The sequence below is a fragment of the Mesorhizobium sp. M0207 genome, assembly GCF_040321995.1.
In the GTDB taxonomy this organism is placed as follows: Bacteria; Pseudomonadota; Alphaproteobacteria; order Rhizobiales; family Rhizobiaceae; genus Mesorhizobium.
In genome coordinates this window covers 52,701-109,428 of sequence record NZ_JAMYSQ010000007.1, presented here as the reverse complement: position 1 = coordinate 109,428, position 56,728 = coordinate 52,701, and the positions used below count along the sequence as shown (strand labels likewise).

General features: G+C 61.6%; 54 protein-coding genes and 1 tRNA gene (1 of these 55 running past the window's edge). 23 read left to right on the top strand and 32 right to left on the bottom strand.

Annotated features, from left to right (window positions below; all coding sequences use genetic code 11):
• Positions 1-1,496, bottom strand: partial view of an ABC transporter ATP-binding protein/permease gene (locus tag NKJ15_RS12885; RefSeq protein ID WP_352682747.1) — the 5' portion only. 394 nt of this gene lie to the left of the window's left edge; only the first 1,496 of its 1,890 coding nucleotides appear in the window; the start codon lies at positions 1,494-1,496; its stop codon lies beyond the left edge, outside the window.
• Positions 1,497-2,125: 629 nt separating this feature from the next.
• Here NKJ15_RS12885 and NKJ15_RS12880 point away from each other — a divergent pair.
• The gene (locus NKJ15_RS12880) at positions 2,126-2,560 is read left to right on the top strand and encodes a hypothetical protein (protein ID WP_352815569.1); all 435 of its coding nucleotides are present in this window, start codon (positions 2,126-2,128) and stop codon (positions 2,558-2,560) included.
• A 6-nt stretch (positions 2,561-2,566) separates the two neighbouring features.
• Here NKJ15_RS12880 and NKJ15_RS12875 read toward each other — a convergent pair whose 3' ends face one another.
• A complete protein-coding gene (locus NKJ15_RS12875; protein ID WP_352456761.1) occupies positions 2,567-3,244 on the bottom strand; it encodes a DsbA family oxidoreductase in 678 nt (225 codons plus the stop codon).
• A 23-nt stretch (positions 3,245-3,267) separates the two neighbouring features.
• On the bottom strand, positions 3,268-5,088 hold the full coding sequence (locus NKJ15_RS12870) for an extracellular solute-binding protein (protein ID WP_352815567.1): 1,821 nt from the start codon (positions 5,086-5,088) through the stop codon (positions 3,268-3,270).
• Positions 5,089-5,319: 231 nt separating this feature from the next.
• Between NKJ15_RS12870 and NKJ15_RS12865 the strand changes: the two genes are divergently transcribed.
• Positions 5,320-5,949, top strand: a complete 630-nt coding sequence (locus tag NKJ15_RS12865) for an invasion associated locus B family protein (protein WP_352448908.1) — start codon at positions 5,320-5,322, stop codon at positions 5,947-5,949.
• 123 nt (positions 5,950-6,072) lie between these two features.
• Here NKJ15_RS12865 and hspQ read toward each other — a convergent pair whose 3' ends face one another.
• Positions 6,073-6,396, bottom strand: coding sequence for a heat shock protein HspQ (gene hspQ, locus NKJ15_RS12860; RefSeq protein WP_352613626.1), 324 nt, complete (start codon positions 6,394-6,396; stop codon positions 6,073-6,075).
• Between the two features lie 221 nt (positions 6,397-6,617).
• Positions 6,618-7,826, bottom strand: coding sequence for a UbiH/UbiF family hydroxylase (locus NKJ15_RS12855; RefSeq protein WP_352815565.1), 1,209 nt, complete (start codon positions 7,824-7,826; stop codon positions 6,618-6,620).
• Between the two features lie 103 nt (positions 7,827-7,929).
• Here NKJ15_RS12855 and NKJ15_RS12850 point away from each other — a divergent pair, with 103 nt between their 5' ends.
• The 8 genes from NKJ15_RS12850 (at position 7,930) to NKJ15_RS12815 (ending at position 16,205) form a co-directional block, all read left to right on the top strand.
• Positions 7,930-8,826: a DUF2182 domain-containing protein gene (locus NKJ15_RS12850; RefSeq protein WP_352815563.1), complete on the top strand. Its 897-nt coding sequence runs from the start codon at positions 7,930-7,932 to the stop codon at positions 8,824-8,826.
• A gap of 13 nt (positions 8,827-8,839) precedes the next feature.
• Positions 8,840-9,454, top strand: a complete 615-nt coding sequence (locus tag NKJ15_RS12845) for a DUF1326 domain-containing protein (protein WP_352502444.1) — start codon at positions 8,840-8,842, stop codon at positions 9,452-9,454.
• Positions 9,455-9,489: 35 nt separating this feature from the next.
• Entirely contained in the window at positions 9,490-10,266 is a 777-nt protein-coding gene (gene pcsA / locus NKJ15_RS12840) for a phosphatidylcholine synthase (RefSeq protein WP_502893794.1), read from the top strand.
• Between the two features lie 18 nt (positions 10,267-10,284).
• Positions 10,285-11,262 carry a quinone oxidoreductase family protein gene (locus NKJ15_RS12835; protein ID WP_352766611.1) on the top strand — a complete coding sequence of 326 codons (978 nt, stop codon included), beginning with the start codon at positions 10,285-10,287 and terminating at the stop codon, positions 11,260-11,262.
• Positions 11,263-11,414: 152 nt separating this feature from the next.
• A complete protein-coding gene (locus NKJ15_RS12830; protein ID WP_502906898.1) occupies positions 11,415-13,007 on the top strand; it encodes an ABC transporter ATP-binding protein in 1,593 nt (530 codons plus the stop codon).
• Positions 13,004-14,116, top strand: coding sequence for an ABC transporter permease (locus tag NKJ15_RS12825; protein WP_352448966.1), 1,113 nt, complete (start codon positions 13,004-13,006; stop codon positions 14,114-14,116). The genes NKJ15_RS12830 and NKJ15_RS12825 overlap by 4 nt, the downstream gene beginning before the upstream one ends.
• Entirely contained in the window at positions 14,116-15,090 is a 975-nt protein-coding gene (locus NKJ15_RS12820; protein ID WP_352448916.1) for an ABC transporter permease, read from the top strand. Before NKJ15_RS12825 ends, NKJ15_RS12820 begins: the two co-directional genes overlap by 1 nt.
• A gap of 47 nt (positions 15,091-15,137) precedes the next feature.
• Positions 15,138-16,205 (top strand): BMP family ABC transporter substrate-binding protein, encoded by a 1,068-nt coding sequence (locus NKJ15_RS12815; RefSeq protein ID WP_352815559.1) that lies wholly within the window; start codon positions 15,138-15,140, stop codon positions 16,203-16,205.
• A 61-nt stretch (positions 16,206-16,266) separates the two neighbouring features.
• Here NKJ15_RS12815 and rimO read toward each other — a convergent pair whose 3' ends face one another.
• The 4 genes from rimO to NKJ15_RS12795 all read right to left on the bottom strand — a co-directional run bounded on the left by rimO (position 16,267) and on the right by NKJ15_RS12795 (position 19,353).
• The gene (gene rimO, locus NKJ15_RS12810) at positions 16,267-17,580 is read right to left on the bottom strand and encodes a 30S ribosomal protein S12 methylthiotransferase RimO (protein WP_352448918.1); all 1,314 of its coding nucleotides are present in this window, start codon (positions 17,578-17,580) and stop codon (positions 16,267-16,269) included.
• Between the two features lie 152 nt (positions 17,581-17,732).
• Positions 17,733-18,392 carry a TerC family protein gene (locus NKJ15_RS12805; RefSeq protein WP_023675054.1) on the bottom strand — a complete coding sequence of 220 codons (660 nt, stop codon included), beginning with the start codon at positions 18,390-18,392 and terminating at the stop codon, positions 17,733-17,735.
• A 189-nt stretch (positions 18,393-18,581) separates the two neighbouring features.
• Positions 18,582-18,989, bottom strand: coding sequence for a DUF930 domain-containing protein (locus NKJ15_RS12800; RefSeq protein WP_352815556.1), 408 nt, complete (start codon positions 18,987-18,989; stop codon positions 18,582-18,584).
• A gap of 274 nt (positions 18,990-19,263) precedes the next feature.
• Positions 19,264-19,353: transfer RNA gene (locus NKJ15_RS12795), tRNA-Ser, on the bottom strand.
• 446 nt (positions 19,354-19,799) lie between these two features.
• Here NKJ15_RS12795 and NKJ15_RS12790 point away from each other — a divergent pair.
• The 9 genes from NKJ15_RS12790 to NKJ15_RS12750 all read left to right on the top strand — a co-directional run bounded on the left by NKJ15_RS12790 (position 19,800) and on the right by NKJ15_RS12750 (position 29,217).
• Entirely contained in the window at positions 19,800-20,546 is a 747-nt protein-coding gene (locus tag NKJ15_RS12790; RefSeq protein WP_352815555.1) for a hypothetical protein, read from the top strand.
• Positions 20,547-20,820: 274 nt separating this feature from the next.
• Complete coding sequence (locus tag NKJ15_RS12785; RefSeq protein WP_352815553.1) at positions 20,821-22,044, top strand: septal ring lytic transglycosylase RlpA family protein; 1,224 nt, start codon at positions 20,821-20,823, stop codon at positions 22,042-22,044.
• Between the two features lie 101 nt (positions 22,045-22,145).
• On the top strand, positions 22,146-23,306 hold the full coding sequence (locus tag NKJ15_RS12780) for a D-alanyl-D-alanine carboxypeptidase family protein (RefSeq protein WP_352471861.1): 1,161 nt from the start codon (positions 22,146-22,148) through the stop codon (positions 23,304-23,306).
• 64 nt (positions 23,307-23,370) lie between these two features.
• Positions 23,371-24,045 carry a dTMP kinase gene (gene tmk, locus NKJ15_RS12775; RefSeq protein WP_352542016.1) on the top strand — a complete coding sequence of 225 codons (675 nt, stop codon included), beginning with the start codon at positions 23,371-23,373 and terminating at the stop codon, positions 24,043-24,045.
• Complete coding sequence (locus NKJ15_RS12770; protein ID WP_352542015.1) at positions 24,042-25,097, top strand: DNA polymerase III subunit delta'; 1,056 nt, start codon at positions 24,042-24,044, stop codon at positions 25,095-25,097. The genes tmk and NKJ15_RS12770 overlap by 4 nt, the downstream gene beginning before the upstream one ends.
• Positions 25,098-25,219: 122 nt before the next feature.
• Positions 25,220-26,806: a methionine--tRNA ligase gene (metG, locus tag NKJ15_RS12765; protein WP_352815662.1), complete on the top strand. Its 1,587-nt coding sequence runs from the start codon at positions 25,220-25,222 to the stop codon at positions 26,804-26,806.
• Positions 26,806-27,600, top strand: coding sequence for a TatD family hydrolase (locus tag NKJ15_RS12760; RefSeq protein ID WP_352815551.1), 795 nt, complete (start codon positions 26,806-26,808; stop codon positions 27,598-27,600). Before metG ends, NKJ15_RS12760 begins: the two co-directional genes overlap by 1 nt.
• A gap of 3 nt (positions 27,601-27,603) precedes the next feature.
• A complete protein-coding gene (locus NKJ15_RS12755; RefSeq protein WP_352542013.1) occupies positions 27,604-28,422 on the top strand; it encodes an MBL fold metallo-hydrolase in 819 nt (272 codons plus the stop codon).
• A 204-nt stretch (positions 28,423-28,626) separates the two neighbouring features.
• Positions 28,627-29,217, top strand: coding sequence for a hypothetical protein (locus NKJ15_RS12750; RefSeq protein WP_352815549.1), 591 nt, complete (start codon positions 28,627-28,629; stop codon positions 29,215-29,217).
• Positions 29,218-29,319: 102 nt separating this feature from the next.
• Here the strand turns inward: NKJ15_RS12750 and NKJ15_RS12745 are convergent, their stop codons facing one another.
• Genes NKJ15_RS12745 through NKJ15_RS12730 form a run of 4 tightly spaced genes read right to left on the bottom strand, consistent with a single transcriptional unit; the run spans position 29,320 to position 31,942 of the window.
• Positions 29,320-29,874 carry a DUF2076 domain-containing protein gene (locus tag NKJ15_RS12745; protein ID WP_352682718.1) on the bottom strand — a complete coding sequence of 185 codons (555 nt, stop codon included), beginning with the start codon at positions 29,872-29,874 and terminating at the stop codon, positions 29,320-29,322.
• Between the two features lie 32 nt (positions 29,875-29,906).
• Positions 29,907-30,614: a Bax inhibitor-1/YccA family protein gene (locus tag NKJ15_RS12740; RefSeq protein ID WP_352682715.1), complete on the bottom strand. Its 708-nt coding sequence runs from the start codon at positions 30,612-30,614 to the stop codon at positions 29,907-29,909.
• Positions 30,615-30,638: 24 nt separating this feature from the next.
• Entirely contained in the window at positions 30,639-31,412 is a 774-nt protein-coding gene (locus NKJ15_RS12735; protein WP_352815546.1) for an anti-sigma factor family protein, read from the bottom strand.
• The gene (locus NKJ15_RS12730) at positions 31,409-31,942 is read right to left on the bottom strand and encodes a sigma-70 family RNA polymerase sigma factor (protein WP_502896504.1); all 534 of its coding nucleotides are present in this window, start codon (positions 31,940-31,942) and stop codon (positions 31,409-31,411) included. Before NKJ15_RS12730 ends, NKJ15_RS12735 begins: the two co-directional genes overlap by 4 nt.
• Positions 31,943-32,161: 219 nt before the next feature.
• Here NKJ15_RS12730 and NKJ15_RS12725 point away from each other — a divergent pair, with 219 nt between their 5' ends.
• Positions 32,162-33,346 (top strand): amino acid aminotransferase, encoded by a 1,185-nt coding sequence (locus tag NKJ15_RS12725; protein WP_352815544.1) that lies wholly within the window; start codon positions 32,162-32,164, stop codon positions 33,344-33,346.
• 139 nt (positions 33,347-33,485) lie between these two features.
• On the top strand, positions 33,486-34,310 hold the full coding sequence (mazG, locus tag NKJ15_RS12720) for a nucleoside triphosphate pyrophosphohydrolase (protein WP_352815543.1): 825 nt from the start codon (positions 33,486-33,488) through the stop codon (positions 34,308-34,310).
• Between the two features lie 6 nt (positions 34,311-34,316).
• Here the strand turns inward: mazG and hflX are convergent, their stop codons facing one another.
• The 8 genes from hflX to dusB all read right to left on the bottom strand — a co-directional run bounded on the left by hflX (position 34,317) and on the right by dusB (position 44,438).
• Positions 34,317-35,708, bottom strand: a complete 1,392-nt coding sequence (hflX, locus tag NKJ15_RS12715) for a GTPase HflX (RefSeq protein ID WP_352815541.1) — start codon at positions 35,706-35,708, stop codon at positions 34,317-34,319.
• Entirely contained in the window at positions 35,709-35,954 is a 246-nt protein-coding gene (hfq, locus tag NKJ15_RS12710) for an RNA chaperone Hfq (RefSeq protein ID WP_006202172.1), read from the bottom strand.
• A 145-nt stretch (positions 35,955-36,099) separates the two neighbouring features.
• Positions 36,100-36,963, bottom strand: a complete 864-nt coding sequence (locus NKJ15_RS12705; RefSeq protein WP_352448933.1) for a D-amino-acid transaminase — start codon at positions 36,961-36,963, stop codon at positions 36,100-36,102.
• Positions 36,964-37,051: 88 nt separating this feature from the next.
• On the bottom strand, positions 37,052-38,413 hold the full coding sequence (ntrX, locus tag NKJ15_RS12700; RefSeq protein WP_352471845.1) for a nitrogen assimilation response regulator NtrX: 1,362 nt from the start codon (positions 38,411-38,413) through the stop codon (positions 37,052-37,054).
• On the bottom strand, positions 38,403-40,688 hold the full coding sequence (locus NKJ15_RS12695; RefSeq protein ID WP_352502927.1) for a sensor histidine kinase NtrY-like: 2,286 nt from the start codon (positions 40,686-40,688) through the stop codon (positions 38,403-38,405). The genes ntrX and NKJ15_RS12695 overlap by 11 nt, the downstream gene beginning before the upstream one ends.
• A 128-nt stretch (positions 40,689-40,816) precedes the next feature.
• Entirely contained in the window at positions 40,817-42,277 is a 1,461-nt protein-coding gene (ntrC, locus tag NKJ15_RS12690; protein ID WP_254817199.1) for a nitrogen regulation protein NR(I), read from the bottom strand.
• Entirely contained in the window at positions 42,274-43,416 is a 1,143-nt protein-coding gene (locus tag NKJ15_RS12685) for a two-component system sensor histidine kinase NtrB (RefSeq protein ID WP_352747246.1), read from the bottom strand. The genes ntrC and NKJ15_RS12685 overlap by 4 nt, the downstream gene beginning before the upstream one ends.
• On the bottom strand, positions 43,413-44,438 hold the full coding sequence (gene dusB, locus NKJ15_RS12680; RefSeq protein WP_352815540.1) for a tRNA dihydrouridine synthase DusB: 1,026 nt from the start codon (positions 44,436-44,438) through the stop codon (positions 43,413-43,415). The genes NKJ15_RS12685 and dusB overlap by 4 nt, the downstream gene beginning before the upstream one ends.
• A 180-nt stretch (positions 44,439-44,618) precedes the next feature.
• On the opposite strand from dusB, the gene NKJ15_RS12675 reads away from it, so the two are divergent.
• Complete coding sequence (locus NKJ15_RS12675) at positions 44,619-45,839, top strand: bifunctional 2-C-methyl-D-erythritol 4-phosphate cytidylyltransferase/2-C-methyl-D-erythritol 2,4-cyclodiphosphate synthase (RefSeq protein ID WP_352772860.1); 1,221 nt, start codon at positions 44,619-44,621, stop codon at positions 45,837-45,839.
• On the top strand, positions 45,836-46,345 hold the full coding sequence (locus tag NKJ15_RS12670) for a CinA family protein (protein WP_352815539.1): 510 nt from the start codon (positions 45,836-45,838) through the stop codon (positions 46,343-46,345). The genes NKJ15_RS12675 and NKJ15_RS12670 overlap by 4 nt, the downstream gene beginning before the upstream one ends.
• Here NKJ15_RS12670 and NKJ15_RS12665 read toward each other — a convergent pair.
• The 11 genes from NKJ15_RS12665 to eno form a co-directional block, all read right to left on the bottom strand.
• Positions 46,321-46,782, bottom strand: a complete 462-nt coding sequence (locus tag NKJ15_RS12665) for a type II toxin-antitoxin system RatA family toxin (RefSeq protein WP_352815538.1) — start codon at positions 46,780-46,782, stop codon at positions 46,321-46,323. The two genes, NKJ15_RS12670 and NKJ15_RS12665, sit on opposite strands and share 25 nt — an antisense overlap.
• A gap of 12 nt (positions 46,783-46,794) precedes the next feature.
• Positions 46,795-47,760 (bottom strand): lipoyl synthase, encoded by a 966-nt coding sequence (lipA, locus tag NKJ15_RS12660; RefSeq protein WP_352448938.1) that lies wholly within the window; start codon positions 47,758-47,760, stop codon positions 46,795-46,797.
• A gap of 137 nt (positions 47,761-47,897) precedes the next feature.
• Positions 47,898-48,155, bottom strand: a complete 258-nt coding sequence (locus NKJ15_RS12655; RefSeq protein WP_023675081.1) for a GlsB/YeaQ/YmgE family stress response membrane protein — start codon at positions 48,153-48,155, stop codon at positions 47,898-47,900.
• A gap of 98 nt (positions 48,156-48,253) precedes the next feature.
• On the bottom strand, positions 48,254-49,699 hold the full coding sequence (gene lpdA, locus NKJ15_RS12650; RefSeq protein WP_352471838.1) for a dihydrolipoyl dehydrogenase: 1,446 nt from the start codon (positions 49,697-49,699) through the stop codon (positions 48,254-48,256).
• Positions 49,700-49,710: 11 nt separating this feature from the next.
• Positions 49,711-50,349, bottom strand: coding sequence for an SGNH/GDSL hydrolase family protein (locus NKJ15_RS12645; RefSeq protein ID WP_023675083.1), 639 nt, complete (start codon positions 50,347-50,349; stop codon positions 49,711-49,713).
• Complete coding sequence (locus tag NKJ15_RS12640) at positions 50,346-50,765, bottom strand: hypothetical protein (RefSeq protein WP_352815536.1); 420 nt, start codon at positions 50,763-50,765, stop codon at positions 50,346-50,348. The genes NKJ15_RS12645 and NKJ15_RS12640 overlap by 4 nt, the downstream gene beginning before the upstream one ends.
• 17 nt (positions 50,766-50,782) lie before the next feature.
• Positions 50,783-52,159: a pyruvate dehydrogenase complex dihydrolipoamide acetyltransferase gene (locus tag NKJ15_RS12635; protein WP_352815534.1), complete on the bottom strand. Its 1,377-nt coding sequence runs from the start codon at positions 52,157-52,159 to the stop codon at positions 50,783-50,785.
• Between the two features lie 18 nt (positions 52,160-52,177).
• A complete protein-coding gene (locus tag NKJ15_RS12630; protein ID WP_352815532.1) occupies positions 52,178-53,581 on the bottom strand; it encodes a pyruvate dehydrogenase complex E1 component subunit beta in 1,404 nt (467 codons plus the stop codon).
• A 15-nt stretch (positions 53,582-53,596) separates the two neighbouring features.
• A complete protein-coding gene (gene pdhA, locus NKJ15_RS12625; protein WP_502906897.1) occupies positions 53,597-54,637 on the bottom strand; it encodes a pyruvate dehydrogenase (acetyl-transferring) E1 component subunit alpha in 1,041 nt (346 codons plus the stop codon).
• 171 nt (positions 54,638-54,808) lie between these two features.
• Positions 54,809-55,129, bottom strand: coding sequence for an FtsB family cell division protein (locus NKJ15_RS12620; protein ID WP_023675088.1), 321 nt, complete (start codon positions 55,127-55,129; stop codon positions 54,809-54,811).
• A gap of 134 nt (positions 55,130-55,263) precedes the next feature.
• On the bottom strand, positions 55,264-56,538 hold the full coding sequence (gene eno / locus NKJ15_RS12615; protein ID WP_352815531.1) for a phosphopyruvate hydratase: 1,275 nt from the start codon (positions 56,536-56,538) through the stop codon (positions 55,264-55,266).
• Positions 56,539-56,728: the final 190 nt, after the last annotated feature.

The window sequence follows — 56,728 nt, the reverse complement described above, 5'->3', positions numbered from 1 at the left end:
TCATCGGCCAAATGCTCGATGAAATCGCCGAGGCCGGCCTTGTGCAGGGCGGATGCGACCTGCATGTCGGCGTAATCATGCTCGGAACCGGGCAGGCAGACCAGTTGCTTCAACGAGACCTGCTGCAGCTTCACCTCCTGGGCGGCGTAGAAACTCCTGACCCCTTCCGGGAAGACGATGGTGCCGCGGCCATAAGGCCACAGGCCGTTGATCGCCTTGACGAGCGAGGTCTTGCCGCAACCGGATTCGCCCTTGAGGAAAGTCCACTCGCCACGCCGGAAGCGCAAGTTCGCGGCACTCAGGAAGGGCGTTGCGTCCTCGCCCTGATGCGCCAGTTCGAGCTTCTGGATGGTCAGTCCGAAAACCGGGTTCTGGTGGTCGTAGCGGAAGTCGGACCGGCCGGTCTGCTGATAGAATTCCTGTGGCTGCTGCACGTTCTCGATTGCCTGCGCCAATTCGATGACGCGCTGGCTGTTGGCGCGCAAGGTGGCGATGTCCGGCATCACATGGATGAACCACGAACAGTTGCTGATCAGCTTATCGACCTGGCCGGAAGCTGTCAGATAACCCTTGAGGTCGAGGCCGTTGTGGATGAAGGGCACGAGCCCTGGCCCGAAAGCGACAATCTTGGCACCGATGAAATTATAGATCAGCTCGAACGAGGCGTAGCCAGTATTGACGATGTTCAGTCTGGCCCAGGTACGGTCAATGTCGGCATAACGCTGGCTGTTTACAGTCTTCTGCACATTCTCGCCCTGCGATGCGGCGACATGAAAACTGCGGCGCAGGAATGTGATCAACTCGCTGCGGTAACTGCCTTCGGCCTGCTGCATTCTGACGTTTAGCCACTCCAGCATTCGGCCGAGTTTCAATGCGATCCAGGTGTTGAACGGCACATACACAGCGATTGCCAGGAGAGCAAGGACGGCGCTGCCGTAGCTGCCGAGAAACTCCAGGCCCTTCACCTCGACAGAGTTTTTCAGCAATTCGCCACCGAGAAAGTAGAACGAAGCGAAGACGCTTAGCACACCCGAAGCAAGCCCGATGGCTCCGCCAGTCATGGCCTTGATGGATTCCTGCACGCGCTGGTCGATATTGTCGGGAGCTGCATTCCCGGAAGAGCCATGCTGGGCATGGAAATGCGTATGGTTAGAGTCGAGCAGGGCCTCGTTGAATCGGCTGTCCAGCCAGCCACGCCATTTGCGATGCAATGTCTTGGAAACCAGGTTGTGAATGCCGGCAATAACCAAGTCCTTGAGCAGGACCAGCAGCACCAGCCAACCGGCGTTGGTCAGTATTGTCTTGAGTGGCGTCGTGTTCGCGGCATCGTGGAAAAAAGCGATCGAAGTCGCCAGCTCAGCCCCAGCTACCGTAAACCAGACGTCGGCTTTGCTGGACAGCGCGATGATCAGCGCGATCACCAGCGTCAGCGTCCAGGCTTCCCTCCAGCGGTCCGAGAACCAGTAGACCCGCATCAGCCCCCAGAAGCTGCGCATCGACGATACGGGCGTCAGGGGCGACTGCCTTGCGGCACCGCGGAGCCATTTTTCCGATATTGAATGTCGCGTTGGTCTATCGACCCGAATCACTATCCCGCCCAAACGATTTTTCTTTTGTTACGGACAGTAACACCAATTGATCATTTTCCATTAGCTTTTCACCAGTCGCAGGTGGCTTAGCTCGCCGGCCGTTGCAGTGGAGCAACAGAATGAATGATCATGGCGCTATGCCGTCATGCTTCGAGGGGCGGAATACCAACGCAATTTCAAATAGTTACTTGCCTGAGCCGGAGCAAGCAGTGACCTTCCCCAAGGGAAGGTCTTCACACAGCTTTGTGAACATAGAAGCGCCGTCCAGCGGTCGATCTTCACAGCCTGAACCGCCTTCACGGTCAGCCCCGACCTGGTCGGCGACCAGAAAGTGACCATATGATTCGTGGTTGAAGCCGCCTTGTCAGGACCCCGTAGTCGGCCAAGCAATGACTTTGCCGACACAGTCCAGGATGAAGATCAATATCAATTGGCCCGTGCCTTTTTAAGAGCGCGCACAAACCGCGTTTGACAAACACGCGCTTCGGATCGAACCTGCCGGACGCATCCAGGTTTGAACCGGGGGGAAGTTCGCCATGCTTGCACGGACATTGTTTGTGGCGATGCTCGCGATGTTTGCCTGGCTGCCGCAAACATATGCCGGCAGCCAGACCGTTCCCGCAAACGCCGAGGGACAGATCGAGTTCAACACGCCGTCCGGCAATATTGGCTGCATCTACACGCCGAACGGCGGCACCAGCACCTACGAGCCGCAGGATGGCGGACCGGAGTTGAGCTGTTCGCGCGTCGAGCCCAGCTACGTCACCGTCATCCTCGGCCCGAAAGGTCCGGCGACGCTGATCAAGAATCCGGGCGAGCAAGGCTGCTGCGGCGACGTCACCAGGCTGGCGTACGGCAACAGCTGGAGCAAGGGGCCGTTTTCCTGCCAGTCATCCACCAAGGGATTGACCTGCACCGGCAAGCATGGCCATGGCTTTTTCGTCAGCAAGGCCAAGGTGACCGTGAAATAGTCCGACTCAGTTCGCTGTTTCCAGTTCGCCGCGTGCCTTGGCCGCGGCGACCTGGCGGAGTGCATCGGCGAGCGTATCGGCGTCCTGGGCACCCATCACCGCATATTTGCCTTCAAGCAGAAAGCACGGCACACCCGATATGCCCATGCGCGAAGCGGTGGCGATTTCGGTGCGCACCGCCTCTACATCGGCGTCGGTCGGCAGAAGCGTTTCGACCACGGAGGCATCCATGCCGGCCTCGCGGGCGGCTTCGATCAGCACGGCATGATCGCCGAGATTGGCGCCTTCCTCGAAATTCAGCTGGAATAGCCGGCGCACCAGCCGATTCTGAATGGCCTCGCCGGCCGTGCCGGCCCAGCGAATGAGACGGTGCGCATCCAGCGTATTGGGCGCGACCTTGATGGCGTCGAAGGCGAAGGAGATGCCTTCAGCCTCGCCCAGCGGCTCGATCCGGGCATGGATTTCGCGAATGCGTTGCTCGCTGCCGAATTTCGCCACCATATAGTCGCGGCGGTTCTTGCCTTCGGGCGGGATTGTCGGGTCGAGTTGGAAGGGCCGCCAGCGTATGTGAACGTCGATATCGACGGCGGCAATCGCCTTGTCGAGCCGTTTCTGGCCGATAAAGCACCAGGGGCACACGACGTCGGAGACCACATCGACGGTAATCGAGTTCTCGTCGTTCATCTTGATCTCCTGTTGTGAAGAGGTCACTTCGGTTTGCGCCACCAGGTCGGCAACTGATAACCGTATATGGGCGTCTTTTGCGGATGTTCCAGATAGTTCCAATAAGCGAGCCATTGCTGGTTGTTGTGCTGCGTCGGCACCATGTAGTTGCCGGAGATCAGCAGCCGGTCGAGAACGCGGACGGCGGCGACGGAGTCCTCCTTCGAACGAGCTCTCAGCATCGCCTCGATCGCCGCATCCACTGCGGGGTCGGCGACACCCGCCAGGTTGAACGAGCCTTCGGCCTTGGCGGCAGCGGATCCCCAGCGCCCGGTTTGCTCGATACCGGGCGACAGCGAGTTGTTGAAACCGGTCGAGCCGACCAGCACCTCGAAATCGAAACGCTGCTTGCGCGACTGGATCTGATCACCGTCGAGGCTGCGGATGCCGACATCGATGCCGAGCTTCTCAAGGGTGCGCTGATAGATAGTGGCAAGTCGCTCTTCGTCCTGCGAGGCGGTCAGGATCTCGAAACCGAACGGCTTTCCCTCGGGATCGAGCATCGCGCCGTCCTGCACCGTATAGCCCGCGCTCTTCAGCAGCTCGAATGCCGCCTTCAGCACCTTGCGGTCCTGGCCGGAGCCGTCGGTAGCGGGCGGCCTGTAGGTGCCGTCCATGACATCTGCGGGCACGCGGCCGGGGTAGGGGGCCAGCAGGGCCTTTTCCTTTTCGCTGGCCGGGTGGCCGAGCGCGGACAGCTCGGAATTCTGCCAAAAGCTCATCGTGCGCGTGTATTTGCCGCCGAACAGATTCTTGTTGGCCCATTCGAAATCGTAGAGCATGCCGAGCGCGCGCCGCACGACCGGATTGGAAAATTTCGGCAGCCGCGTGTTGAACAGGAAACCGTTGACCACCGGCGGAATGCCGGTATCGAAAGTTTCGGCGATGACCTCGCCCCTGTGGAAGGCCGGAAAATCGAGATCGCGCTCGCGTTTGACCGGGTCGCTGTCGTCGTCAATGGCGCAGATGCCTTTCTTGAACGCTTCCTGCTTGGCGTTGGCGTTGAGGAAATATTCGATGGTGATCTGGTCGTAATTGTCGAAGCCGCGCTTGGACGGCACGTCCTTGCCCCAATAGTCCGGATTGCGCTTGAACACGATGCGCTGACCGGGCACGACTTGCGCCACCGTGTAAGGCCCGCTGCCGATCACCGGCTTTAGCGTCGTCCTGTCGAAGGTGTCCTTGTTGAACGCGTGTTTCGGGATGATCGGCGTCAGCGCAATGATCAAAGGAAATTCGCGGTCGGCCTTGTCGTTGAAGGTGAAGCGCACACTGCGGTCGCCGGTCTTTTCGAGCTTGGCAATCGCTTTCATTCGCTGGCTGTAAGGTGGGCGGCCCTTCTCGGTGAAGACGTCATAGGTAAACAACACGTCTTCCGGCGTCACCGGCTCGCCGTCCGACCATTTGGCGTTGGGATCGAGGTGGAATTCGATGCTCTTGCGCTCGGGATCCATGTCGGCGGTATCGGCGAGCAGGCCGTAGAGACTGAAGGCCTCGTCGTAGTTGCGCTGCATCAACGGCTCGAAGACAAGATTGCCAAAGGCTTGATCCATCATGCCGCGCGCTGGGGTGCGCTGGCTTCTCAGGATGAACGGATTGAGATTGTCGAAGCTGCGGACGACGCAATAGGTAATGCTGCCGCCTTTCGGCGCGTCGGGGTTGACGTAGTTGAAATGCTTATAGTCGGCCGGCAGCGCCGGCTCGCCCTGCATGGCAAGCGCGTGCTTCGGTTCCGACAGGGCCGGCTGCAGGGAAAGGCCGACAAACAACATTGCGGCGATCAGCCAAACGACAACGCGGCCCATGACCGTCTCCTTCCCGATTCGATGCGCAGCATACATGAGCAGGTCGTGCACCGGCCAACCCGTTGAGCCTATCCCTCGGCCAAGATTCGCGAGACCCGGGCTGGATTCGGCACCGCTTGCAGTGTAACACGCCGTCCGAAGTCATTCTGTTGCCTCATTTCGGCAACAGGTAGCTGGACCACACGGCATGAAAAAAGCCGGTTCCGGGATCATTTGAGAGGAATGCACGACATGACGAGCCTGAACAGCAACGCGTACCGCCTGTCGGTCATGGCCGCTGGCGTGGTCGGCATTCTGGGCGCCGGGATTCCCGCTGCTTCCGCGCAGCAGCAACAGCAGATTCCGCAAGGCTGGTTCAAGGCCTGCACCAAGCAGGAAGACGTCGACATCTGCAATGTCCAGAACATCACCACCGCCGGCAACGGCCAGCTCATCACCGGCGTCAGCCTGATCGAATTGAAGGGCAAGGTGAACCGCAAGGTGTTCCAGGTGACGGTTCCGACCGGCCGTCTCGTTCCTCCCGGCATCGGCCTCCAGATCGACGGCGGCAAGGCGCAGAAGCTCGACTATGTGATCTGTTTTCCGGATCGCTGCGTGGCGGAAGTGCCGCTGAGCGATCAGCTTGTCGCATCCTTCAAGAAGGGATCGGCGCTGACGCTCACCTCGGTCAATTTCCAGAACCAGCCGAACCCGATCAAGATTGCGCTGACCGGCTTCAGCGGCGCCTTCGACGGCCCGCCGCTGCAGCAGTCGGACATCGAGGACCGACAGAAGAAGCTCCAGGAGTTCGTCGCCAAGAACAATCAGGATTTTGCCAAGAAGCTCAAGGAAGAGCAGGAAAAGGCGAAGGCCGCCAACTGATCGACGGGTTTTCGAACCAACAAAAAAGCGGGGTTCATGCCCCGCTTTTTTCGTTTGGACCGGCTGTTTGTCGGGTCCAGCCATGTCTCAAGCCTGTCCCAGTCCAGCCAGATCCCGGCTAAGTCAATGTCTCAATTGGTACTTCGGCTCGTAGCGCCCGTCAGGCTTCTTGTCGAACATTTCACCAATCTGCGGATGCCGGACCGGTTCGCCCGACCGGTCCTCGAGTAAATTCTGCTCGGACACATAGGCGATGTATTCCGTTTCGGAATTCTCGGCGAGCAGATGATAGAAAGGCTGGTCCTTGCGCGGCCGCACGTCAGCGGGGATCGCCTCGTACCATTCGTCAGTATTGGCGAATTGCGGATCGACGTCGAAAATGACGCCGCGGAACGGAAACAGCCGGTGCCGAACCACCTGTCCGATCGAGAATTTGGCTGTCTTCATCGCACTCACCACTTGAACTTCTTGAACGCCACGCATCCTGGAACACGCAAGGAACGCTCCAGGACTTTAGATTCTTACGAACCGGTCCGGCAAAGACTGGCCCAGACCTTAAGGTCGACATCGTCATTATTTGGCGCATACGCCGCGTCAATTCAATCCCGATCCCCTTGATGCCGGGTTGAGCATCGCGAGATGCGGATCAAGGGCGGTGGCCAAGATCGCTATCGCTCAGCCGGTTTTCGCAATCCGCCAAAAAACGCCGCAAAACCGCTGCCGGGTCGAAGACCCTCACGCATGAAAAACGCCCGTAACGGCGCAAACCCCTCAAGCGCGCCAAGGCCAGCGCTGCGCACCATCTGAGCCGGCAGCATGTCGGAAAGCAACGACATGTTGAGCAGGTTGACCGCGCTGCTGCGCGCCAGAATGTCCGGCCGCCGCTTGAAATCATAGGCTGCAAGCGCCTTGGGGGCGCCCGGGTCCGAGCGGTTTCTGCTTGCGGCACCAATCAGGTCGTCGATGTCCCGGATGCCGAGATTGAGGCCTTGTGCGCCAATTGGGGGAAACACGTGGGCGGCTTCACCGACAAGTGCCACGCGGCGATGCGCAAACCGCCACGGGCTCACCGCTGAAAGTGGGTAGATCTGCCGGCCGGGCTCAACCGACACGCGGCCCAACATCGATTGCATTCGCTGTTCGACCCGCGTCGAAAGCTCGGCGTCGTCGAGTGCTGCAAGGTCCTTGGCGATATTGGGTTCGAGCACCCAGACAAGGCTGGACCGGTTGCCGGGCAGGGGAACCTGTGTGAACGGACCGGTCTCGGTGTGGAATTCGGTCGAGGTGAAGGCATGGTCGCTGCGGTGACCGAAATTGAGCACCAACGCCGCCTGCGGATAGGATCGGATCGAGGTGCGGATGCCGGCTGCCTCGCGGGCCGGCGACTGACGGCCATCGGCGGCAACTGCCAACGATGCCTCAACGTCGCTGCCGTCGGCGAGAACGGCATGGGCATGGTCGGCATCGAGGCGCCATGCCTCCACCATCGACTTTCGCCATTCGATGCCCGAATGCGCGACAGCCTCGGCTAGCATGCGGTTGAGAACGCTGTTGGGCAAGTTCAGCCCGAATTGCTCTTCGTTGATCTCGCTGGCGCGAAAGGTCACTGTCGGGCTGCGGATCAGCCGGTTGGTTGCGTCAACGATACGCATCACCTTGAGCGGCGCTGCGTGCGGCCTGATTCCGTCGAAGATCCCTAGCCGTTCGAACATCTTCAGGGCAGGGTTCATCAAGGCTGTCGTCCGGCCGTCGGGGCCGGCGGCGTCGGGTCCGACGAGCGTCACGGGAAAACCCGCCTCGGTAAAGCCAAGCGCCGCGATCAGCCCCGCGGGGCCGCTGCCAGCGACCAGTATCCGTGCTGTTTCCCGATGGTTCAAATTCGGCTTCCGGATTGCGAGGTGAGGCCCGTCCGGCCTGCTGGTCCATATAGGTCAGGTGATGCGGCTTGATCAACGCGGCGATTCGGCCCATTCGGTTGCCATGACCGGCCAACAAGACGATTTCAGCCACCTCGACGGCACCGGCCGCGCGATGGCGAGCGTTGCGCGCAGCCCTCGACTGACGGTGAGCGTCGTTGCCGGCATGGGCATCGCCCTTGCCTGGCTCCTTCTCGGCGCAATGGCAGTTCGGGGGGCGGTGAGCCGGCTCCCGGGCGCCGATGTACCCGGCGACGCCGTGCTGGAATACCTGCCGCAACTGCCGCTGCCGGATTTCCTTGCGCGTTTCTTCGCCCTTTGCCTGGCGCCGGCGCCGCTTCGCGCAAGCGTAGGCGCGCAAGGCGGGGCACTCACCGCGATGTGGCTGTTGATGGCCATCGCGACCATGCTGCCCTCCGCGGCGCCGATGATCCGCACCTATTGCGAGATCGCAGATACCGCCCGAATCAAGGGGGAACCCGTTGCCCATCCGCTGATCCTGGTCGCTGGATATTTGAGCGTCTGGCTTGCCGCCTCGGCAATATTCGCTGCCCTGACCCTCGCAGTCCATGCATTCGTGTCATCCGGGCAGATGCTCGATCCGCTGCTTGGAATTGCCGGAGCAGCCGCGCTGTCGATCGCTGGTCTCTATCAGTTCAGCTGGCTGAAGGAAGCCTGTCTGGAGAAGTGCAGAAATCCGTTCTCGGTCCTGTTCGCCAACTGGAGCGCCAGGCCCATTCGCATTTTCCGGCTCGGTATAGAGCAGGGCCTGTGGTGCCTTGGATGCTGCTGGGCGCTGATGCTGGTAATGTTTGCCGTCGGTGTGATGAACGTGTTCTGGATGGCGCTGGTCGGCTTGTTTAGCCTGGTCGAAAAACAGACGGCAGGCAATCTGCCGACGCGGTTGGGCGGTGCGATACTGCTTGTCTGGGCAGCCGCGCTACTAGTAGTCTCGGCATAGGGGGGAGAATTCGATGACAGATCAAAACTGGGCAATGAAGGGAGAGCTCATCCTTTCCTGCAATTGCACGGTTTTTTGCCCTTGCGTTCTGTCGCTCGGCAATCATCCGCCTACGGAAGGCTATTGCCAAACCTGGGCGGGGTTCCGGATCGATGCCGGCCATTTCGGCGAGGTCGACCTGTCCGGCCTCAATCTAGGGCTGGTCATGGAAATCCCCGGTTATATGAGCCGCGGCAACTGGACGGCGGGCCTGTTCATCGACAAGCGCGCCTCGGTTTACGCTATGAAGGGACTGACGAAGATATTCACCGGCAAGGCCGGTGGAACCACATCGCTGCTCTCCATCCTGGTCGGACAGTTCCTCGGTGCCGAGCAGGTGCCGATCACCTACGAGACGCGTGAGAAAACACGCATCTTTCAGATACCGAAGATCATCGATGGTGCGGTGACGCCAATTACCGGCAAGGATCGCGACAAGGATACGGTCATCAGCAATTCGGAATACTGGATTGCGCCGGAAATCATCGTCGCCAAATCCGACAAGAGCAAAATGCGGGCCTTTGGCCGCAACTGGAACTTTGCTGGCCGTTCGGCCGAAATCTGCAAGCTGGACTGGCGGGGCCCGTGAGCAAGAAGACGACGGCCAGGAAAATCGCCGACCGGATTCCGCGGCCGAAGAAGAAAGTCACATGGCCTCAGGCGCGGGCGTTCTCGGTCCATCTCTTGACCGCGTCGGGCTCATTCCTGGCGTTTCTGTCGCTGGTGGCAGCAAGCGAGCAGCGCTGGACGGCGATGTTCTGGTGGCTGGGGCTGGCGCTTTTCGTCGACGGCATCGACGGGCCGATCGCCAGGAAGCTCGATGTCAAGGAAATCCTGCCGACTTGGTCGGGCGAACTGCTCGACAACATCATCGACTACGTGACCTACGTGTTGATTCCGGCCTTCGCGCTCTATCAGCGCGGCTTCATGGGCGAGCGCCTGTCGTTCCTGTCGGCGGCGATCATCGTGGTGTCGAGCGCAATCTACTATGCCGATACCGGCATGAAGACGAAGGAGAATTTCTTCAAGGGCTTTCCGGTCGTCTGGAACATGGTGGTGTTCACGCTGTTCGTCATCGAGCCCGGACAATGGGTTTCTTTCGCCGTGGTCGTGGTGGCCGGCATTCTCACCTTCGTGCCGATCAATTTCATCCATCCGGTGCGGGTGAAGCGGCTGCGGCCAATCAATCTCGGCATGACGCTGCTTTGGTGCGCTTTCGGCGCGCTGGCGCTGGCGCAGGCCGCACTTGCCTCCTTCTACGACCAGATCGGCGTGCTGGGCGAGCAGGTCAGCGATTTCATCAAGATCGGGATTACGGTCACCGGGCTTTACCTCGCTTGCATCGGCGCTATCATGCAGTTCTTCCCAAATCTCGGCGCCAAGCCGGATAAGAAAGCCTGATCCCAAGAGAGCCAGAAAATGTCCAAAGCGATCCGCATCCATGCCCATGGCGGCCCGGAGGTCCTGACCTATGAGGATGCCGATCCCGGGCAGCCGGGCTCGGGACAGATCCTGGTCAAGCATACCGCGATCGGTCTCAATTTCATCGACGTCTATTATCGCTCTGGCCTTTATCCGCCGCAGGGCGGATTTCCGCTGATCCCCGGCGGCGAGGCGGCCGGCGTGGTCTTGGATGTCGGCTCGGATGTCGACTGGCTCAAACCCGGCGATCGCATCGCCTACGCCGTGACGACCGGCGCCTATGCCGGGCAGCGCGTGATCGCCGCCGACCGCGTGGTGAAGGTGCCGGACGGCATCAGTGACGAACAGGCCGCAGCCATGATGCTAAAGGGCATGACCGCCGAATATCTGTTGCGCCGTACATTCAAGGTGAAAGCCGGCGACACGATCCTGTTTCATGCGGCGGCGGGCGGTGTCGGGCTGATCCTCGGCCAATGGGCCAAGCATCTTGGCGCGACAGTGATCGGCACGGCGAGTTCCACCGACAAGATCGAGCTCGCCAAGGCGCATGGCTTCGACCACGTGATCAACTATCGCGAACAGGATTTCGTGGCCGGCGTTGCCGCTATCACCGGTGGCAAGAAATGCGACGTTGTCTACGATTCAGTCGGCAACGACACATTTCCAGCCTCGCTCGATTGCCTGCGGCCGCTCGGCACTTTCGTCAGCTTCGGTCAATCGTCTGGGCCGATCCCGCCCTTCAGCATCTCGTTGCTGGCGCAGAAGGGCTCGCTGTTCGCAACGCGGCCGACGCTGTTCGTCTATAATGCCAGGCGCGAGGACCTCGAGGCTTCCGCCACCGCCTTGTTCGACGTGGTGCTCAGCGGCGCCGTCAAGATCAAGATCAACCAGCGTTACGCGCTCAGCGAGGCCGGCAAAGCGCATTCCGATCTCGAAGGGCGCCGGACCACCGGGACAACAATACTTATCCCTTAGGTGCCCGCCGTTTCGGGCCGCCGACGCCGCCGTTCTTGCGAACTGCTTTTTACCGCTTGAGTTTCCGCTGAAATTCTTGAAGCTCTTTCAAGTCGTGAGGCGCTTACCGTAGAGAGCAGCCCGCGCATACGATGCTTGCGGGAACACAGAACATGTCTGGCAAACCAGATGGAGGCACCGTGAGTGCAGATCAGGACGGCGCAAACCTGCTTGAGGTTCGCGGCCTCACAAAGATATTCGGCACGTTGACGGCGTGCGACCATGTCGATCTCAACATCGCCAAGGGCGAGATCCATGCGTTGCTTGGCGAGAACGGCGCCGGCAAGTCGACCCTGGTGAAAATGCTGTTTGGATCGCTGGAACCGAATTCCGGCGAGATTTTCTGGAATGGCCAGGCGGTCAGGATCACCAGCCCCGGCACCGCAAAAAAGCTCGGCATCGGCATGGTTTTCCAGCATTTTTCCCTGTTCGAAGCGCTGACGGCGGCGGAGAACATCGCGCTGTCGCTGGATGACGGCTCGCCGATCAGCACGATCGCGGCCAAGGCGAGGGCGCTCTCCTACAGTTACGGCCTGCCTCTCGATCCGCTATCGCTGGTCGGTGATCTGTCGGTCGGCGAGCGTCAGCGTATCGAAATCATCCGCTGCCTGCTGCAGACGCCGCAACTCATCATCCTCGACGAACCAACTTCGGTGCTGACGCCGCAGGAGGCCGATAAGTTGTTCGAGACGCTCGAACGGCTGCGTTCGGAAGGAAAGTCCATCCTCTACATTTCGCACCGGCTGGAAGAGGTCAAACGGATCTGCGACCGCGCCACCGTGCTGCGTCACGGCAAGGTGGTCGGCCATTGCAATCCGCGCCAGGAAACCGCGTCTTCGTTGGCGCGGATGATGGTCGGCAACGAGGTGCTGGCCGTAGTGCGGGCGCCGGCCGAGGGTATCGAGACCGCGCCGGTGCTGCTTCAAATCCGCGAACTCACCCGCAAGCCGGCGACCCCGTTCTCGATCCCGCTCAGGAACATCAATCTCGAGGTCCGCGCCGGCGAGGTGATCGGCATTGCCGGTGTGGCCGGCAACGGCCAGGGCGAATTCTTCGAGTCCGTTTCCGGCGAGGTGCTGCAGCCGGATGCCGGCTCGGTCCGCATCCGCGGCAAGGATGCCGGCGGCCTCACCATCACCGGCAGGCGTCTGATGGGCGCTGCCTTCGTCCCGGAAGAGCGGCTCGGCCATGGCGCAGCACCGCGCATGAAGCTTTCGGAGAACCTGCTTCTGTCGCGCCACGCCACCGATGGCAAGATGTTTGTCGGCGCCGGTGGAATGGTCAAGGGCGATGCGATCCATACCGCTGCCCAGCGCATCATAAAGGCAATGGACGTGCGCAAGAGCGCGCCGGATCCGGAGGCTGCGGCTCTTTCGGGCGGCAATCTGCAGAAATTCATCGTTGGCCGCGAACTCGACCGCCGGCCAAGCGTCTTGGTGGTCAATCAGCCGACCTGGGGGGTCGACGCGGGTGCGGCGGCCCACATCCGCCAGGCGCTGATCGAACTGGCGCGCAGCGGCTCGGCGGTGCTGGTGATCAGCCAGGACCTCGACGAGCTGTTCGAGATTTCCGATGCGATCACGGTCATGCACAATGGCGAATTGTCGAAGCCGCTGCCGATAGCTGAAGCGACATTCGAGAAAATCGGGCTGCTGATGGGCGGCGCCGAACCCGGTCATGCCGAACATACACTGGAGACGGCCTGATGCGCCTCGAACTTGTAAAACGCCCGCAGCGCTCGATGCTGTTTTCGGCACTCTCGCCTTTCATCGCTTTCGTTTTGACGATCATTGCCGGTGCCATCATGTTCGCGCTGCTCGGCGTCAACCCGTTGACCGCGTTCCGCATCTACTTCATCGAACCGATCAGCCAGGTCTGGCAGTTGCATGAGCTGGCGATCAAGGCCGCCCCCCTGATCCTGATCGCGGTCGGACTGTCGGTCTGCTACAAGGCCAACATCTGGAACATCGGCGCCGAAGGCCAGTTCATCCTGGGCGGCATTGTCGGCTCGATCATCCCCGTGCTGTTTCCGCAGTTCGAAGGCCCATTGGTGCTACCGCTGATGCTTCTGCTCGGCATGGTCGGTGGGGCCGCCTATGCTGCAATCCCGGCACTGCTGAAGACGCGCTTCAACACCAACGAGATCCTGACCAGCCTGATGCTGGTCTATGTCGCCCAGCTCTTCCTCGATTGGCTCGTACGCGGGCCGTGGCGCGATCCGCAGGGCCATGGTTTCCCGCAGACCATCCAGTTCAACGACTCGGCGATACTGCCGGAACTCCTCCCGGAATCCGGCCGGGCAAACTGGGGATTTGTCTTCGCGCTGATCGCGGCGATACTGATCTGGATCCTGATGAGCCGTATGCTGAAAGGCTTCGAGGTCCGCGTGCTCGGCTCAAGCCCGAGGGCAGGGCGCTTCGCCGGGTTTGGCCTTAACCGCATGGTCTTCTTTGCCTTCCTGCTGTCGGGCGCACTGGCCGGACTTGCAGGGATTTCGGAGGTCTCGGGAGCCATCGGACAATTGCAGCCGGTGATCTCGCCCGGCTACGGATTTACCGCTATCATCGTGGCATTTCTCGGCCGGCTCAATCCGCTCGGCATCGTCGCCGCAGGCCTTGTGCTGGCGCTGACCTATCTGGGCGGCGAGGCAGTGCAAAGCGCGCTCGGCATCTCCGACAAGGTGGCGCGCGTGTTCCAGGGCATGCTTTTGTTCTTCGTGCTCGGCTGCGACACGCTCATCCATTACCGCATTCGCCTGACCGGCTTTTCCGCGCCGAAGCTCGAGGCAGGGCCGAAGCTGGAGGAAGCCCGCTGATGGACATCACCGTCAACATCCTCTTGACCATCGCTACGGCGGCGACGCCGCTGCTGATCGCGGCGATCGGCGAACTAGTGGTCGAACGTTCGGGTGTGCTCAATCTCGGCGTCGAAGGAATGATGATCATGGGTGCCGTCGGCGGTTTCGGCGCCGGCTATCTCACCGGCTCGCCTTGGATAGGGCTGTTGGCGGCAATCACCATGGGGGCAGTGTTCTCGCTGCTGTTCGCCGTCATGACGCTGTCGCTGGCCACCAATCAGGTGGCCACCGGCCTGTCGCTGACACTGCTCGGCCTCGGCCTTTCCGGCATGATGGGAACGAATTTTGTCGGCCAGCCCGGCGAAAGGCTGCCAAACCTCGATATTCCCGGCCTGACCGCAATCCCGGTCGTTGGCAGGCTGCTGTTCGGCCAGGATCCAATCTTCTACATCTCGATCGCGCTGACCGCCGCCGTCATGTGGTTCCTGTTCAAGACCCGCACCGGGCTCACGCTGCGCTCGATCGGCGACAGCCATGCATCCGCCCATGCGCTTGGCATCCATGTCATCCGCTACCGCTATCTCTCAGTGATTTTCGGCGGCGCTTGTGCCGGCCTCGCCGGCGGTCACCTATCGCTGGTCTACACACCGCAATGGGTGGAGAACATGACCGCCGGCCGCGGCTGGATCGCGCTGGCTCTGGTCGTCTTCGCCTCCTGGCGGCCCTGGCGGGTGCTGGCCGGCGCCTATATTTTCGGCGCGATCTGGGTTGGCCAGCTTCACGTCCAAGCCATAAATCTGCAGGACTTCGTCGACGCGCCCTGGTTGCTCTACAAGTTAATTGCGTTCTTAAAATCGTTTCCCTCGCAACTGCTTTCTTCGCTGCCCTATCTGGCAACCGTCGTGGTTCTCGTTCTAATCTCGCGCAACAAGCGTTTGACGATGATGAACACGCCGGCCTCCTTGGGCCAGCCATTCGTTCCGGATCGTTGACAACAAAAAGACGGAAGCTCCAAGGCTTAACTCAGAGAGGTAACACAATGAAAAAACTGCTTATTGCCCTGATGGCGGCGACGGCCGCATTGTCGCTGGCGGCATCAGCCGAGGCGGCGGACAAGCTGAAGGCGTGCTGGGTCTACACCGGCCCGATCGGCGATTTCGGCTACTCCTACCAGCACGACCAAGGCCGCCTCGAGGTGGAAAAGGCACTCGGCGACAAGGTCGAGACCGCCTATCTCGAAAACGTCTCCGAAGGCCCCGATGCCGACCGCGCCTTCGAGCGCCTGGCGCGCGAGGGATGCAAGATCATTTTCGGCACGTCCTTCGGCTTCATGGACCCGGAAGTGAAGATCGCCAAGAAATTCCCCAAGGTGATGTTCGAGCACGCCACCGGCTACAAGACGGCCGAAAATCTCGGCATCTACAATGCGCGTTTCTACGAAGGCCGCTACGTGCTTGGCCAGATCGCCGCCAAGCAATCGAAGTCGGGCGTCGCCGGCTACATCGTTTCCTTCCCGATCCCGGAAGTGGTGATGGGCATAAATTCCTTTATGCTCGGCGCACAGTCGATCAACCCGAACTTCAAGGCGAAGATCGTGTGGGTGAACTCCTGGTTCGATCCGGGCAAGGAGGCCGATGCTGCCAAGGCATTGTTCGACCAGGGCGCCGATATCGTCGTCCAGCACACCGACTCGACCGCTGCCTTGCAGGTGGCGGAGGAGCGCAAGCTGCACGGCTTCGGGCAGTCCTCCGACATGATCAAGTTCGCGCCGCACGCGCAGCTGACCGCGCTGACCGACGAGTGGGGTCCCTACTACATCAGCCGCGTCCAGGCGGCGCTCGACGGCACCTGGAAGCCCGATAATGTCTGGCTCGGCATTAAGGACGGCGCCGTCAAGCTGGCGCCGTTCACCAACATGCCCGACGACGTCAAGGCGATGGCCGAAGCCACCACCAAGAAGATCGCCGACGGCTGGAACCCCTTCACCGGGCCGGTCGCCAAGCAGGACGGCACACCTTGGCTGAAGGAGGGCGAGGTCGCCGACGACGCCACGTTGCTCGGCATGAATTTCTACGTGAAGGGCGTCGACGACAAGCTGCCGCAGTAGGCGGTCGGAAACATATCGAACGAAAGGGCGCCGCGGCGCCCTTTTCATTTTGGACGGAATATCAGACTGCTGAGCCGTAAAGGTCGTAAGCGTCGGCGCGCTCGATCTTGACCGTGACGATGTCGCCGGCGCGCAGTGGCCGCCGCGACTGGATATGGACCGAGCCGTCGATTTCGGGCGCGTCGTATTTGGTCCGGCCCTTGGCCGAATTGCCATGCGCCTCGTCGATCAGGACCGGCAGGCGCTTGCCAATTTTCTTGGTTAGCTGCGTTGCCGAAATCTTCTGTTGGCGCTGCATGAAGCGGTGCCAGCGGGCTTCCTTGATCTCCTGCGGCACTTGCTCGAGGCCGAGCTCGTTGGAGCGGGCGCCTCTGACCGGCTCGTATTTGAAACAGCCGGCGCGGTCGATCTTGGCCTCGTCCAGCCAGTCGAGCAGCATCTCGAAATCGTCGTCCGTCTCGCCGGGGAAGCCGACGATGAAGGTGGAGCGGATGGCAAGGTCCGGGCAGACGTCGCGCCAGCCGCGAATGCGCTCGAGCGTCTTTTCGCCATGAGCGGGCCGGCGCATGTTCTTCAGCACCTGCGGCGAGGCGTGCTGGAATGGGATATCGAGATAGGGAAGAATCTTGCCCTCGGCCATCAGTGGAATGACGTCCGCGACATGCGGGTAGGGATAGACATAGTGCATGCGCACCCAGACACCGAGCTTACCCAGTTCTTCCGATAGATCGAGGAATTTCGCCCGCACTTCGCGATCGCCGAACATGCTGGTCTGGTATTTGATGTCGATGCCGTAGGCGCTGGTATCCTGCGAGATGACGAGGATCTCCTTGACCCCGGCCTTGGCCAGCTTCTCGGCTTCGCGCAACACGTCGGCGGCCGGCCGCGATACCAGGTCGCCACGCAGCGCCGGAATGATGCAGAAGGTGCAGCGGTTGTTGCAGCCTTCCGAAATCTTGAGATACGCATAGTGGCGCGGCGTGAGCTTGACCCCTTGCGGCGGCAAAAGGTCGATGTGGGGATCATGGCTCGGGGGGGCAGCCTCATGCACCGCCGCCATCACGCTTTCATAAGCTTGTGGTCCGGTGATGGCGAGGACGTTCGGATGTCTTTCACGGATGACGTCCGGCTCGGCGCCGAGGCAGCCGGTGACGATGACTTTGCCATTCTCCGAAAGTGCCGAGCCGATGGCGTTGAGCGATTCGTCGCGAGCCGAATCGAGGAAGCCACAGGTGTTGACGACGACCAGGTCGGCGCCGTCGTGCTTGCGGGCGATCTCGTAGCCTTCGGCGCGCAGGCGGGTGATAATGCGCTCGGAATCCACAAGGGCTTTCGGGCATCCAAGGCTGACGAAACTGACGCGAGGGGCGGACATCTAAGCTTTTCCGGATTTTCAGGATTGGCGGCGCAGTATCACACTTGTCGCGGCATTGGTATGGGCAGCGGCTGCGGCGAAACGCAACCGCCAGCGTCGCCGAAGGCTCGCCGAAGCTGAAAGGCCGGCCGATGAGAATTCGAGTCGGCGTGTCAGCTCACCGCACTGCTGACATGCGGCAAGACTTCCACCGCGCCCCGGTAGATCATATCGAGTGCGACATAAAAGATGATCAAAAGGCCGATATAGGCGATCCAGCGATGGCGGTGCAGCAGCTTGGCGATGAAGCTCGCGGCAAGGCCCATCAGCGCGATCGACAGGACGAGGCCTATCACCAGCACCTGGAAGTGATCGCGCGCCGCGCCGGCGACCGCCAGTACGTTGTCGAGCGACATCGACACGTCGGCGATGACGATCTGCAATGCCGCCTGACCCAAGGTCTTCTTGCGCGCCTTGCCGGCCACCATATCATCGCTGTTGATATCGGAATTGGACAGCGCTTCGGTCGCCTCCACCTCGTCGGCATACGACGTGCGCAGCTCGCGATACATTTTCCAGCACACCCACAGCAGCAAGATGCCGCCGGCCAGCAGCAGGCCGACAATCTGTAACAGGGTGACGGTGATCGCAGCAAAACCGATACGCAGCACCGTCGCCGCCACCACGCCGATGAGAATCGCTCTCTTGCGCTGCTCGACGGGTAAGCCGGCCGCGGCCAAGCCGATGACGATGGCGTTATCGCCTGCAAGCACGAGGTCGATGGCGATGACCTGGAGCAGGGCAGAGAAACCCGCGGCAGTGAAAATTTCCATCGACTGGAAGTCCCTTGCTGGTTGGCCGACCGTTCGCGTCGAATGCCTGGAGGGCCTAACGTGTATGGTTCCCGCGCGTCAAGGGACTGGTTGGAACACGGTCGGCAAACCGCCCGTTATTGCGGCGATATACAGAGTTTGCGACGATCGGCCCGAACACCGACAAATGCGGCCACAGGTCGCGAATGCCTAGTTATAGAGATTGTATTTGGGCCAGTCGCTTTCCGGAATTTCATCACCGATCCGATAGCGGAGCTGCAGGACTTCCATATGGTCCGGCGCTGTTTCGCATTTGAATTTCAGCCGGTACCACTGTCCATTGCTGCGAAACGCAGCACCCGGGCTCTTGATCGCATCGGCGCCCATTTCGGGCGTCGCAAAAGCGTAGGCGACGACACGATCGGCTTTGTATTTGTGGTCGTCGCGGGTAATCCGGTCGAGAATTTCGGCGTCGCATCGCTGCTCCAGCCGGGTTTGCGGATCGAGTTTCAGCAGGCCGGCGCGCAATGCGCTGTCCATCGCGCTGGCCGGCCAAGCCACTATCGTCCATGCGAGGACCGCAGAAAATAGTTTATTCATAGGCGGGAGAAGCACCATATTCGCGCGGAGAAAGCAACCCGACGAAGCGCGGCTGCGCGGCGGGCGACAGTCTTCGCTTTGTGGCAGGTTGTTGATTACGCAATAGTGTCACCGGTACTTTGGTATCGTTGCCACGATCAGCACCTGTTGCATTTCAGCGACGCGAGAGGTGGTGCGCTGCATGGGGCAGAGCGGCGGTCGCCCCGAAGCGGACCGGCCTGTTAAACCCAGGCAGTCGAGAATCCGACGAGCGGAAAACTCGACGTCATGCCTGCAGGATTGAAGACGGATATGGCGGAGGGAGTGGGATTCGAACCCACGGTGGGCTTGCACCCACGCCGGTTTTCAAGACCGGTGCCTTAAACCGCTCGGCCATCCCTCCAAGGTGATTTTTCAATCACTTAGGATATCGCGAGAGGAGCGGGTTCGAGCTGTCGGTACCGGATTGGCACCAGGACGTTCCCCCGACCGGTTCGCGCTCCATTCCTGTAAAGCCGCATTCAACGCCAAGTCAACCGTGGCGGCCGCACCTTTCGGCGCGATCCAGGGCGTTGAGCAGCGTCATGGCGAGCTGTGTTTGTGCTGAGTGTGGAAAATCGTTTTTAAAACCCGCACGGACTATTAATCGTTGAGCGCTGATATGTTGGGCGCGTTAGGCACATGTAAGTAAATCGTATTCTGGAGTTGATTTTGGCCGTACTTGGCGCTCTCCCGCCCGGTCTTCGCTGTAGACCAGTCCGCGAAACCGACTGGGAGGGAGTGGTTGATTGCCTGTGCAGGGGCTTTCCGGCGCGTAATCGGAGTTACTGGATACACGCTCTGACCCGCTTGTCGCAGCGGCCTGCGGTTGCCGAGTTCCCACAATATGGCTTTGCTTTGGAGCATGCCGGTCGGATCGTCGGCGTCGTGCTCACCCTTTATGCTCGCTATCACGGGTCGGAGAGCGAGGAAATTCGCTGCAATCTTTCAAGCTGGTCAGTCGATGCAGATTTCCGTCCCTATGGCGCCATGTTGGTTGCGGCGGTTCTCAAGCGGAAGGACGTGACCTACACGAACATTTCGCCTGCACAAGCGACATTGAAAGCCAACCGGGCGCTCGGCTTTCGGCTCTTCTCCAGCGGACAATTTACCTTCTTGCCGGCTTTAAGTTCGGCGCAGCGGTCATGTCGCGTGGTCGAAGTGCGTCCCGATCTCCCGGAATTGGCGATGCTGCCCGAGAGTGAGAGATACATACTGTCGGAACACGCCGCGCTGGGCTGCCTGTCGTTGATCTGCATTTGCGACGGAGTAGCGTTCCCCCTGGTGTTGATGCCGCGCCGAATGTTGCACGGTGTTATCCGATGCCACCAAGTCATCTATTGCCGCTCGCTTGCGGATTTGGGCCGCTGCGCCGGCGCGATGGGGCGCTTTCTCTTGCGAAGCGGAATCCTGGTTTGCTTTGTCGACGCCAAGGAGCGGATTCCAGGCTTGGTGGGATGGTACCGCCCCAACAAGGGGCTGAAATACTTCAAAGGTCCCAGACCACCCGCACCTGGAGATCTGACGTTCACCGAACTTGTGATCTTCGGTCCCTGAATCTGCGCTCGCAGATACGCCAAGCCAGGGGCAAAGTGCGCCACCAACGAGCGTTTCTGATCGATAAGCGATGATTTTCATGCCGATCAGCGAAGCGGTCCATGCCACAATCTCGCCCGGTTCCGACCACAATCGGTTAATACGGTGATAAACAATTCCTGCGCACAAAAAGGATTGGGGTAGGGCGTCGCCGGCGTTTCTGGAGTGGGTGCTTTGGCATCGCTGACGTTCATGCTGCGGTGCCTTCGTCGATGCTATAGGGGACAATCAAAATATGCAGACCACGGCGCGCCCGCGTCTTCGTCGCGCTTCCGCTTTCGCGCTGTTTGCCTTGTCGGCAGCCTTTCTTGCAGCATGTGCCGGGCCGCAGCAAAGGGCGATGGTCAACAAGAAACCTCGCTCCAAGGAATATTTTTCCGAAGCCGAATACGGCGTGAAAGCCAGCCCGCGCGTCATGTTCAAGACGTCTCGCGGACGCGACCAGCTCGGCAAGCCCTATCAGGTGCGCGGCAAGTGGTATTATCCGAAGGAAGACAAACGTTACGCCAAGGTTGGCCTCGCATCCTGGTATGGTGAGGCCTTCCACGGCCGGTTGACGGCCAACGGCGAAGTCTACGACATGGCAGATCTGACGGCGGCGCATCCGACCATGCCGCTGCCGAGCTATGCGCGGGTCACCAACATGAAGACCGGCAGCTCGGTGATCGTGCGCGTCAACGACCGCGGGCCCTATCATGATGGACGCATCATCGATGTTTCGAAGCGCGCTGCTGAAATGCTCGATTATGCCAATGTCGGTACGGCCGAGGTGAAGGTTGAATATGTCGGCCGTGCGCCGCTCGAAGGCAATGACGGGCAGTATCTGGTGGCTTCGTATCGTCCAGGCAACAGGGCGCCGGATCCGTCGGACGGTCTGCCCAGCGGCGTCATGGTCGCGATGAATGGGCCGTCGCCAAGCCTGCCGGTGAGCGCTGCTGCCGTGCCGTTCCCCGGTCAGCTGACGAATTCCGGGCAGGGATCCGATGCACGGCCTGTCATGGCGGTGCAAGCATCTGCTTCGGGAGACATTGTACTGCCCGATTTCGGCCCGATCGTGCCGGAGCGTCCGGAGATCAACCTGCCGGCGCAATCGCCGTTCACCATGGCGTCGCTGTCTTACGCCGACGAGCGCGTGCAGCGCGCCTCCAACGCGTTTGCCGGGCTGGATCGCACCGGCATGTCGTCCGCCGAGCTTCTTCAATCGTGGAAGCGGCAAGCCCCTCCAGCCGGGTCGCCCACCGCCTATGTCGCGGCGGGTTCATTCGAGAATGCCGCCGAAGCGGAGCGTGTGGCGGCCCAGCTTTCCAGCTTCGGCAAGACCGAAATCCAGCGCTCGGAACTTGAAGGCAAGGACTGGTACTCGGTCAACCTCTTTGCCGACGGTCGTGGCAGCCTGGACGAGATGCTGCAGGCAGCGTGGTCGCATGGTGCGCCGGATGCGCTTGCTGTACGCAACTGAGCTTGGGGCTGCCTGGTTTTTTCGCGCGCGATTGATCCGCCAGGCAAAAGCCTGATAGCTTCTGCCAACTTGCAAAAGCGCCGGCTCATTGGTCGAACCTGATGAAATCTTTTCACCCTTTCACCGGGCTTGTGGCGCTCGGCCTGCTGCTGCTCTCGCTTGCGCAGGCCTCAGCTCAGCTTTTCGAGACCAAGGCCGCCCAGGCCTTCATGATCGATGCCGAAACCGGAACCGTGCTGTTTTCCAAGGACGCCGACAGGTTGATCCCGCCGGCCTCGCTGGCCAAGCTGATGACCATGGAAGTGGCTTTCGACGCCATCAAATCAGGGCGCATGACGCTCGATGACACCTTCGTGGTGAGCGAGAACGCCTGGCGCAAAGGCGGCGCTCCTTCGGGGACATCGACCATGTTCGCCAAGCTCAAGTCGACGATCCGGCTGGAAGACCTGATCCAGGGCGTGACCGTGCAGGCGGCCAATGACGGCTGTATCGTCATCGCTGAAGGGATGGCCGGGTCCGAAGCAAACTTCGCGGCGCAGATGACCGGGCGTGCCCGCCAGATCGGCTTGCAGAAATCGACTTTCGTCAATTCCACCGGTCTGCCGGCCGATGGGCAGCAAACGAGCGTTCGCGAACTCGCGCTTCTGGCGCTGCATATCTGGCGCAACTACCCGGATCTCTACCGCTATTACGGCCAGAAGGATTTTACCTGGAACAAGATTTCCCAGAGGAACCGCAATCCGCTACTGGCCATGGACATAGGCGCCGACGGGCTCGCGGTCGGTGCCAGCGAGCAATCCGGGTTCGGCATTGTCGGCTCGGTCAGCCACAACGGCACAAGGGTGATCGCGGCGATGAGCGGTCTGGCAAACGACCGTGAGCGGGCTGAGGAAGCGCGAAAGCTGCTCGACTGGGGCGTTCGCTCCTTCGAGAAGACTGAAGTATTCGCCAAGGACGAAGTGGTTGGCGAAGCCCAGGTCTTTGGCGGTGCCAAGTCCGGTGTCGCGTTAAAGGCAAAAGGACCGGTGCAGATCTTCCTGCCGATCACCAACCGCGACAAGCTCACCGCCAGGATCGTCTATGACGGACCGGTGGCAGCGCCGGTGGAGGAGGGGCAGCCGGTGGGTACGCTGCGCGTCTGGATCGGCGATACGCTGAGCCAGGAGACGCCGCTGTTTGCCGCCGAGTCGATCGGTGTCGGTTCGCTTCCGCAGCGCGCGCTCGACGCCGCCAAGGAACTGGCCGTCGGCTGGCTGCGTTAGCACCGTCGCGGTGGACCTTTTTTTCCGCCGGGACTATACGGTCCCCGAAGTATGGACAAAGGCTTTGGCGCGCGGATTTTTCATCACTTTTGAAGGCGGCGAAGGAGCAGGCAAGTCGACGCAGATCGAGCGGCTGGCAAAGAAGATGCGCGCCAAGAAATACGATGTGCTGGTGACACGTGAGCCGGGTGGCTCGCCGGGCGCGGAGGCGGTCAGGCATGTCCTGCTTTCAGGCGCAGCCGAGCCGTTCGGCCCCAAGATGGAAGCTCTGCTTTTCGCCGCTGCGCGTTCCGACCATGTCGAACAGGTCATCCGGCCGGCAGTCGAGCGCGGTTCGGTCGTACTTTGCGATCGTTTCATGGATTCCTCGCGCGTCTACCAGGGCGTCACCGGCGGCCTCGACCCGGCATTCATGGACGCATTGGAGAAGGTCGCCATCAACGGCATGGTGCCGGACATGACACTGATCTTCGACATCGACCCCGCCGAGGGCCTGAGGCGCGCTACCGCCCGGCGGGGCAGCAGTGACGGACCGGACCGCTTCGAGAAAGAAACATTGGCCATCCACCAACGCCGGCGCGAGGCGTTTCTCGCGATCGCCTCAGCTGAACCCGAACGCTGCGTTGTCGTCGATGCCTCAGCCGACCTAGATGCGGTGGAGGATGTCGTTACCGCCGCGGTCTTCGCGGCTCTCGAGAGGATGATGCCGGCGCAAAGAAAGCAGGCGGCGCCAGCATGATTTTCGAACGCATCGCGCCCGAACAGCACGACACGCTGGACGGGGTGCCCGAGCCATCCGAGACGCCGCGTCTTGTCGGTCACCTGCAGGCGGCCAACATGCTCGCCACCGCTTACCGCTCGGGAAAGCTGCCGCACGCACTGATCTTTGCCGGACCGGTTGGCATCGGCAAGGCGACGCTGGCCTTTCACCTGGCGCATCATCTGTTGAAGCACCCGGCCTTCGAGCAGGCGCCGGAAAGCCTTGCCGTTCCAGATCCGGCTTCGTCGCTGTTTCGACAGATCGCCACCGGCGCGCATCCTTCGGTGCTGCATCTTACACGCCCGGCGAACGACAAGACCAAGAGCTTCAAGACAGTGGTCACGGTCGACGAAATCCGCAAGGTCAGCCGTTTTCTGTCGCTGACCTCGCACGACGGCAGCTACCGGGTGGTTATCGTCGATCCCGCCGACGACATGAACACCAATGCTGCCAATGCCTTGCTGAAGAATCTTGAAGAGCCACCCGCGCGCACCTTATTCATCCTCATCGTCCATGCGCCGGGCAGTCTGCTGCCGACGATCAGGTCGCGCTGCCAGATGGTGCGGTTGGCGCCGCTCGATGCCGAGAGCTTGATGACGGTTCTGGAGGGCATCGAGCCGCCGCCACCGGAGGATCCTGCGGCGCGCGCGGCGCTGGCGGAGCGGTCAGGGGGCAGCGCGCGCAATGCGATCCTGTTGACGCAGTATGGCGGGCTCGAAATCGCCGCCACCCTCGACGCTCTGGTGATGTCCAAGAAGTTAGATGTCGCGGCGGCCTACCGTCTTGCCGAGGCGGTCGCCGGCCGCGACCAGGCGATCCCGTTCGAGATATTCAATCGCCGTGCGCTTGATCTGCTGTCGGCCGGCGCCAGCCAGGCCGCGCTCGTCGGCGATCTCGCGCGAGCCAAAACGCTGTCGGATACTTGGCACGCGGCTTTGAACGCTATATCTGAAACCGAGACCTACAACCTCGACAAAAAGCAGCACGCCCTGACCATGATCGACCGCCTGAATTCTGCAATGCGAATGTGACGGCCGCTGGCGTGGCTTTTGAAGCCCCTGAGTATTGATTCCCAATCAATCGCAGGAACTTCGAAGCCACCACATTGGCGTCGGATGGCAATTGCCGTTTCGATGCGATATCTCACCGCGACATCTTTCATTCAGACATTCATGACGGCTCATCCATGGCACGCGAAAAATACTACGTCACGACGCCGATTTTCTATCCGAACGGCAAGCCGCATATCGGCCATGCCTACAATGTCATCGCCAGCGACACGCTGGCCCGCTTCCAGCGGCTCGATGGCAAGGACGTCTTCTTCGTCTCGGGAACCGACGAGCACGGTTTGAAGATGCAGCAGACGGCGGACGCCGAAGGCCTGACGCCGAAAGCGCTTGCCGATCGCAACTCGGCGATCTTCCGCTCGATGCTCGAAGCGACCGGTTGCTCGAACGACGTTTTCATCCGCACCACCGAAGAGCGTCATTACAAGGCCTGCCAGGCGATCTGGACGCGCATGGCTGAGAATGGCGACATCTACCTCGACCGCTACAGTGGCTGGTATTCGGTGCGGCAGGAAGCCTATTTCGACGAGGCCGAAACCAAGGTCGGTGACGACGGCGTGCGCCGCGAACCGCTCGGCTCGCCTGTCGAATGGACCGAGGAAGAGAGCTATTTCTTCCGCCTTTCCGCCTATCAGGACAGACTGCTCGCGCTCTATGAGAACAGCCCCGAGTTCGTCGGACCGGCGGAGCGGCGCAATGAAATCATCAGCTTTGTCAAATCCGGCCTGAAGGATCTGTCGATCTCGCGCACCACATTCAAATGGGGCGTGCCGGTGCCCGGCGATGAGAAGCATGTGATGTATGTCTGGGTCGATGCCCTAACCAATTACATCACCGCCGCCGGTTATCCGGATCCGACCAATGAGAGATGGTCTTTCTGGCCGGCGAACGTCCACGTCATCGGCAAGGATATCATCCGCTTCCACGCGGTCTACTGGCCGGCATTCCTGATGTCGGCCGGCATCGAATTGCCGAAGCGCGTGTTTGCGCATGGTTTTCTGTTCAACCGTGGCGAGAAGATGTCGAAGTCGGTCGGCAATGTCGTCGACCCGTTCGCGATGATCGAGCACTACGGCCTCGACCAAGTGCGCTATTTCTTCATGCGCGAAGTGCCGTTCGGCCAGGACGGCAGCTACAGCCATGATGCAATCGTCAACCGCACCAATGCCGACCTCGCCAACGATCTCGGCAATCTGGCGCAGCGCTCGCTGTCCATGATCGCCAAGAACTGCCGCGGCGTGGTGCCTAAGCGCGGCGAATTGAGCAATGCCGACAAAGCGATCCTCGATCAGGCAGATACCGCCCTTGTCACGGCGCGCAGGACGATGGCCGACCAGGGCATCCACTTTGCTCTGGCGGCGATCTTTGGCGTGGTGGCCGAAGCCAACCGCTATTTCGCCGGGCAGGAGCCATGGGCACTGAAGAAGACCGATCCGGCGCGCATGGAAACGGTACTGTGGACGACCGCTGAGGTGATCCGGCGTGTCGGGTTGCTGTGCCAGCCCTTCATTCCGCAGTCGGCGGCAAAGCTACTAGACCTTTTGGCGGTGCCGGCCGGCAGCCGTAATTTCGAGCATGTCGCGGAAGGCCATTCGCTGGTATCCGGTACGCCGCTGCCGGCGCCGGAACCGGTATTTCCACGCTATGTCGAGCAAACGGATACAAGCGCCTGATGCTGGTCGACAGTCACTGCCATCTCGACTTTCCGGATTTCGCCGAAGAGCGGGCGGCCATTGTCGCCCGCGCCCTAGCGGCCGGCATCGGCCGAATGGTGACGATCTCGACGAGGGTGAAGCGATTTAACCAAGTGCTTGAGATTGCAGAGACTTTCGATGAGGTCTATTGCTCGGTCGGCACCCATCCGCATAATGCGGCCGAAGAGCTTGATGTCACTGTCGATGATCTGGTGCGGCTCTCTGCTCATCGCAAAGTGGTGGCGATCGGCGAGGCCGGACTCGACTATTTCTACGATCATGCGCCGCGCGACGCACAGGCGCAGGGCTTTCGCACCCACATCGCCGCGGCGCGCGTGACCGGTCTGCCGCTGGTCATCCATTCGCGCGACGCCGACGACGACATGGCTAATATCCTCGAAGAAGAAACAGGGAAGGGCGCCTTCCCCTTCATCCTGCACTGTTTTTCGTCGGGACGCCGGCTGGCCGAGATCGGCGTGGCGCTCGGCGGGTACGTCTCGTTTTCCGGAATCCTGACCTTCAAGAACTCCGCCGAGCTGCGCGCCGTCGCCGCCGATGTGCCGCGCGACCGTCTGCTGGTCGAAACCGACGCGCCATACCTGGCGCCGATCCCGTTTCGCGGCAAGCGCAATGAGCCCGCCTATGTCGCGCATACAGCCAAGGTGCTGGCCGAGACGATCGGCGTCAGCGATGCCGAGATCGCTGACATCACCACGGATAACTTCATCCGGCTGTTCAGGAAAATGCCGCGCCCGAGCGCGACGGGCGCCTGACGCATGAGCGACCGGTTACGTCTTACCGTCCTCGGCTGCGGCTCATCGCCGGGCACGCCACGCATCACCGGCGACTGGGGCAATTGCGATCCCGCAAATCCCCGGAACCGGCGCACGCGCACCGCAGCGCTTGTCGAGCGGATCGCGGCGAATGGCGCCCGGACCACGGTCGTCATCGACACCGGCCCGGATTTCCGCGAGCAGATGCTGCTGGCATCCGTCAAGCGCATCGATGCGGTGGTCTATACACATCCGCATGCCGACCATATCCACGGCATCGACGATCTGCGCGGCTTCGTGCTCGAGCAGCGCCACCGGATCGACATCCATGCGGATCAGGCTACCATGCTGCGCCTACGCGAGGCGTTCCGCTACTGTTTCGAAACACCGCAAGGCAGTTCGTATCCGCCGATCGTCAACGCCCATATCATCGACCACCACAGGCCGGTGGTAATCGCAGGCGAGGGCGGCGCCCTCACCCTCGAACCGCTGCTGCAGCTCCATGGCGACATCACCTCGCTGGGTTTCCGCATCGGCGGGCTGGCCTATTGCCCTGACGTCAGCGACTTTCCGGAGGCGACCGCCAAGCGTTTGCGCGGGCTGGACATGCTGGTCATCGACGCGCTGCAATACACCGTCCATCCGAGCCATCTGTCGCTTGGCCAGGCGCTTGGCTGGATCGAAGGACTGGCGCCGAAGAACGCGGTGCTGACGCATATGCATGTTCCGCTCGACTACGCCACGGTAATGGCCGAGACGCCGGCCAACGTCGAGCCTGCTTATGACGGCATGACGATCGAAATCCCTTACGAATCAGCGTGAAGGGCGAGGTTTTTACGGCTGGGTTCGCGGGTTTGGATCTCGCGGAGTGCTATCTTCACGCCACATCCAATCGGCTACGCCAGTTCCATAATGTATCTTATGCGACTAAAGGCTATAGCATCCGTTGGCGGCGAGATTAGACCGTTCACTCTTAGACATTCGCAACAGCGCTGTGGGGCAACGGGCATGCTAGGATTGCGAATCATGAAGACGCTTCCGCTGCTTGCAGGTCTTGCCCTCACCCTCGCCTGCGCGCTCACCGATGCGCGAGCTCAGGATGTCAGTCGTACGCCAGGCGAGAACGACCTGGCTTTCGTCAAACGTGTTGTTGGGTTCGCCGACAATGCTGATCCGCACACCACAGCCGTGAGCTGGAACGGCCTCCAGACACTCTTCGTCGATTACCAGACCGCCGAGGAATATCCGGAACGCCCGCTCGTCGCGCTGCAACGGCTAGCTGACAACAGATATCGCGCAATCCAGGTCACGCTCGGTGAACAAGAGGGCGACACACCGGACATCGCGCTCGGCCTCGCCAACGCCGACCACGACCCGGCAAAGGAACTGATCGTGATACTTTCCTGGGCTCAGATGCACTACGATGTCGAAGGGACGCTCTACGAAGTTCGCATCTTCGATGGCCCCAAGCCAGGCCAGAAGGCGCTGACTCAATTGAAAGCGAGCCGGAAGTTCGACGCCACATGCGACTGCCATTGGCGCGACGGCACAACGAAGCACTTCCGCTTCAAGACGATCGCAGCGGTCAAGGCTGAACTGAAGCGCCTGGGTTATTAGCCGCCGGCGAGGGCTCGCTTCCCGGATGTTGCCCTCGCCATCTCGCCTATGCTTACCCGCAATCGTCCCCAGCGCCGGTACAGGCACAGTCTGGGTCGCTCATCAGAACTCCATATCACCGAAGTCACCGCCATTGTCGGAGCTGGCATCGCCTGCCTGATCGGCTTCGTCCGGCTGCGGCGTCGGCTGTTCAGCTGCCTTCGCTTCGCTGCCGCCAAACACGCCGGCGATCGCGTTGCCGAGCAGCACGCCGCCCGCCACGCCCATCGCGGTCTGCGCGGCGCCGGCAAGAAAACCGCCGCCTGCCCGCTGTGGCGTGTCCTGCGGCCCTTCAGTTGCAACGGAGGCGGTGCGCCCTACCCGCGGAACCGAGCCTGAGCGCCTGCCGTCGCTGCGGCCGAAGAAGCCGCTGAGCGGTCCACCGCCGGCCGGCTGCCGCGCCTGCTCCTCCAGTTCTTCTATGCGCGCCTGAGCTGCGTTCAGGGCCTGCTCCTGCACCACGATCGTCTGGGCCATGTAATATGGCGCCCCAGGCTGCTGGGTGATCTGGTCCTGGATGAAGCGCTCTGCTTCGGCATCGCGCGGGGGCGCCTGGCGCTCGGCGCTTGCCAACTTCTCGAAGAGCTGTCCGATCGCTTGCTGATCGTTTCTGTCCATGATGTCCAACTCCGGTCTTGGTTCAACGCCGGCTATTCGCGCTCGCCGGTGAAGTTCAACAGCAGTTGGAAGATGTTGATGAAGTTCAGATAGAGCGAGAATGCACCGAAGACAGCGAGTTTCTGCTGTGATTCCGCGCCGAAGTTTTCCGCATACTGCTCCTTGATCGTCTGGGTATCCCAGGCGGTGAGGCCGATGAAGACGGCGATGCCGATCACAGAGATCGCGAATTGGAGCGCGGTCGAGCCCAGGAAGATATTGATGATGCTGGCGATCACCACGCCGATCAGGCCCATGATCAGGAACGACGAAAACTGCGTCAGGTCGCGTTTGGTCGTGTACCCGTAAAGGCTGGTCGCGCCGAACATGGTGGCGGCGATGAAGAAGGTGCGTGCGATGCTGGTGCCGGTAAAGACCAGGAACACGGAAGCCAGCGACAGGCCCATGACCGCGCAGAATGCCCAGAACATCGCCTGGGCGCCGGCTGCCGACATCGCCTGCATCCGAAACGAGAACAAGAGCACAAAGGCCAGCGGGGCCAGCATCACCACCCATTTCAGCGGTGTGGAGAAGATCGGCACGTAAAGAGCGGGCGTGGAAGCCACCACGAACGCGATCACGCCCGTAACGACGAGGCCAAGGCCCATATAGTTATAGACGCGCAGCATGTGCCGGCGCAGGCCTTCATCGTAGACGGCTCCGGCTCGGGCTCCGGCCCCGATATATCCGAGATTGTTCATGTGGTTCTCCTTCTTGCAGGTCGATCAGTAAAGCGTTTTGGCGAGGGCTTCGGCCGTGCGATCGAGACCGCCGACATCGCTGCGTCCGACGACCGCGTAGGCGACCTCGCCGATCTGGAAATAAGCCGAGGAAACTTCGCCCGAGGGAACGACGGTCGGCTTGACGACGTCGAATGTTCCGGGCCTGATCGCGAACAACGAGACCAGCCCCATCTCTTTCGTCTCGACAGCCATCTCGACGCTCGGTCCGAATTGCGATGGATAGATCTGCACGTCACGGACCGTCCAGTCCGCTGGCAGCGATGGCATCACGATCGCCGTCGCGGCGCCGATTTCGTCGGCATTGTAGCCGGGCGCCTCGAGTTGTGACGACATCGCCTCGCGCACGAGCGTCGTGCGGTGCGCCCGGACCGCGTCCTCCACATAGGCGGGCGGATGGGTCGAAGCGACGACTTCCGTCACCGATATCGGTCCGATGAGCCCGTTCGCAAGCCAGCCGGCAGCGACGAAGACAGCGACTGCCGCAGCTCGCTGCAAAGCACCAAGGACGCGGCCGCGCGCCAATCCCCGCTCCAGCCGCCGTGCAGCATCGGCCGTCGCGGGCCGCGCCATGCCTTTCGATCCGGCAAGTGCCACGCGCAATTCGTCACGCATCCGTAAGTCGGACATCACCCGCGCGGCCGCGTCCGGGCGGGCCGAAAGGAACGCCTCGACCTCGATGCGACGAGCCACGTCCAGCTGATCGTCGACATAGGCGTCGAGATCGGCGTCGGTCACGGGATCGCGCAGTTGGTTCATGATCCACCTCCGACGATCTTCAGATGGCCTTTCGCGCGTGCCGGCACCGCGTCCTCCATCTCGCGCAGGGCCGCACGCGCCCTGCCGATGCGCGACATCAGCGTGCCAAGCGGCACGCCACTCACCTCAGCGGCCTGGCTGTAGCTAAGCCCCTCGATGGCGACGAGATGCAACGCCGAACGCTGCTCCTCCGGCAATTCGAAAAACGCTTCGCGCACCTGCGCCAGACGGACCGAATGTTCCTGCGGCGCCGGGACATTCGCCTCGGCGAGATAGCCGGCCTGTTCGATGCGCATTGCTTCGGATTTGCGGGACCGCAAGCCGTCGATGAACGCGTTGTGGACGATCGACAGCAGCCATACGCGAAGGTTTCCGCCGGAGCGGAAGCTGCCGCGTCGCTCATAGGCACGCACCAGCGCATCATGCACCAGATCCTCTGCATCGGCGCTGTCGCGCGTCAGCGAGCGTGCATAGCGGCGCAGCGAACCGAGCTGTCCCAGAATATCGAAGCGTGGCATCGGCCGTTTCATGTCCTGTTTACGGAGCAGGTCGGGATGTTAATCCCGCTCTCCCCGAAATTTTCTTACGGCTCGCCGCGTTCTCGTCCTGGGAGAAATCGGGCCCGCTCTCGCCCGCCAGATAGTATCGGCCGCCCTCGAGGCAAACCGGCGCCGAGTTGGCGCATATGAAACTGCTGGCAAAGTACGGCCGGTTTGCGTATCACTCCGCCGCCAACGGAACCTTATCGAATGTTCGAAAATCTCCAGCCCGCGCCTGCCGACAAGATCCTGGCCTTGATCGGTCTCTATCGCGCCGACCCGCGTCCCGACAAGGTCGATCTTGGGGTCGGCGTTTATAGGGATCGCGACGGCAAGACGCCGGTGATGCGCGCGGTGCGCGAAGCCGAAAAGCGGCTGCTGCAGGGCCAGGATACCAAGACCTATCTCGGCCTTGCCGGCGATACCGCCTTCAACGCGGCGATGGCCAGGTTGGTGTTCGGCCCAGCCGCCGACATGACGCGCATTCGTGCGGCGCAGGCGCCAGGCGGCTCCGGCGCGCTGCGGCTGGTAGCAGAGCTGCTGAAAAGGACCCGCACCGACGCGATGGTCTGGCTGTCGGATCCGACATGGCCGAACCACATGCCGGTGATGCGCGCCGCTGGCCTGCAGACACGCGAATATCCGTATTTCGACGCTGCTTCTGGTGCGGTTCGCTTCGACGACATGCTGAATGCATTGAGAACCGCGAATCCTGGCGACGTCGTATTGTTGCATGGCTGCTGCCATAACCCGACAGGCGCCAATCTAGACATCTCGCAATGGGCTGCCATTGCCGATCTTGTCGTTGAGCGCGGCCTGCTGCCCTTTGTCGACATCGCCTATCAGGGCTTTGGCGAGGGACTTGATGCGGATGCCGCCGGCTTGCGCCTTCTGGCGGCAAAAGTTCCGGAAATGGTCGTTGCCTCGAGCTGCTCGAAGAACTTTGCCGTCTATCGCGACCGAGTCGGTGCAGCGCTGATCATGGCGAAAGGTGGCGCGCAGGCGGATTTGGCGATGGGCCAGATGCTGTCGGCGGCGCGCGCCATGTATTCGATGCCGCCGGACCACGGCGCGGCGGCGGTGCGCATCGTGCTTGAAGACCCCGCATTGCGTTCCGACTGGGAGGCAGAGCTTGAAGAGATGCGGCTGCGCATGCTGCGGCTGCGCGTCCAGTTCGCCGAGGCGCTGCGGCGGCAGTCCAACTCCGACCGTTTCGATTTCGTCGCCAGCCATCGCGGCATGTTTTCCCGGCTTGGCCTGTCGGAAGCGCAAGTCGAGCGGCTGCGCGCCGAGCATGCCATCTATATGGTCGGCGACAGCCGCATCAACGTTGCCGGCCTGCCCGAGGACGGCATGGATGCGCTCGCCAAGGCGATAGTCTCCGTGCTCGACTGATACTTTTTGCTAGTTAGGATCTTTTCCGGAAACCGGCTTCCACTTTCGGATCATGGTCTGGCCGCCCATCTGTGGACAAGACGCCCTCGCCGGCTGAAGCTGTTGGCCGCGCGGCCGGGTACAGGATAGCGTTTCCCAGATGAAACCCTCGAAAGACATTTCCCGGCTGATCGAGATCATGGCAGCGCTGCGGGCGCCGGAAACCGGCTGCCCGTGGGATATCGAGCAGGACTTTTCGACAATCGCGCCGTACACGATCGAGGAAGCCTACGAAGTGGCGGACGCCATTGCGCGCGGCGATCTGGACGATCTGCGGGATGAACTCGGCGATCTCCTGCTGCAAGTGGTCTACCACGCGCAAATGGCCGAGGAGGCCGGCGAATTTTCATTCGGCGATGTAGTCCAGGCCATCACCACAAAAATGATTCGCCGCCACCCCCATGTCTTCGGCGACAACAAGGCGCGCAGCGCCGGCATGGCCAAGGGCATGTGGGAAAAGATCAAGGCAGAGGAAAAGGCGGAGAAGCGCAGTGCGCGCCTCGCCCGTGGGCTCGACCCGGAAGACCATGGCAAGGGCTTTCTCGACAGCGTGCCGGTCGCCCTGCCCGCCCTGACCCGGGCGCTCAAACTGCAGGAAAAGGCCGCCCGCGTCGGCTTCGACTGGAGCGAGGCGGCACCGATCCTCGAAAAGATAGAGGAGGAGATCGGCGAATTGCGAGAAGCGCTGGCCAAAGGCGACAGCGCGCCGATCAAGGATGAGTTCGGCGACATGCTGTTTGCGGTCGTCAATCTCGGCCGGCACCTCAAAATTGATTCCGAAGCGGCACTCAGCGGCACCAACGAAAAATTCCGATCGCGCTTCCACTATGTCGAGCGGACGCTGCAAGCGTCGGGAAACAGCCTCGAAGAGGCGACGCTGGACGAGATGGAAGCGCTCTGGCAGCAGGCAAAAAGCGCGAAGTAAACGCCTCTACCCGTTGTTTTGACGGCGCAATCGGCTTTCGATCTCCTGCCGAGCGCTGTGTGTAGCCTTGAGCGCGACGGTTACGCTGCCATCCTCATTGTCGTCGCGCGAGATGATGTCGCCGTTGCGGTAAAGCCAGTCGACGACGCCGAGTTGGTCGGGCTTGAGTGTGACGGTGAACGTCTCCAGTTCGCCCGACATCATCGTCTCGATGATCGCCTTCAGCGCATCGATGCCCTCGCCGGTTACCGCCGATATGGCGATCGGCGGTGCCTTCTTGCCGTCAGCACCATCGGCAAGCAGCCGCGCCCGGTTGCCCTCGTCGAGCCGGTCGATCTTGTTCCATACTTCGATGACGCGCTTGCTATCGCGGGCATCGACGCCGAGATCGGCAAGGATGCGCTCGACATCTTCGGCCTGCGCGGCCGTATCGGGATCGGAGATGTCGCGCAGATGAATGACGAGGTCTGCCTCGACCACTTCCTCCAGCGTCGCCCTGAAGGCCGCGACCAGATGCGTTGGCAGGTCGGAAATGAAGCCGACCGTATCGGAAAGGATGATCGGCGTGCCGTGCGGCAGGCGCACGCGGCGCAGCGTCGGGTCGAGCGTGGCAAACAGCATGTCTTCGGCCAGCACCCCTGCTCCGGTCATCCGGTTGAACAGAGTCGACTTGCCGGCATTGGTGTAGCCGACGATCGCCACCACCGGAAATGGCACCTTCTTGCGCTTGGCGCGGTGCAGGTCGCGGGTGCGGCGCACAGTTTCGAGCTCGTGCTTCAGCTTGGTGATCTTGTCCTGCAGCACACGCCGATCCGACTCGATCTGGGTCTCGCCAGGGCCGCCGAGAAAGCCGGCGCCGCCACGCTGGCGCTCGAGGTGGGTCCAGCTCCGCACAAGGCGGCCTTTCTGGTAGTTGAGATGGGCAAGATCGACCTGCAGCGTGCCTTCCTTGGTGCGGGCGCGCTCGCCGAAAATCTCCAGGATCAGCCCGGTGCGGTCGAGCACCTTGGCGTTCAACTCTTTTTCGAGGTTGCGCTGCTGTACCGGGGTCAGCGGATGATCGACAATGACCACTTCCGCGTGGCCCTCTTTGACGATCTCAGCGAACTCCGCCACCTTGCCGCTGCCGAGCAAGGTCGCCGGGCGTGGATCGTTGACGGTCACCACCGCCGTGTGGACCAGGTCGAGGTCGATGGCGCTGGCGAGGCCGACGGCCTCGTCGCGACGAGCCTCGGCGGAACGGGTCAGGCGGGGGCGGTTGGTGTCGTCGTCGCCACGCGGCTGCCGGGTAAGCACCGGCACGATTACCACCGCCCGGGTCGGGCCGTTGGCCTCTGTCCCGGTCTGATGTGCTGGTTTTCCGCGAACGCGGCGGTCCGCGTCTTTCTCACGTGCCAATCAGGCGCCCTGGCTTTCCTCACCATCGAACATCTGAACCGGCTGGCTCGGCATGATCGTGGAAATAGCGTGCTTGTAGACAAGCTGGGAATGGCCGTCGCGACGCAGCAGAACGCAGAAATTGTCGAACGAAGTGACCACGCCGGTCAGCTTCACGCCGTTGATGAGAAAGATGGTGAGTGGATTTTTGCTCTTGCGAACTGAATTCAGGAACAGGTCCTGAAGATTTTGCGATCGTTCCGCCATTGTTCTTGTCTTTCGCCGATCCCCTTCGGTTTGCAGGCCAATGCGCCAAATTAGCCGGCACATGTCAAGCACGCAAACACCATCTTGCCGTCAGTAACGACAAGCAGAACGAGATATATTGATGTTCATTCCATCTGTGCGGTTATCAGGCTGGACTTTTTTCCGCAACGTCAAAAAAGGCCTGCCGTAATGAAACTGTTATCGAGCCCGGGTGGCCGTTGGCGACGGGAGCGCCATCGATCGCCACCACCGGCATGGCAATCGTGGTCGCGGAGCTGATGAAAACCTCGCGCGCGGCCTTGGCTTCGGCCACCGAAAAACCGCGCTCCTCGATCTTCAGGCCGAGCTTGGCGGCCACGTCGAACAGCGTCGTACGGGTGATGCCGCGCAGGATGCCGTGCTCGGCCGGCCGCGTCACCAGCACGCCATCCCCGGTGATGATCCAGGCGTTCGACGATCCACCTTCCTTGACGGTGCCGTCGACATCGACGAACCAGGCCTCCTGAGCGCCGGCTTCCTTGGCTTTCTGCTTGGCCAGCACGTTCGGCAGCAGGCCGACCGACTTGATATCGACCCGATCCCACCGGTTCTCCGGCACTGTGATAACCCGGATCCCGCTCTCGGCCCGCTTCGCGGCAGCTGCAGGATCGGCTTTTTTGGCAGTCACCACCAGCGACGGCTTCGTCTCCGCCGGCGGGAAGAAAAACTCGCGGCTGGCGACCCCGCGTGTCACCTGGACATAGACCAGGCCGTCGACGACATGGTTGCGGCGCACCACCTCGCGCATGACGAGCGGCAGCACGCCGCGCGTGATCGGCCAATCGATCGAGAGTTCGGCAAGTGAGCGGTTCAATCGGGCGAGATGGCGGGGCATGTCGACGATGAAGCCTCGTGCCACCTCGCAGACCTCGTAGACGCCGTCGGCGAATTGATAGCCACGGTCCTCGATATGCACGGAAGCTTCGGCGTGAGCGACGTAGCGCCCGTTCACATACGCAATGCGCGGCATGGCTAACCCCTGAAAGAAGTCCAGCTTTCTTATGCGATTCCAAGACCGCCGTAACCGATAATTGCGTGGGCCACGACTGGTTTGGCTGTCAGACGCCCAGCGACTTCAGCTTGCGGTGCAATGCAGAGCGTTCCATGCCGATAAACTCTGCCGTCTTCGAGATATTGCCGCCAAAACGGTTGATCTGGGCGATCAGATAGTCCTTCTCGAATTGTTCGCGCGCTTCCCGCAGCGGCAGCGCCATTATGTGCTGATCGGATTTGTTTGGAGTGCGCGGCATGACGTCGCCGATCTCGGCAGGCAGGAGATCGGCGGTGATCGGCGCATCGACATCGTCGCCGCGCGCCAGGATCATCAGCCGCTCGACATTGTTGCGCAACTGGCGAACGTTGCCCGGCCAGTTATGCGCCTGCAGCACCGCCAGCGCGTCGTCGCCGATGCGGCGCGGCTTGATGCCGGCCTGGCGAGCGATCTGCTTCATGAAATTGTCGACCAGATAAGGAATGTCCTCGCGACGCTCGGCCAGTCCCGGCACCATGACCGGAACCACGGCCAGGCGATGATAAAGGTCCTCACGGAAACGGCCGTCGGCGATCATGGCTTCCAGGTTCTGCGAGGTCGACGAGACGATGCGCACGTCGACCTTGACCCGCTTGGTGCCCCCTACCCGCTCGAACTGCTGTTCGACCAGCACGCGCAGGATCTTGTTTTGCGTCTCACGCGGCATGTCGGCCACTTCATCGATGTAGAGAATGCCGCGATGGGCTTCCTCCAGCGCGCCGACCTTGCGTTCGACGCCGTTCGATTCGGTGCCGAACAACTCGATCTCCATACGCTCAGGCGTGATGTTGGCGGCGCTCAGCGTCACAAACGGTGCACTCTTGCGCGCCGACAGTGCGTGGATGGCGCGCGCCGCCAGTTCCTTGCCCGAGCCGGAGGGGCCGATAATCATGACGCGGCTGTTGGTCGGCGCGACGCGCTCGATGGTCTGGCGCAATTGGCTCATTGCCGACGACATGCCGATGAGGTCGAAAGTCTCGCCGCTGCGCAGCTTGAGATCCGAAACCTCGCGTCTCAATTTGGAGGTTTCGAGCGCCCGTTCGGCAATGAGGATCAGCCTGTCGGCCTTGAATGGCTTTTCGATGAAATCATAGGCGCCGCGGCGGATGGCCGAGACTGCCGTTTCGATGTTGCCGTGGCCCGAGATCATTACCACCGGCAGGTTCGGGTGCATCGTCTTGATCTCGTCCAGCAAGGCCAGGCCATCGAGCCGCGAGCCCTGCAGCCAGATGTCGAGGAAGATCAGCCTGGGTGCCCGGTCGGCGACCGCCGCCAGCGCGCTGTCGGCATCAAACGCCGTGCGTGTTTCGTGACCTTCGTCGCTCAGGATACCGGCGACGAGTTCGCGGATGTCTTCCTCGTCATCGACGATGAGAATATCAGACGCCATTACCGACCTTTTCAGTTTCTTTTTCGTGTTCCGTCTTGCCCTCGCCGCGTACCGGAACGGTGGCGGCAACCGGCAGGATGATGCTGATCATTGCACCCCGCCCATCGTGGAAGTCCGCTGGTGCATCGTGCAATTCGAGTCGCCCGCCATGGTCCTCCACGATCTTCTTGACGATAGCGAGGCCAAGCCCGGTGCCTTTCTCGCGTGTCGTCATGTAAGGCTCGAGCAAGCGCTGCCGGTTCTCGCGCGGCAAGCCCCTGCCGTTGTCGATGACGTCGATTCGAATCGCGCCATTCTGACGCCCGGCTTGAATCCGGATTATGCCGTGCGGACGATCCTCTGCATCAAGTCCGTCGATGGCTTCGGCAGCATTCTTGATGACGTTGCCGAAAGCCTGCGCCATCAGCCGGCTGTCGAACGTGCCTTTGAGCGGCTCATTGCCGAAGACGCGCTCGAAGGTGATGTCGGCCCGGCTCACTTCGACCAGGAACGAGGCTTCGCGCAACGAATCGCGCAGATCGATGGCCTTCATTTCCGGTTTCGGCATGCGGGCGAACGCCGAGAACTCGTCGACCATGCGGCCGATGTCCTCCACTTGCCGGATGATGGTGTCGGTGCATTGATCGAAAACCTCACGGTCCTCGGTGATGACCTTGCCGTAACGGCGCTTGATGCGCTCGGCCGAAAGCTGGATCGGCGTCAGCGGGTTCTTGATCTCGTGGGCTATGCGCCGCGCCACGTCGGCCCATGCAGAGGAACGCTGTGCCTGGACCAAATCGGTAATGTCGTCGACTGTCACGACGTAGGATTTATCCTCCGAACCGTCGTCGCCGGCTTCAATCGTGATCTGCACGTTGAAGGTCCGTTCGGTGCCGGCACGATAGAAGGTGACCTGTTCGCGATAGACCGGCTTGCCCGATTTGCGGCCGATCTCGAAGACGCGGCCGACATGCGGCAGCACGGCGGAAAGGTTCTGCCCTAGCGCTGCCGTGGCGGATATGGCCAGCATCGTTTCGGCCGAACGGTTGACGATGGTGACGATGCCATATGGATCGACGCCGATGACCCCGGCGGTGACGCCGGCAAGCACCGCCTCCGAAAAGCGCCGCCGCTCGTCGATCAAATCCTTGGCCGACAGGATCTCGTTGCGCTGCGATTTCAGCTCCATCAGCATCTTGTTGAAGGTGTCGCCGAGCGAGGCGACGTCACCGTCGGAGGGGCGGACAGGCACGGCTACGTCGAGATTGCCGGTGGCGACCTCATCGGCCGCGCCGATGAGCTGACGAATCGGCCGCACCAGGCGGTCGGCCACCGCAATGCCGGTCCAGATGGCAGACAGGATGATGATCAGCGTCAGCGACAGATAGGGAAGCGCGAAAGCCACTTGCGAGGTGCGGCGATTGTCTTCGAGACCGCGATATTCGGCGGTGTTGGATTTGACGATCTGCCGTGCCTTGATCACCTCGGGATCGACGAGGCGGATGGTGTAGAGATAGAGCCCGTCGATCTCGCGCAGCTTGACGATCGCACCCATGATGTTGCGGGTGCGCGGCTCTATCAGCACCGGCTTGCCGTCGGCAGCGCTTGCCACGGCGCCCTCAGGCGGCTCCGGCATGGCAAAGTCCGCGTCGGTCTTGGCGCTCATAACGAAGGAACCATCGGGCTTGATGAGTGCTGCGTGCGCCAGCGAGCGTCCCACCGCCTCCTTGTTCATGAGATCGAGGAACCCGGTGCGATCGAGACCGTAGAGCGTGCGCGAAGCGTCGAGGTCGTAAGCCATCGACAACGTCGTGCCCTGAAGATTTCGCGCGTTTTCCTGCACATAGGCGTCGGCGATCGACAACGACGAATTGACGATCGTCTTGGTGCGGATCTCGAACCAGCGGTCGAGGCCGATGTCGAGCGTGATCGACGCGATGATCGCCACCATGATCGCGGGGATGGCGGCGACCAGCGCAAACATCGCCACAATGCGCACATGCAGGCGCGACGCAGCCTTGCCGTGCCGGCGTGCCATCAGGATGCGATGCACCTCGCGGCCGACCAGCAAGATCAGAAACAGGACGAACGCCGCATTAAGCGCAATCAGCGCCAGCGTCGTCCTCGCGTCGGGCGTGATCGGCGTCGCGCCGACCAGAATGGCGAAGGAGATCGCCGCCGTCACCAGCGCACCGGCAACGGCGATCACGCCCGGCAGCGCAAGCAGCCGGCGACCGTCTCGCGCGCCGGTATTGCTGAAAAGCGATTTGCTCAGTGTCGGTGCGTGCAGGGCCATGTCGCCGTCTAGAGCCAGTGATTGCGTCGGATGTATGCAACGCATTGTGGCGATTATGCAACAAGTGTGGCCGAGACGGAAATCTTTCGGCAATCGATCCCCTGGAAAGCGCTCTTAAAGGGATTCGTCTAGACCTGCCTGGACGACTTGTAGACGTTGACGCCGAGTTCGCGAATCTTCTTGCGCAGCGTGTTGCGGTTGAGCCCCAGCAATTCCGCAGCCTTGATCTGGTTACCGCGCGTTGCGGTCATCGAGGCGAGGACCAGCGGATATTCGACCTCGGAGAGGATTCGCTGATAGAGCCCGGCCGGGGGCAAGTCGCCGGCAAACGAGGCAAAATAGCGTTGCAGGAAATGCTCCACCGCCTGGCCGATGGAAAGGTCGTCGGGAATGAGGTTGCCGCCACCTGGAACGACAGGCCTTTCGCCGGTCTTCAACTCCGCCTCGATGATCTCCGCGGAGATCTCGTCCTGCGAATACAGTGCGGCCAGCCTGCGGATGAGATTTTCGAGTTCGCGCACATTACCGGGCCATGGGTAGCGCTTCATCAGCTCGATGCCGCCGGTGGAAATGCGCTTGGTCTGCAAGCCTTCACTGACGCCGAGCTTGAAGAAGTGGCGGACGAGGTCCGGAATGTCCTCCGAGCGCTCGCGCAGCGCCGGCAGCCTGAGCGGCACAACGTTCAAGCGGTAGAACAGGTCCTCGCGGAAAAGCCCCTGATTGATCAGCGTGCGCAGGTCCTTGTTGGTGGCAGCCACGATGCGCACGTCGGTCTTGATCGGCGTTCGGCCGCCGACCGTGGTGTATTCGCCCTGCTGCAGCACACGCAGCAGCCGCGTCTGCGCTTCCATCGGCATGTCGCCGATCTCGTCGAGGAAGAGCGTGCCGCCTTCGGCCTGCTCGAAACGGCCAGTGGAGCGGTTCTGTGCGCCAGTAAAGGCGCCCTTCTCGTGCCCGAATAGTTCCGATTCGATCAGGTCGCGTGGGATCGCCGCCATGTTGATGGCGACGAAGGGGCCACCACGACGACGGCCATATTCATGCAGCGCGCGCGCCACCAGTTCCTTGCCGGTACCCGATTCGCCCGAGATCATCACCGTCAGGTCGGTCTGCATCATGCGCGCCAGCATGCGGTAGATGTCCTGCATGGCCGCCGAGCGGCCGACCAGCGGCATCGTTTCAGGCGGCTCGTCGGCACGCGTATCGATCTTGGGCCGCCGCGGCTCGGAAAGCGCGCGGTTGACGATGTTGAGCAGTTCCGTCAGGTCGAACGGTTTCGGCAGATATTCATAGGCTCCGGTTTCGGAGGCCCGGATCGCGGTCATGAACGTGTTCTGCGCACTCATGACGATGACCGGCAGTTCCGGTCGCGCCTTCTTGATGCGCGGCAGCATGTCGAAGGCGTTCTCGTCGGGCATGACAACGTCGGTGATGACCAGATCGCCCTCGCCCGCCGCCACCCAGCGCCACAGCGTCGAGGCATTGGAGGTGACGCGCACGTCGTGACCGACGCGCGAAAGCGCCTGGTTGAGGACTGTGCGGATGGCCGCATCGTCGTCAGCGACGAGAATATTGCCGCGAACGGTCATTTGCGGTCTCCTTCAACGTCGTCGTCGGTGCCAAACTGGGTTTCTTTCCATGCCGGCATCAGGATACGGAAGGTGGTCCCGCGCGGCGTCGATTCGCATTCAATGATGCCGCCATGCTCGCCGACGATCTTTGCGACCAGCGCCAGACCGAGACCGGAGCCGTTCGGCTTGGTGGTGATGAAGGGATCGAACAGGATCGGCAGGATATCTTCGGAGACACCCGAACCGTTGTCACGCACGCAGAATTCCAATGGCAGCGACACGCGGTCCTGCGTTCCGGGCACAGAAACGCGAATGCCCGGGCGGAAGGCGGTCGACAGCATGATCTCGCCCTGCGGATCGCTGCCGATCGCCTCGGCGGCATTTTTTACCAGATTGAGGAATACTTGGATGAGCTGGTCGCGATTGGCGAAGACCGGAGGCAATGATGGATCATAATCCTCTAATATCTTGATTCTCTTGGCAAAACCGTTCTTGGCGATTGCCTTGACATGGTCGAGCACGACATGGATGTTGACGGGGTAGCGGTCGATCGGCCGCTCGTCCGAAAACACCTCCATGCGGTCGACCAGCGAGACAATGCGGTCGGTCTCGTCGGTGATCAGCCTGGTCAGTGCGCGATCCTCGTCGGACGCCGACAGTTCAAGCAGCTGCGCGGCACCACGAATGCCGGACAGCGGGTTCTTGATCTCATGGGCAAGCATCGCGGCAAGGCCGGTAACCGAGCGCGCCGCACCGCGATGCGTCATCTGCCGGTCGATCTTGTCGGCCATTGAGCGTTCCTGGAACATTACCACGACGGAGCCTGGAAATTCCGTCACAGGCGCGACGTAGAGATCGACCACCTTCTCGATGCCGAGCCGCGGCGACGACACGTCCACCCGGTATTCGTTGACTGGCGCCCGGCGCTCGCGCACCTGGTCAACAAGCGTCAGCAGCGGGCTGCCGAAAGGAATGAGCTTGTGCAGCGTGTTGCGGGCGAGCATCGTGGCGCTCGAACGGAAAAAATCCTCGGCATCGGCATTGGCGAAGGTGATGAAGCCTTGCGGATCGACCATGATCACCGGCCGACGAATGGTGTTGAGCACAATATGCGCGGCGTCCGCCATATCCGTGCTCTGTGTGACGGTGGCGTTCATGCCGCACTCCGCAGGTTCGCCGCTTCGGGAGCGCTCGAAAATACGTCGCGCAGCAAGGCTATGACGCGCCCAGGCTCGAAAGACGTGAGTATGGCCTTGCGCCGGTCGTCGCTTGTGGCGGCGTGGCGGTCGAGATACCAGCCGAGATGCTTGCGCGCCTGGCGCACTCCGCTTTCCTCGCCATAAAGCGCCAGCATGTCTTCGTAATGGGCAATGACGTAGTCGGACAGCGCTTGCGGGCTTTCCGGCATGCCGGATACCGGCTCGGCCAGCGCGGCCGCTACAATGCTGCCGGCCGTCCAAGGCGCGCCATAGTGCGCGCGGCCAACCATCACCGCGTCGGCGCCAGACTGCTCGAGGATCGACGCTGCCTCCGCCGGCGATCCGACATCGCCATTGGCAACCACAGGGATCGAGACGGCCTGCTTGACGCGTGCGATGGCACGCCAGTCGGCCCTGCCCTGATAGAACTGGCAACGCGTGCGGCCGTGTACCGTCACCATCATTACCCCGGCCTGCTCGGCGCGTCGCGCCAGCATTGGCGCGTTGAGCGCGGCTTCGTCCCAGCCGAGCCGCATTTTGACCGTGACCGGCACGTCGACCGCGCCGACTACCGCTTCGATCAGCGACAGCGCGTGGTCGAGGTCTCGCATAAGTGCCGAACCGGCATAGCCGCCCGTCACCTTCTTGGCCGGACAGCCCATGTTGATGTCGATGATGTCGGCGCCTTCGCCGGCTGCGATTCGCGCGCCCTCGGCCATGTGCGCCGCCTCACGGCCGGCAAGCTGGACCATGTGGATAGGCAGCCCGGAATGACGGATGCGCAGGCCGGAACCAGCCCTGCCCTTTGCAAGCTCGCCGCTCGCCACCATTTCCGATACGACCAGCCCGGCGCCATGCGCATGGGCGCGTTGCCGGAACGGTTCGTCGGTGATGCCCGACATGGGCGCGAGAAATACGCGATTGCGGATTCTCACGCCACCCACATCCAGCGGCGAAGCCAATTTGGTCACATCAGGCATGCACAAAAACCAAGCACCTTCGGTTGCTGCACATTCTCTAGCCAGAACGGCGGCAATGTGCAACGCGCAATGTCGTGACATTAAGGCGCATTTGGGAAAAAAAGGATCGCCGGATAGCATCAATCCTAGGTCTTCCGAAAGCGATACCACTTTTCGGGATCATGCGCTAAGCGTCTCGGCATGAGAGATGTGAGCGAAAAGCAAGCTGCGGACGACAAGGTCGCGGTGGTCATCGTTGCCGCCGGCCGCGGCGCGCGCGCCGGACAGGCCAATGGGCCGAAGCAGTACCAGCAGATTGGCGGCGGCGCCGTTATCGCACGCACGCTCGACGCCTTTCTGACGCATCCGAAAATTGGAGCTGTCGTCGTTGCTATACATGCCGAAGACGACGCGCTTTTCCGCCGCGCCGCCGGCGCGAACGCCGACCGTGTCGTCGCGGTGACTGGCGGTACGTCACGGCAGGAGTCCGTCCGCCTTGGACTGCTGGCGTTGAGAAGCCATGCGCCGGGCCGGGTGCTGATCCATGATGCGGCTCGGCCGTTTGTCGACGCGGAACTGATAGACCGCACGATCGCCGCCATTGGCGAGCGCCAGGGAGCACTGCCTGCCTTGCCCGTTGCCGATACGCTCAAGCGCGAAACGGCCGAAGGCATGATCGGCGAAACCGTGTCCAGGGCCGGGCTTCATGCCGCACAGACACCGCAAGGCTTTCCGTTCTGGCCGATCCTGGCTGCGCACGAAAAGGCTCATCATCTGGGCAAAGCGGATTTCACCGACGATGCGGCAATCGCCGAATGGGCGCATATTCCGGTGAAAATCGTTCCCGGCTCGCCGGATAATGTCAAACTGACCTGGGCACGGGATATTGCAATGGCGGATCAGCGGCTTTCCAGCGCCCCACGTTTTCCCGACATCCGAACCGGCAATGGCTATGACGTGCATGCGTTCGAGCCCGGCGACCATGTCACCCTGTGCGGCGTCGCCATTCCACACGACAGGAAGTTATCCGGCCATTCGGATGCCGATGTCGGTCTCCATGCCTTGACCGACGCCCTGCTGGCCACCTGCGGCGCCGGTGACATCGGCACGCATTTCCCGCCCTCCGACCCGCAGTGGAAGGGGGCCGCTTCACGCATCTTCGTCGAACACGCGGTGAAGCTGGTGCGCGCACGCGGCGGGCGCATCGCCAACGCCGACATCACCCTGATCTGCGAGGCGCCGCGCGTCGGCCCACATCGCGAGGCGATGACCGAAGCGCTTTCGGCAATGCTGCGAATTTCGCGCAATCGCATCTCGATCAAGGCGACAACCAATGAGAAGCTCGGCTTCGTCGGCCGTGAGGAAGGCATAGCGGCCATCGCGACCGCCAGCGTTGTGTTTCCAGGGGATGTCCCCGAGTGAGCAATAGCGATCTCGCAGATGCCCTGCTTCAGGCCTGCCAGCAGCGCGGCATCATGCTGGCGACGGCGGAGAGCTGCACCGGCGGCATGATCATCGCCGCGCTGACCGACATCGCCGGCTCTTCCGCGGTGGTCGATCGCGGCTTCATCACCTATTCCAACCAGGCCAAGACCGAGATGCTCGGCGTCTCGGCCGCTACACTCGAGGCGCACGGCGCGGTCTCGCGCGAGACTGCGGTGGAGATGGCGGCCGGAGCCTTGGCGCATTCGCCGGCCGGGCTCGCCCTGGCGGTGACTGGCATCGCCGGTCCGGACGGCGGCTCTGCGGAAAAACCTGTCGGCCTGGTCTGGTTCGGCGTTGCCGTGGCTGGCCGGCCGGTGGTCAGCGAATGCCAGCTGTTCGCCGACAAGGGCCGTGATTTCATCCGCCGGGAGACGGTCCATCATGCGCTTGAACTGGGTCTGCGCGCGCTCGCTGCGGATCAGGCCGTCGATGGCGCGCCGTAGATGATTTCGGCACGTTTCTCGAACGCCTCGGAGAACATACGGAAGGCGCGGTCGAACATGGTTCCCATGAGCGCACCCAGAATGCGGCTCTTGAACTCATAGTCGATAAAGAAGCAGACGTTGCAACCGCCGCCGTCCGCCGGGTCGAAGCGCCAGACATTGCTGAGATATTTGAACGGGCCGTCGATATATTTGACGTCGATGGCGTTCTCGTCAGGCTTCAGCAGCACCTGCGTGGTGAAAGTCTCGCGGATCGCCTTGTAGCCGATGCTCATGTCGGCGATGAGCAAGGTGCGTCCGTTGCGTTCCTTGCGCGAACGAACCGTAAGTGCCTCGCAAAGCGGCAGGAATTGCGGATAGGATTCGATATCGGCAACCAGAGCGAACATCTGTTCCGGCGTATGCGCAACGCGGCTATGGGCTTCGAATTGTGGCATGAAACCAGTGTGTTAGGCGGACTTTTTGAGAAACGCTTCGCGCGCCGCGCGCAACCTGGCAAAGTCGTCCCCGGCATGGTGCGACGAGCGCGTCAGCGGGCTCGACGCTACCAGCAGGAAGCCCTTGGTTCTGCCGATCGTCTCAAAGGACTTGAATTCCTCCGGCGTGACGAAGCGGATCACCGGATGGTGCTTCTTCGACGGCTGCAGATATTGGCCGATGGTCATGAAGTCGACATTGGCCGAACGCAAATCGTCCATCAGCTGCAGGATTTCGTTCCGCTCCTCGCCAAGGCCGACCATGATGCCGGACTTGGTGAAGATCGAGGGGTCGAGTTCTTTGACTCGCTGCAAGAGCCTGATCGAGTGGAAATAGCGCGCACCCGGCCGAACAGTCAGATAGTTCGACGGAACGGTCTCGAGATTATGGTTGAAAACGTCCGGCTTGGCCGCCACGACGATCTCCAGCGCACCGTCCTTGCGCAGGAAGTCGGGCGTCAGGATTTCGATCGTAGTCGATGGGGTCGCTGCCCTGATCGCGCGGATGACATCGGCAAAATGCTGGGCCCCGCCGTCGGCGAGATCGTCGCGATCGACGGAAGTGATGACGACATGGCTCAAGCCCATCTGCTTGACCGCATGCGCGACACGCGCCGGCTCGTCGGGATCGAGTGCGGTCGGGATGCCGGTGGCGACATTGCAAAAGGCGCAGGCCCGCGTGCAGATCTCGCCCATGATCATGAAGGTGGCGTGCTTCTTCTCCCAGCACTCGCCGATATTGGGGCAGCCCGCCTCTTCGCAAACCGTCACCAGTTTGTGAGACTTCACGATTTCGCGCGTCTCGGCATAGCCTTTCGACATCGGCGCCTTGACGCGGATCCAGTCAGGCTTGCGCAGTACGTCCTGGTCCGGCTTGTGCGCCTTTTCGGGATGCCGCAGGCGCGGCGCATTGGCAATCGTGTCGAGGACGGTGACCATGTGAAACCCGGCTCATTGGCAAGCGCTTGTCCAGCGCTCGCTCTACCCACGTCATCTAGGACTTTTCGGAGAAAAGAAAAAGGCCGCGATCACGCATGCCGCGGTGGCCTTTTTCGCATAGCAAGTGCCGACAGAGGTTAGCGGCGCACCAGTCGTCCGACCGCAATCAGAATGCAGGCACCGATGAAGCCGGTGATCAGATAGGCTATCCAGCCGACGCCGAAGATGCCGATGTTCAGGGCCTGCAAGATGGCATTCAACACTATTGCGCCGACAATGCCGAGAACGATGTTCATGAGGATGCCGGTATTGCTCTTCATGACCATCTCGGCGAGCCATCCCGCCAGGCCGCCGATGATGATGGCTGCAACCCAGCCCACGCCGTTCATTTCCATATGCCCTCTCCTTGTATGATGGATGATGCCTGCGAAACGAATTGCTCTGCCGTCGAGTTCCTCTGTGTCTTCCGTGTGAGACTCGCCCAACTAATTTATCATGCATTCAGTGCGCGGCCATAGGCGTCGAGTACACTCTCCTTCATCATCTCCGACAGCGTCGGGTGCGGGAAGATCGTGTGCATCAGCTCTTCCTCGGTGGTCTCCAGATTCATCGCCACGACGAAGCCCTGGATCAGTTCGGTTACTTCTGCGCCGACCATGTGGGCACCCAGCAACTGGCCGGTCTTCTTGTCGAAAATGGTCTTGACGAAGCCTTGGTCTTCGCCCAGCGCAATCGCCTTGCCGTTTGCGGCGAACTGGAAGCGGCCGACGCGGATGTCCTTGCCATCGGCTTTCGCTTTGGCTTCCGTCAGTCCGACCGAGGCGACTTGCGGATTGCAATAGGTGCAGCCCGGGATCTTCAGCTTGTCGATGGCATGCACGCCGGGGAAATTGGCGATCTTTTCCACACAGACCACGCCCTCATGCTCGGCCTTGTGGGCGAGCATCGGCGGTCCGGCAACGTCGCCGATGGCGTAGACGCCCGGCACATTTGTCTTGCCGTAGCCGTCGACGACGACGCAACCGCGGTCCGTCTTCACGCCGAGCGTCTCGAGGCCGAGGTTTTCGATGTTACCCTGTACGCCGACGGCCGAGATCATACGATCGGCGGTGATCTTCTCGACCTTGCCGTCCTTCATCTCGACATGCGCCGTGACCGAGTTAGTGCCCTGCTCGACCTTGGTCACCTTGGCTTCTAGAATGATCTTCATGCCCTGCTTCTCGAACTGCTTCTGCGCGAATTTCGAGACCTCGGCGTCCTCGACCGGCATCACAGCCGGCAGCAGTTCGACCACCGTCACCTCGGCGCCCATGGTGCGGTAGAACGAGGCGAACTCGATGCCGATGGCGCCCGAGCCCATCACCAGCAGCGATTTCGGCATCTCTTTCGGCACCATGGCCTCGAAATAGGTCCAGATCAACTTGCCGTCCGGCTCGATGCCGGGCAATGCGCGCGGCCTCGCTCCGGTCGCCAGAATGATGTGCTTGGCGCTGTAGGTGCCCTCGCCCTTGACGCCCTTGGGCGCCGGCGGCTGCGGCTCCATCGGCTTCTTCGACGATTTCGACACGACGATCTCGCCAGGTTTGGTCAGCTTGGCTTCGCCCCAGATGACGTCAACCTTGTTCTTTTTCATCAGGAAGCCGACGCCGCCGTTGAGCCGCAGCGAGACCTTTCGCGAGCGATCGACGACGGCGGCTGTGTCGACGCTGACCTTGCCATCGATCTTCAGGCCGTAGTCCTTCAGATGATCCGAATAGTGCATGATCTCGGCGGAGCGCAGAAGCGCTTTGGTCGGAATGCAGCCCCAGTTGAGGCAGATGCCGCCCAAGTGCTCGCGCTCGACGATCGCCGTCTTGAAGCCAAGCTGGGCCGAACGCACTGCAGTGACATAGCCGCCGGGGCCGGAGCCGATGATGATGACGTCGTAGTTCTCAGCCACGGCTTTCTCCTTCACAATTCCAACATGAGGCGCACGAGCGGCGCCAGCGCTTGCCCGACGTTCCGCGTGTTTTCTGCGTCCAGGTGGACGCCGTCGAGCGGCGTGGTTTTGGCTACCGTGCCGGCATCGAAGAAGCCGCAGCCGGCCTCGTCGGCAAGGGCGGAATATTGCGGCGCCAGCCGCTTTGACGCGTCATCGCCGCCGGCGAACATTTCCTTGAACTCGGCGTTTTCCGTGCGGCTGACTACGGGCGGCGCGACGATCAGGATCTGCGGCGCCGGCCAATCGAACGGGTAATCGTGACCGCGCACGATATCGATCAGGCGTTGCATGCCTTGCTTGGCCGCGACCGGATTACCATGAATCCACGGCTTCATATCGTTGGCGCCGAGCATGATGACGATCAAGTCGATCGGTGCGTGCGTCGTCAGGATGGTTGGCAACAGCCTTGCGCCATTGCGGTCCGCTCCGGCCAAGTGATCGTCAAAGGCGGTGGTTCGGCCATTCAGGCCTTCGGCGATGACCTCGACGCCGCTGCCCAATGCCGCCTGCAGCACGCTCGGCCAGCGATCTTCCAGCGGATGCCGGCCGAGGTTTGCCGCGTCATAGCCCCAGGTAAGCGAATCGCCGTAGCAGAGGACCGTCTTCATGTGCCTGCCCCGCCGAAACCCGGTTGCGAGCGCGCCAATCGCCAGCGCACGAAAAGCCACTGGACCAACACCGTAGCGATGCCCGGCAGGACGAGACCGGCGACTATGGGAAGATCGCCCGACCACTGGCTCTTGCCTGGGGGCTGGGAGAAAGTCCAGCCGATCAGGGAAACTCCAACGAGCACAAAAAACGCTACTCCTATGGTCGCCGTCAGCTTTGTTGCCCGTCGTGGGTCCGACATGAATTGTGCGATGAAGAACGCGACCGTCACGAGGATGGTGACGAGAGCCGAGATCATGAACACAAGGATGTACTCTACGTCGGCATTGGTGGCGACGGCGAGCCACTGCGCCACCAATCCGCCCGCCAAACCGGAAAGAAAGAAGGCAAAAAGGCTGGTGAAGAATTTCCGCACCGCCCTGTTCCCCTCGCTTAAACCAGCATGCCCATCGGGTTTTCGACCATGCGTTTGAAGGCGACGAGCAGCTCGGCGCCGAGCGCACCGTCGACGGCGCGGTGATCGGTCGACAACGTCACCGACATGATCGTGGCGATCTTGATCTCGCCGTTCTTGACCACCGCGCGTTGCTCGCCGGCGCCGACCGCCAGGATCGTCGCATGCGGCGGGTTGATGACGGCAGAAAAATCCTTGATGCCAAACATGCCGAGATTGGACACCGCCGTGGTGCCGCCCTGATATTCTTCCGGCTTCAGCTTGCGGCTGCGGGCGCGGCCGGCAAGATCCTTCATCTCGTTGGAGATGACGGACATCGTCTTTTCGTCAGCACGCCGGATGATCGGGGTGATCAGGCCGCCGGGGATCGATACGGCAACGCCGACATCGGCGTGCTTGTGCTTGATCATGGCGTTTTCTGTCCACGACGCATTGGCATCCGGAACCGCCATCAGCGCCATGGCAAGAGCCTTGATGACCATGTCGTTGACCGACAGCTTGTAGGCCGGCGTTTCGCCCTTCTCGGTCTTCTTCACCGGCGCGGCCGCATTGATCTGCGTGCGCAGGGCCAGAAGTGCGTCGAGCTCGCAGTCGAGCGTCAGATAGAAATGCGGGATGGTGGTCTTGGCTTCGACCAGCCGCCTCGCAATGGTCTTGCGCATATTGTCGTGCGGGATCAGCTCGTAGGAGCCTTCGGCAAACAGTTTGAGCACCTGCTCGTCAGACATCGCCTTGGGTGCTGCGGCCGCAGGTGCCGGAGCGCCGGCGGGCGCTGCTTTTGCTGCTGGCGCTGCCTTGGCGCCGCCACTGGAAATTGCGGCCTCGACATCGGCCTTTACTACGCGGCCGCGGGGGCCGGAGCCTGTCAGCGCCGCGACATCGACGCCGGCTTCCCTGGCAATGCGCCGGGCCAGCGGCGAGGCGAAGATGCGCTCACCGCTTGCGTGGCTGTTGGCGACCGGCACCCCTTCCGCCTTAGGCCCAGGTGCGGCAGGCTCCTGCTTCGACGCTTCGGGCTTTAATGTTTCAGCTTTGGGGGCTTCCGCTTTCGGAGCCTCAGCCTTGGCCGGCGCAGCGCCATCACCGCTTTTGGCGGCAGAAGCAGCATCCTCGCCCTCGGCAGCCAGCACTGCGATCAGCGCATTGACCTTGACGCCTTCTGTGCCGGCCGGAACCACCAGCTTGGCGACCGTGCCCTCGTCGACGGCTTCGACTTCCATCGTCGCCTTGTCGGTCTCGATCTCGGCAATCACGTCGCCGGGCGAAACCTTATCGCCTTCCTTGACCAGCCACTTGGAAAGATTGCCCTCTTCCATTGTGGGCGACAGCGCCGGCATGGTGATGTTGATCGGCATTTTGTCCTCCCGCCCTGCTCAGCGATACGTGACGGCTTTGACCGCCTCGACAACCTCGCCGACGTTTGGCAAAGCCAGTTTCTCGAGATTCGCCGCATAAGGCATCGGCACGTCCTTGCCGGCAACAGTGATGACCGGTGCGTCGAGGAAATCGAAGGCGCGCTGCGAAATTTGGTTGGCGATATGGTCGCCGACCGAGTTCTGCGGAAAGCCTTCCTCGACCACCACGAGGCGATTGGTCTTTTTGACCGAGGCGATGATCGTGTCGAAGTCGAGCGGGCGGATCGTGCGCAAGTCGATTATCTCGGCATCGATGCCCATGCCGCGCAACTCCGCCTCGGCCTTGATCGCGTAGGTCATCCCGATGCCGAACGAGACGATGGTCACGTCCTTGCCGGATTTGTGAATGCGCGCCTTGCCGATCGGCAGCACGAAATCGTCGATCTTCGGCACGTCGAAGGAGTGGCCGTAAAGGATTTCGTTCTCGAGGAAGATGACCGGGTTCGGGTCACGGATCGCCGCCTTGAGCAGACCCTTGGCGTCGGCGGCGGTATAGGGCATCACCACCTTCAACCCGGGAACATGGCTGTACCAGGCGGCATAGCATTGCGAATGCTGCGCGGCGACGCGGGCAGCCGCGCCGTTCGGGCCGCGAAAGACGATCGGGGCGCCCATCTGGCCGCCGGACATATAGAGCGTCTTGGCGGCTGAATTGATGATCTGGTCGATCGCCTGCATGGCGAAGTTGAAGGTCATGAATTCGACGATCGGCTTCAGGCCGGCCATCGCCGCGCCAACACCAACGCCGGCAAAGCCGTGCTCGGTGATCGGCGTGTCGACTACGCGCCGCGGACCGAATTCCTGCAACAGGCCTTGTGTGATCTTGTAGGCGCCCTGGTACTCGGCGACTTCCTCGCCCATGACGAAGACGTCGCCGTCGCGGCGCATTTCCTCAGCCATTGCGTCGCGCAACGCTTCACGCACCGTGGTCGAGACCATTTCGGTGCCGGCCGGGATGTCAGGATCGGCGGCAATTTCCAGCCTGGGTGCGGCGGCAACAGGTGCTGCCGCTTCGCTCTTGGCCGGAGCAGCAACGGGGGGCGGAGCAGCCGCGGGCGCTGCCGCTTGCGACTCGACAGCCTCCTCGCCAATGCCTTCGCCTGCCTCGTCGATGTCTTCGCCATCGACGGCCAGCACAGCGATCAGTGTGTTGACCTTGACACCCTCGGTGCCGGCAGGAACCACGATCTTGGCAAGCGTGCCGTCGTCCACGGCTTCGACTTCCATCGTTGCCTTGTCGGTCTCAATCTCGGCAATGGCGTCACCCGCCGCGACCTTGTCGCCCTCTTTCTTCAACCACTTGGAAACATTACCCTCTTCCATGGTCGGCGAGAGGGCGGGCATGAGAATTTCGATCGGCATGTCCTTGCCCTCTCGTTAAAGTACGATGTCGGTCCAGAGCTCGGACGGATCCGGCTCCGCGTCGTTCTGGGCAAATTCTGCGGCGTCGGCGACAACGTCGCGGACTTCCTTGTCGATGGCCTTGAGCTCGTCCTCGCTTGCCCATTTCTTGTCGAGCAGCCGCGCTTTGACCTGCTCGATCGGGTCACGTTCGGAGCGCATTTTCTGCACTTCTTCCTTGGAGCGGTATTTTGCCGGATCTGACATCGAATGGCCGCGGTAACGATAGGTCTGCATTTCGAGAATGAGCGGCCCGTTGCCGGCGCGGCACCATTCGGCGGCGAGGTCGCCGGCTGCCTTTACAGCGCGCACATCCATGCCGTCGACCTGGATGCCTGGAATCTTGAAGGACGCGCCGCGGTGCGAGAAATCCGTCTCGGCCGACGAGCGCGAGACCGAGGTGCCCATGGCGTAGCGGTTGTTCTCGATGATGTAGATCACCGGAAGCTTCCACAGCGAGGCCATGTTGAAGCTTTCGTAGACCTGGCCCTGGTTCGCCGCGCCATCGCCGAAATAGGTCAGCGTCACATTGTTGTTGTCGCGATAGCGGTTGGCGAAGGCAATGCCGGTGCCGAGCGACACTTGCGCGCCGACGATGCCGTGGCCGCCGTAAAAATGCTTCTCCTTGGAGAACATGTGCATGGAGCCGCCCTTGCCTCTCGACAGACCGCTACGGCGCCCGGTCAGTTCGGCCATGACGCCGCGTGGTGACAACTCCATGGCCAGCATATGACCATGGTCGCGATAGGCGGTGATCATCTGGTCGCCATCGATCAGCGCCATCTTCATGCCGGTAACGACCGCTTCCTGGCCGATGTAGAGGTGGCAGAAACCGCCGATGAAGCCCATGCCGTAAAGCTGGCCGGCCTTTTCCTCGAAGCGGCGGATGAGCAGCATGTGCCGGTAGGCGGCAAGCTCCTGGTCTTTGGTGAATTCAACAGGCTTCGGGGTGGAAAGGCCCGGCATCTTGCCGTCTGATTTGGATTTGGCAGGCGCTTTTCTGGCGGCGGTGGCCATGCATCACTCCCTGTTGGCGTCTCTTGGCGGACAGCGAGGGAGATCAGTTCTCCCACCGATTTGAGGCAGGCTAACATGCAGGGAAGGCTTTCGCCATGCCGAAAACGCATGGCTGTCATGCATCTAAGCAATTAAAATCATTGCAAATATCGCTGATTAACTGAGATCAGGTTATCTTGCGACCGGCAGCATGATGGTGATCTCGTCGGCGTGGGACAGATTAAGCGCCTTGCGCGCCTGCTCGTCCAGCATGTCCTTCTCCAGCGTGCCCTCATGCATCAGCTGAACGCGGCGCTCGAGATCGATCCGGCGCGCCCTGACGGCATCGAGCCTGCCCTGCAATTCGGCAGTCTCAGCTTCGAGCTGGTACTTGGAATAGATGCCGAACTCGCCATGATAGGCATGGAAACCGAAATAAGTCAGGAACACCACGCAGAGCGAGGGGATGATCAGCCGGCCGGTATTTCTTTGCTTGTGCTGGCGTGTCCACATGGTCCGAATCCTCTACGCCGCCTTTGTCGCCCGATTGTGCTTAATGGACGGTTACAGCCTGTTGGATTCAGAGCCTGGAAGCAAAAAAGGGCGGGAATGTCCCCGCCCTCGTCGCCACGGATTTTCTCTCGAAATCAGCTTTTCACGATCGACTTGCCGGCATATCGCGCCTGCTTGCCGAGCTCCTCCTCAATGCGGATGAGCTGGTTGTACTTGGCCATGCGATCCGAGCGCGACAGCGAGCCCGTCTTGATCTGCCCGCAATTGGTGGCAACGGCGAGGTCGGCGATGGTCGAATCCTCGGTCTCGCCCGAGCGGTGCGACATCACCGCGGTATAGCCGGCCTTGTGCGCGGTCTCGACGGCGTCGAGCGTTTCGGTAAGCGAGCCGATCTGGTTGACCTTGACCAGGATCGAATTGGCGACACCCATGCGGATGCCGTCGCGCAGCCGCGCCGTGTTGGTGACGAACAGATCGTCGCCAACCAGCTGCGTCTGCTTGCCGATGAGATCAGTCAGTATTTTCCAACCGTCCCAGTCATCCTCGGCCAGGCCGTCCTCAATGGTGATGATCGGGTAGTCGGCAGCGAGTTTGGCTAGATATTTGGCCTGCGCCTTCGGGTCGCGGGTTTTCCTCTCGCCTTCATAGACGTAGTTGCCATCCTTGAAGAATTCGGTCGCCGCGCAGTCGAGGCCTAGCGCAACCTCTTGGCCGGGCTTGAAGCCAGCCTGCTCGATCGATTCCATGATGAAGTCGAGCGCGGCCGGCGCGCTCTTCAGGTTGGGGGCAAAGCCGCCCTCGTCGCCGACATTGGTGTTATGGCCGGCGTCCTTCAGCTTCTTTCGCAGCGTATGAAAGATCTCCGAGCCCCAGCGCACGCCGTCGCGCAGCGTCGGCGCGCCGATCGGCAGGATCATGAATTCCTGGAAATCGATCGGGTTGTCGGCATGCGCGCCGCCATTGATGATGTTCATCATAGGCACCGGCAGCACATGGGCCTTGGTGCCGCCGACATAACGATAGAGCGGCAGGTCGGCCGCTTCGGCCGCGGCCTTGGCCACAGCCAGCGACACGCCGAGGATGGCATTGGCGCCGAGACGGCTCTTATTGGGCGTACCATCGAGCTCGTTCATGGTCTGGTCGATATGGATCTGATTCTCTGCCTCCATGCCGCCGATCGCCTCGAACAGCTCACCGTTCACCGCCTCGACCGCCGTGAGCACGCCCTTGCCGAGATAGCGGGGGCCGCCATCGCGCAGTTCGACCGCCTCATGCGCGCCGGTCGAGGCGCCGGACGGCACCGCGGCGCGACCCATCGAGCCGTCTTCGAGCACGACGTCGACCTCGACGGTCGGATTTCCGCGGCTGTCCAGGATTTCACGCCCGACAATGTCGATGATGGCCGTCATTGCGATGTCCCCGATTGATCGATTGAAGCGTCGCGCACCTCTTAGCCAAAGCGCCGCAAAACGCAATCGGGGCACTTGCAAATATTGCCCGTGCGCTACGGATTCACGAAGCACGAAGCGCTGTCATCATTTGTCATACGCGGCATGCCGGTTTCTGGTTTATGGCTGTTGTCGCGCGGGGCGAAACAGG

Bases quoted from the DNA above. Each gene is read 5' to 3' on its own strand.
- NKJ15_RS12880 (WP_352815569.1), top strand. From the start codon at position 2,126: ATGCTTGCACGGACATTGTTTGTGGCGATGCTCGCGATGTTTGCCTGG.
- NKJ15_RS12875 (WP_352456761.1), bottom strand. From the start codon at position 3,244: ATGAACGACGAGAACTCGATTACCGTCGATGTGGTCTCCGACGTCGTG.
- NKJ15_RS12870 (WP_352815567.1), bottom strand. From the start codon at position 5,088: ATGGGCCGCGTTGTCGTTTGGCTGATCGCCGCAATGTTGTTTGTCGGC.
- NKJ15_RS12865 (WP_352448908.1), top strand. From the start codon at position 5,320: ATGACGAGCCTGAACAGCAACGCGTACCGCCTGTCGGTCATGGCCGCT.
- hspQ (WP_352613626.1), bottom strand. From the start codon at position 6,396: ATGAAGACAGCCAAATTCTCGATCGGACAGGTGGTTCGGCACCGGCTG.
- NKJ15_RS12850 (WP_352815563.1), top strand. From the start codon at position 7,930: ATGACCGGCCAACAAGACGATTTCAGCCACCTCGACGGCACCGGCCGC.
- NKJ15_RS12845 (WP_352502444.1), top strand. From the start codon at position 8,840: ATGACAGATCAAAACTGGGCAATGAAGGGAGAGCTCATCCTTTCCTGC.
- NKJ15_RS12835 (WP_352766611.1), top strand. From the start codon at position 10,285: ATGTCCAAAGCGATCCGCATCCATGCCCATGGCGGCCCGGAGGTCCTG.
- NKJ15_RS12830 (WP_502906898.1), top strand. From the start codon at position 11,415: ATGTCTGGCAAACCAGATGGAGGCACCGTGAGTGCAGATCAGGACGGC.
- NKJ15_RS12820 (WP_352448916.1), top strand. From the start codon at position 14,116: ATGGACATCACCGTCAACATCCTCTTGACCATCGCTACGGCGGCGACG.
- NKJ15_RS12815 (WP_352815559.1), top strand. From the start codon at position 15,138: ATGAAAAAACTGCTTATTGCCCTGATGGCGGCGACGGCCGCATTGTCG.
- rimO (WP_352448918.1), bottom strand. From the start codon at position 17,580: ATGTCCGCCCCTCGCGTCAGTTTCGTCAGCCTTGGATGCCCGAAAGCC.
- NKJ15_RS12805 (WP_023675054.1), bottom strand. From the start codon at position 18,392: ATGGAAATTTTCACTGCCGCGGGTTTCTCTGCCCTGCTCCAGGTCATC.
- NKJ15_RS12800 (WP_352815556.1), bottom strand. From the start codon at position 18,989: ATGGTGCTTCTCCCGCCTATGAATAAACTATTTTCTGCGGTCCTCGCA.
- NKJ15_RS12785 (WP_352815553.1), top strand. From the start codon at position 20,821: ATGCAGACCACGGCGCGCCCGCGTCTTCGTCGCGCTTCCGCTTTCGCG.
- NKJ15_RS12780 (WP_352471861.1), top strand. From the start codon at position 22,146: ATGAAATCTTTTCACCCTTTCACCGGGCTTGTGGCGCTCGGCCTGCTG.
- NKJ15_RS12770 (WP_352542015.1), top strand. From the start codon at position 24,042: ATGATTTTCGAACGCATCGCGCCCGAACAGCACGACACGCTGGACGGG.
- NKJ15_RS12760 (WP_352815551.1), top strand. From the start codon at position 26,806: ATGCTGGTCGACAGTCACTGCCATCTCGACTTTCCGGATTTCGCCGAA.
- NKJ15_RS12755 (WP_352542013.1), top strand. From the start codon at position 27,604: ATGAGCGACCGGTTACGTCTTACCGTCCTCGGCTGCGGCTCATCGCCG.
- NKJ15_RS12750 (WP_352815549.1), top strand. From the start codon at position 28,627: ATGAAGACGCTTCCGCTGCTTGCAGGTCTTGCCCTCACCCTCGCCTGC.
- NKJ15_RS12745 (WP_352682718.1), bottom strand. From the start codon at position 29,874: ATGGACAGAAACGATCAGCAAGCGATCGGACAGCTCTTCGAGAAGTTG.
- NKJ15_RS12740 (WP_352682715.1), bottom strand. From the start codon at position 30,614: ATGAACAATCTCGGATATATCGGGGCCGGAGCCCGAGCCGGAGCCGTC.
- NKJ15_RS12735 (WP_352815546.1), bottom strand. From the start codon at position 31,412: ATGAACCAACTGCGCGATCCCGTGACCGACGCCGATCTCGACGCCTAT.
- NKJ15_RS12730 (WP_502896504.1), bottom strand. From the start codon at position 31,942: ATGAAACGGCCGATGCCACGCTTCGATATTCTGGGACAGCTCGGTTCG.
- NKJ15_RS12725 (WP_352815544.1), top strand. From the start codon at position 32,162: ATGTTCGAAAATCTCCAGCCCGCGCCTGCCGACAAGATCCTGGCCTTG.
- mazG (WP_352815543.1), top strand. From the start codon at position 33,486: ATGAAACCCTCGAAAGACATTTCCCGGCTGATCGAGATCATGGCAGCG.
- hfq (WP_006202172.1), bottom strand. From the start codon at position 35,954: ATGGCGGAACGATCGCAAAATCTTCAGGACCTGTTCCTGAATTCAGTT.
- NKJ15_RS12705 (WP_352448933.1), bottom strand. From the start codon at position 36,963: ATGCCGCGCATTGCGTATGTGAACGGGCGCTACGTCGCTCACGCCGAA.
- ntrX (WP_352471845.1), bottom strand. From the start codon at position 38,413: ATGGCGTCTGATATTCTCATCGTCGATGACGAGGAAGACATCCGCGAA.
- NKJ15_RS12695 (WP_352502927.1), bottom strand. From the start codon at position 40,688: ATGGCCCTGCACGCACCGACACTGAGCAAATCGCTTTTCAGCAATACC.
- ntrC (WP_254817199.1), bottom strand. From the start codon at position 42,277: ATGACCGTTCGCGGCAATATTCTCGTCGCTGACGACGATGCGGCCATC.
- NKJ15_RS12685 (WP_352747246.1), bottom strand. From the start codon at position 43,416: ATGAACGCCACCGTCACACAGAGCACGGATATGGCGGACGCCGCGCAT.
- dusB (WP_352815540.1), bottom strand. From the start codon at position 44,438: ATGCCTGATGTGACCAAATTGGCTTCGCCGCTGGATGTGGGTGGCGTG.
- NKJ15_RS12675 (WP_352772860.1), top strand. From the start codon at position 44,619: ATGAGAGATGTGAGCGAAAAGCAAGCTGCGGACGACAAGGTCGCGGTG.
- NKJ15_RS12665 (WP_352815538.1), bottom strand. From the start codon at position 46,782: ATGCCACAATTCGAAGCCCATAGCCGCGTTGCGCATACGCCGGAACAG.
- lipA (WP_352448938.1), bottom strand. From the start codon at position 47,760: ATGGTCACCGTCCTCGACACGATTGCCAATGCGCCGCGCCTGCGGCAT.
- NKJ15_RS12655 (WP_023675081.1), bottom strand. From the start codon at position 48,155: ATGGAAATGAACGGCGTGGGCTGGGTTGCAGCCATCATCATCGGCGGC.
- NKJ15_RS12645 (WP_023675083.1), bottom strand. From the start codon at position 50,349: ATGAAGACGGTCCTCTGCTACGGCGATTCGCTTACCTGGGGCTATGAC.
- NKJ15_RS12635 (WP_352815534.1), bottom strand. From the start codon at position 52,159: ATGCCGATCAACATCACCATGCCGGCGCTGTCGCCCACAATGGAAGAG.
- NKJ15_RS12630 (WP_352815532.1), bottom strand. From the start codon at position 53,581: ATGCCGATCGAAATTCTCATGCCCGCCCTCTCGCCGACCATGGAAGAG.
- pdhA (WP_502906897.1), bottom strand. From the start codon at position 54,637: ATGGCCACCGCCGCCAGAAAAGCGCCTGCCAAATCCAAATCAGACGGC.
- NKJ15_RS12620 (WP_023675088.1), bottom strand. From the start codon at position 55,129: ATGTGGACACGCCAGCACAAGCAAAGAAATACCGGCCGGCTGATCATC.
- eno (WP_352815531.1), bottom strand. From the start codon at position 56,538: ATGACGGCCATCATCGACATTGTCGGGCGTGAAATCCTGGACAGCCGC.